This window comes from Ruegeria sp. CG8, from assembly GCF_056537165.1.
Window position 1 is genome coordinate 233,184 of record NZ_JBQFRA010000003.1, and the last position, 55,244, is coordinate 288,427.

The following is a 55,244-nucleotide window of genomic DNA, read 5'->3' on the forward strand; positions in this document are numbered from 1 at the left end:
CGCCGCCGGCGGCGCAGGTGTCGTTGCAACGGGAGCCGCCGTGTGGCCCCTGGTCAACCAAATGAACCCCTCGGCAGACGTTCAGGCGCTGTCCTCGATCCGCGTGGATGTCAGCGGCGTCGAGATCGGCACCCAGATCACGGTCAAGTGGCTGGGCAAGCCCGTCTTCATTCGTCGCCGTACCGAAGAAGAGATCAACTGGGGCCGCGAAGTGCCGCTAGAGGATCTGCCGGATCAGAACGACCGGAACGAAAACAAGCCGAACCTGCCCGCGACCGACGAAAACCGGACGCTGGACGAAGCTGGCGAATGGCTGGTGATGATGGGCGTCTGCACCCATCTGGGCTGTGTTCCTTTGGGCGACGGCGCTGGTGATTTCCACGGGTGGTTCTGCCCGTGCCACGGATCGCACTACGACACGGCGGGCCGTATCCGCAAAGGTCCCGCTCCGGAAAACCTGCATATCCCGGTCGCCGAGTTCCTCGACGAAACCACCATCAAGCTGGGTTAAGGAGACGCGCTCATGTCCGGTATCCCGCACGATCACTATGAACCGAAGACCAACGGCGAGAAGTGGCTGAACAGCCGTCTGCCCATCGTCGGTCTTCTATACGACACTTTGATGATCCCCACCCCGAAGAACCTGAACTGGATGTGGATCTGGGGCATCGTCCTGACCTTCTGCCTGGCGTTGCAAATCGTCACCGGCATCGTTCTGGTGATGCACTATACCCCGCATGTCGATCTGGCCTTTGCCAGCGTCGAGCACATCATGCGCAACGTAAACGGCGGCTACATGCTGCGGTACCTGCACATGAACGGCGCGTCGCTGTTCTTCGTGGCGGTCTATATCCACATCTTCCGCGGCCTGTTCTACGGATCGTACAAGGCGCCGCGCGAAGTGACCTGGATCATCGGCATGCTGATCTACCTGATGATGATGGGCACCGCCTTCATGGGCTATGTTCTGCCTTGGGGTCAGATGTCCTTCTGGGGCGCCACCGTGATCACCGGCCTGTTCGGCGCGATCCCCTTCGTGGGCGAAGCGATCCAGACCTGGCTGCTGGGCGGACCGGCCGTCGACAACGCGACGCTGAACCGCTTCTTCTCGCTGCACTATCTGCTGCCCTTCATCATCGCAGGGCTGGTCATCGTGCATATCTGGGCCTTCCACACCACCGGCAACAACAACCCCACGGGTGTTGAAGTTCGCCGCACGTCGAAAGCCGAGGCCGAGAAAGACACGCTGCCGTTCTGGCCCTATTTCGTGATCAAGGACCTGTTCGCGCTGGCCGTCATCCTGGTCGTGTTCTGGGCAATCGTCGGCTTCATGCCGAACTACCTGGGCCACCCGGACAACTACATCGAAGCCAACCCGCTGGTCACGCCCGCGCACATCGTGCCCGAATGGTACTTCCTGCCATTCTACGCGATCCTGCGTGCCTTCACCAGCGAAGTCTGGGTCGTGCAGTTCGCCAGCTTCATCACCGGTGGCATCATCGACGCCAAGTTCTTTGGTGTTCTGGCGATGTTCGGTGCAATCCTGGCGATGGCACTGGCGCCGTGGCTGGACACTTCGACCGTGCGTTCGGGCAAGTACCGCCCGATGTTCAAATGGTGGTTCTACCTTCTGGTCATCGACTTCTTTGCCCTGATGTGGCTGGGTGCGATGCCGGCGGAAGAGCCCTATGCGACTTTCTCGCTGATCGCGTCCGCCTACTGGTTCGCCTATTTCTTCGTGATCCTGCCGATCCTGGGTGTCATCGAAAAGCCCGATGCCCAGCCGGAAACCATCGAAGAAGACTTCAACGCGCATTATGGCAAGGCTGACGCCGACGCCACGCCGGCCGAGTAAGAAGAGGGACCGGAAACCATGTTCAAGAAACTTGCAATCGGTGCCGCGTTTGCCATCGCCTTTGCTCCTGCTGCGGTATCCGCAGCCGGAGGCGGCGAGCAGCATATCGAGGACTTCGACTTCTCGTTCGAAGGGCCCTTTGGCGCTTACGATCAGAACCAGCTTCAGCGCGGCCTGCAGATCTATACCGAGGTTTGCGCGGCCTGCCATGGTCTGAAATATGTACCGCTGCGCGACCTCACGGCGCTGGGCTACTCGGAAGAAGAAGTCATCGCTTATGCCGCCGGCTCGTTCGAGGTGTTCGATCCCGAGCTGGACGATTTCCGCCCGGCTAGGCCGACCGATCACTTCCCGGCCAACGATGCCGTGGGCGCACCTGACCTGAGCCTGATGGCCAAGGCACGTGCAGGCTTCCACGGCCCCTACGGTCTGGGGATCAACCAGCTGGTCAAAGGCATGGGTGGCGCTGAATACATCGCCTCGCTGCTGGACGGCTATACCGGCAAGGAAAAAGAAGAGGCCGGCACGATCCTGTACGAAAACACCGCCTTCCCGGGCGGCTGGATTTCGATGGGCCCGCCGTTGTCTGACGAACAGGTCGAGTTTGCCGACGGACACGAAAACACCGTCGAGGCCATGTCCCAGGACGTCGCTGCGTTCCTGATGTGGGCCGCTGAACCAAAAATGATGGATCGCAAGGCCTCGGGCTTTGTCGGGGTTCTGTTCCTGACCATCATGTCGGTGCTTCTCTACCTGGTGAACAAGCGCCTGTGGGCGCCGGTCAAAGGCAAAAAGTCGGTCTGACCTGAAGGTCACCTGCAAAAGCAAGACAACCCCGCGCATGGCGCGGGGTTTTTTCTTTTTTGGGGGTCGGAAGTTCGCCGAACCGGGCATCAGCGCGGGCTTATTCACAGCTTATAAGCGGAATGCGCATGGCGCCGGCGGGGTCGGCTGCTCAGGTTTTCGACAGCGTCAGGCGGTCTGACGCAGGATCGAAACCGAGGAGACCCGACATGAAACTACCCATACTTGCAGCCGCGTTGCTTGTGGCCACTCCGGTTCTGGCTCTGGACCTGGTGCCGGATACGGAACTGGGCAAGACAGAGACCGAAGTGCGCACCGCTCTGACCGAGCTTGGCTATGACGTGCGCAAGATCGAAATGGAGGACGGTGAAATCGAGGCCTATGTCGTGAAAGACGGACAGATGGCCGAGGTCTATGTGGACCCCGCGTCCGGCAAGATCCAAAATATCGAGGACAAGTGACCGGCAATGTCCGAGTCAATCCAGTACGAGAGCGGGCGCGAGGGCGCCCGCACCATCCGGGTCTGGGACCCGCTGGTCCGCCTGATCCACTGGTCGGTGGTTCTGGGCATTCTGCTCAACGCCGCTGTGACCGACCCCGAGGGGCTGCTGCATGAATATGTCGGTTATGCCGTGCTCGGGCTGGTTCTGCTACGCTTGGCCTGGGGCGTCCTTGGGCCGGCACCGGCCAGGTTCTCGGCATTTCCGTTCAGCCCGAATGCTGCGGTCCGACATGTGCGTGACACCGTCCGGGGCGACCGGTCGGTTCACCTGTCGCACAATCCTCTGGGCGCGCTGATGGTCTACAACATCTGGATGACGTTGGGCTTCATCTGCGCCACAGGCATCATGATGGGTACCGCGGCCTTCTTCGGGCTGAGCTGGGTCGAGGATGCGCACGAGCTGGCGTTCAACTGGCTGATCCTCAGCGTTCTTCTGCACGTGCTTGGCGTGCTTTTGGACCAACGTCGAACCGGTGTCGCTCTGGTCAAAGCCATGGTATCAGGAGACAAGAATATTCCTGATGGCTGGTCGACCAAATGATCAAATGGATCACCGAAAACCTGCGGTCCGGCGATGCGGATGCACGCCGGGCCGTTCTGATGGCGGCGATGATCGTGGTTCAGGGTCTATGCGCCGCATTCTACATGGGCGACGCCATTCTGGACCTCGATGGCAGCGAGCCCCTGGCACATCTCGTTTTGGAATCCCTGGTCGCGACCGTCCTTTGCCTTGGCGTCCTGTTCTTCATGCTCGAGCTGCGCCGATTGCTGGCGCGAATGGACCAGGCAAAACAAGGACTGCGCGCGGCGCAGGGAGAAATGAGCGCCGTGATCGACACTTTCTTTACCCGCTGGGGTCTGACCAGCGCCGAGCGCGAAGTGGGCCTGTTGATCCTCAAAGGCGTCGACAATGAGAATATCGCCCGGATCCGAGGCCGTGCCGTGGGTACCGTACGCGCGCAGTCGGCTTCGATCTATGGAAAAGCCGGCGTGGACGGACGCGCCCAACTGATCAGCGTTTTCATGGAAGAGCTTCTGGCAACCGACGGGCCGGCCTGAGAGACGTCAGGCCACCAACTGCTGATCGCGAACCCCGGTGATGGTGGCAGTCACGATCTGCCCTTCGGGTTGTGCGTTCGCAAATGTCACTTCGGTGAACTGCTCGGTCCGGCCCATGTGAGGATTCTCCATCAGAATGTGATGGGTCTTGCCCAGTTGGGCCGCCAGGTGTCTGGCTACCTGTGCATCACCCGCCTCACGCAACCTGGCTGCACGTTCCTTTATGACCTTGCCGTTGACCTGCTGCGGAATGCGCGCCGCCGGCGTGCCTTCTCGCTTGGAATAGGGAAAGACGTGCAACCAGGTCAGGTCGCAATCGGTGACCAGTTTCAGCGAGTTCTCGAAATGCGCCTCGGTTTCCGTGGGAAAGCCCGCGATGATGTCGGCACCAAAGGTGATCTCGGGGCGTAGTCTGCGGGCCTCTTCGGTGAAGCGGATGGCGTCGTCGCGCAGGTGGCGGCGCTTCATCCGTTTCAGAATCAGATCGTCACCATGCTGCAGCGACAGGTGTAGATGCGGCATCAGGCGCGGCTCGGTCGCGATGGCCTGCATCAGGTTCTCGTCCACCTCGATCGAATCGATCGAGCTGATGCGCAGGCGCGGCAGGTCGGGCACCAGTTTCAGGATGCGCATGACCAGATCGCCCAGCTTGGGGCTTGCTGGCAGGTCGGCGCCCCAGGACGTCAGGTCGACCCCGGTCAGCACGACCTCGTTGTAGCCCCGGTCCACCAGCCGCTTGATCTGGTCCACCACCACGCCCGCCGGGACGCTGCGCGAGTTGCCGCGGCCATAGGGGATGATGCAGAAGGTGCAGCGATGATCACAGCCGTTCTGGACCTGCACATAGGCGCGCGAGCGGGTGCCGAATCCGTCGATCAGGTGGCCGGCGGTTTCGGTGACCGACATGATGTCATCGACCTGAACCGTCTCGGTCTCGCCGATGAAATCGGCGGCCATGCCTTTCCAGGTTTCGGGGCGCATCTTTTCGGTGTTGCCGATCACCGCATCGACCTCGTCCATCTCGGCAAAGGTCTGGGGTTCGGTCTGGGCCGCGCAGCCGGTGACGATCAGCCGGGCGTTGGGGTTCTCGCGGCGCAGCTTGCGGATCTCCTGCCGGGCCTTGCGGACGGCTTCGGCGGTGACGGCGCAGGTGTTCACGATCACCGCGTCCGTCAGCCCGGCCTGCTGCGACAGCTCCTTCATCGCCTCGGTCTCATAGGCGTTGAGCCGGCAGCCCAGCGTGGTGAATTTCGGCGGGTTCATCCCAGCGACTCCAGAAACTCGGGCTTCAGCGTGCCCGAGAAGACATGGCAGGTGGGGCCGGTCATCCAGACGCCGTCCTCGCGCCAGTCGATCCAGATGGTGCCGCCGTCCAGTTCGATCTGCACATTGCGTCCGGTCAGGCCGCGCCGCGCCGCTGCCACGGCCGTGGCGCAGGACGACGAGCCCGAGGCCAGCGTAATGCCCACGCCGCGCTCCCACACCCGCATGCGGATTTGATCCGGGCCGATGATCTGGGCGACCTGCACATTGGTGCGCTGCGGATAGAGCGGGTGATGCTCATAGCGCGCGCCGAATTCCTCCAGCGGAATCGCCTCGGCGTCTTCGACGAAGAAGGTGCAATGCGGGTTGCCCATGCCGGTGGCCACCGGTCCGCCTTCGATCGGCAGTTCCAGCGTATCCACCTCTTCGGCCAATGGAATGTCGGCCCAGTCCAGCTGTGGGTGTCCCATGTTGACCGAAGTCAGCCCGTCGCCCGCGTCCCGCGCCTGCAGCGTGCCGTGGCTGGTGGTCAGCGTCAGTTCGGATTTGCCGCTTTCCTGCATCAGGAACCGGGCGATGCAGCGGGTGGCGTTGCCGCAGGTGGCCGAGATCGACCCATCAGCATTGTAGAACACCAGATGCGCATCCGATTCGCCGTTTTCGATGACGGCCAGCTGGTCGAATCCGACCCCGAACTGCCGGTGTCCGATCCCGCGCGCCAGCGCCGGCGTGATCTGCAACGGATGCGCGCGCGCGTCGACAATGACGAAGTCATTGCCAAGCCCGTGCATCTTCATGAAGGGCAAACCGGTGTCGGATCGTTGCTGCATGGCGGGCATATAGCCTTGCCGCAGACATGAATCCAGCCCGGCGCGAAGATTCCTGAAAAAAGGGGTTGACCCCCCGCCGCCTCAACCCTAATTAGGCCGCCTATCGGGACGCCGGGAACACAATGATTTCAGGCGGAACGCGGTGCGAAAAAGGGCTTGTACCCGGTCGGGAAAATGCCTTAGACAGCGCCACGGATCGCAACGATCCGATGAAAAGAGTGGGCCGTTAGCTCAGTTGGTAGAGCAACTGACTTTTAATCAGTGGGTCGCAGGTTCGAATCCTGCACGGCTCACCACTTTTTCCAAAGATTGATCGGGACGCCGCGCGGTTACTTCTTTTCGAAGAACAGCACGACTTCGCCCAGCCGGATGCCAAAGCGCGAGACATAGGCGCGGTTCAGCAGGCGGTCATCGTCCAGCAGCCACATCCAGTCGTCGAAATCGACACGCATCGTACCGTCCTTCACTGGCAGGTCGATGCGGTACTTCCAGTTGAACGTGTCACCACGCTCGGTTCCCGACGCGGTGCCCAGAACGCCGGGCGCGGTGCCGGTCCAGGTATCCTCGCCGGTTTTGGTCAGGGTCCAGATGCGCTGTTCGGTGGCGCCGTCGTCATAGACGAAGTCTTCGACCAAAGTCAGGGTCTGGCCGTCCCATGTCCCGTTGATGTCGACCGTGAACCGCCGCGGGATGTTGCCCAGAACGTCCTGGAACTGCCCATAGGCCACGGTGTGGCCCTCAAAGAACTCTTCGAGGTTCAGCTGGCGGTCCGACAGGAAAGTGGTCGGGACTTTCGGTTTGAAGGCACAGGCCGCTGTCAGCAGCAGGCACGCGAAGGCCAGTTGTTTTATGAGCCGGGTCATTGCAGGGCCCTCGGGTCGGCGGTCCGGTCATGGCCGTTTGCGCCGGGCACATGCGCCGTCTTTTCCGGCGGGGCGGGGCGCATCGTGGCGACCAGCTCGGCCACCTTCAGCCCGAACTTGCGCATTTCCGAGCGGTTCATGATCGCCCCGCTCTCGGTCAGGTACATCCAGTCGGTGACGTCCAGGGTGTGGCCTCCGGCGTCTTCGGGCAGAACGATGCGATAGGTCAGCTTGACCGTCGCGCCCGAGATCACGCCGCGGCCTTCGCCGACGATGTCGTCGGCGGTTGCGGTAAAGCTGTTGCCTGTGCCCATGGTCAGGTACCATTTGCGGGTCATCTGCTTGCCGTTCGAATAGGTGAAATACTCGGTCAGAGTGCCGGAATTGCCGTTCCATTCCCCGATCATCCGCGCCACGAAGCTGTTCGACATCTTGCCGGTCGGGCCATAGATCAGCCCTTCGGACAGGATTTCCCCGTTCAGATTGTCCTTCAGCGAGAAATCGGGGCCGGTTCCGGTATAGTCCGACGGCGATTGCGCGCGAAAGCTGAGAAGGCGGGTTTTGACCGCGATCAGGGCCAATACGGCCAGTGCGGCAATCAGAAGAAATGTCATTTTGCGGGTACCTCTGTAGGCAGCGTCAGGACCATTCCGAACGCGCCGAGTTTCAGGATGCAGGGCAGCACGGCATAGGCCAGGTTGAGCGTTTCCAACGCCTGCGCCGAATTCGTCTGACCGGGCACGAAGCCGCTGCGTTCCAGCAGCGGAAGGGTGAAGAATGCGGCCAAAGCCAGCCCCAGTTTGCCGGCGAATGACCAGATGCCGAAGGCGGCCGAAGCATTCAGCCCCGCGCGTGTCAGCACCACCGAGAACATGGCCGGCAGGACCACCATGTCCGCCCCCAGCGCCGCCCCCGACGCCAGGCAGATCACCGCGAAACCGACCAGATTGCCGGGCGCCAGCATGGCCGCGCCGACAAAGCCCAGAATGGCCAGCGGCATCGCGATGATCAGAGTCTGTTTCGGGCCGATCCGGTTGCTGAGCCGCGCCCAGAGCGGCACTGTCGCCCCGGCGCTGAGGAAGAACAGGATCAGCAGCGGCCCGGCCTTGCCCGGCAATTGCAGCCGGTCCTCGACGAAGAACAGGAACAGTGTCGAGGTGATCGCAACCGGCAGGCTGTTGACGAGCGCCAGCGCCAGCAGACGCACGGCCCCTGCCTGACCCAGCCCGTCGAACGACAACCCCTGACCGGTGATGGGCGCGCGCCGCCAGATCGGCAATGTCAGCGCCATGGTGACCAGCGCCAGCGCGCCCAGAAACAGCCCGAAAGCCGGATAGCCCTGCGCGCCCGCGCCCAATGCCACGAACAGCGCCGGTGCGCTGGCGGCCAGAACCACGCCGGCCAGTTGCCCGCCCTCTCGAAAGGCGGCGAGGGTCATCAACTCGCGCGGGGTGGCCTGTTTCGCCAGCGTCGCGCTGCGGCCGTAAAGCAGGATCGTGCCCAGGCTGTAGGCGGAAAACAGCAGGATCAGGATCGCCACGAGGACGCCGACGCTCGCCCCCTGCGGCAGCGAAAACAACAGCGGAAAACCGACCGCCAGACCTCCGGCGGCCAAGACGGCAAAGCCCATCTGCCCGCCGGGCCAGCGGTCAATGGCCCAACCGATCAGCGGGTCTTGCACCAGATCCACCAGCCGGATCAGCAGCAGAACCGTGCCGATCACGCTCAGGCCGATCCCGAGGTTCACCGCCGCAAAGCGCGGCAAGTGGATGTAGAGCGGGATACCCGCCGCAGCAAGCATCAGCGCATAGAGGCTGACACGCGGATACAGCATCACTGACCCCGCAGCTGTCGCGTAAAGGCGGCGGACCGGGTGTTGTTGCCCAGAAAGATCGACATGAAACTACGCTTGATCCCCGGATAGGAGAGGGTGCAGGTCGTGCGCCCGTTGCGCCAGAACTCGATCGCGTCGGGGCCTTTGGTGACGGCCAGATAGCTGTCCCCGGCACCAACCGCCTGATAACAGGTTTTCAACTGCGCCTCGATCGGGGCGCTGTTGCCCTGCCGGGCCATCTCGTCCAGCGTGGATTCGATCAACGCCTTCTGCTTCAACGATTTCCGATAGGTCAGCTTCAGCCCAAAATCCTGCGACCAGCTGAGCGGGCCGCCGCCTTTGGTGAACAGCTGCGCATCATAGATCGGCAGACCTAGGAACCGGAAGGTGGCAGTGCCACGCAGCTCGGCATCGGGCAGCACGTTGGTGACGGGCGTGGCCGCCAGCCCGGCAGGGGCCAGCAGAACCAGGCTCAGGATCGCTGCGTTACGGGCTGGCCGTAACCGGGACAGCGACGCTTGGATCAGGTATCGCATTTTCAGCTCCGATGGTTTGCGGATCGCCGTTCAACAGCCCGACAACATGCATCGCGCTGGCGATTCCGTCTTCGTGGAACCCGTGCCGGTTGTAGGCGCCGGCGAACCAGGTCCGGTTGCGGCCCTGCATCTCGCGGATCTGGCCCTGCGCTTTCAGCGCGGCCTTGTCGAACACCGGATGGGCGAATTCCACCTCGTCATAGATCTTGTCGGGCGCGATGTCGGAAGACGGGTTCAGGGTGACGAACAGGGGGTCGCTTTCGGGGATGTTCTGCAACCGGTTCATCCAGTAGGTCACGCCCACGTTGCCCGCCTGCGAGCGGTATGTCCAGCTGGACCAGCAGGCGCGGCGGCGCGGCATCTGGCTGGGGTCGCAGTGCAAGACCGCGCGGTTGGGCTGATAGCGGATCGCGCCCAGCGCCGCGGCCTCGTCGGCGGTGGCGTTCTGGCCCAGAATGGCCAACGACTGGTCGGAATGGGTGGCCAGGATGATCTCGTCATACTGATCCGAGCGGCCCTGCGCCTGAACGGTCACGCCCAAGGCATCGCGTTCGACGTTAGAGACCGGCGCGCCCAGGCGGATGTCGCAACCCCGGCCGCGCAGAGCGGATTCGATCCGGCGGACATATTCGATGCTGCCACCCTTTACGGTCCACCACTGGTGCTGGGCGCCGCGTTTGCTGGACAGCAAGGCGTGGTTGCGGAAGAACTGCACCAGCGACCGCGCCGGAAACTGATCGACGAACTCCACCGGAGTGGACCAGATCGCGCCGCACATCGGCATCAGGTAATTGTTGCGGAACCAGTGGCCCAGCCGCATCTGGTCAACCAGTTCACCAATCGTGGTGTCATCATCCCGGGCGGCCTCGGGCGCTTCTTTGCCAAAGCGCAGGATGTCGGCGATCATCTTGTAGTACGAGGGCCGCACGAGGTTGCGCTTCTGCGCGGTGATGGTGCGCAGATTGTTCAGGCCATATTCGATGCGACCATTGTCGATGGTGGCGCCAAAGCTCATCTCGCTTTTGATGACCGGCACATCCAGTTCACCGAACAGCTTGGTCAGAAAGGGATAGGTGGCATAGTTGAAGACGATGAATCCGGTATCGACCGGTTGATCCCCATTGCGGCCGGCCATTACCGTGCGGGCATGTCCGCCCAGACGGGGTTCGGCCTCGTACAGGGTGACGTCGTGGCTCTCTGACAGGTAATAAGCCGCTGATAATCCTGAGATGCCTGCGCCTACAATTGCGATTTTTTTCCGTACGCCCCGGGTTTCGTCGAACATGCCATCCTCTTTATGCGACATTTTACAATAGGATACGCAGGGTAGGCCGGACCGGATCAAATCCGGGCCATGTTTTTCCCTGTTTCCGCTGATCTGCGGGCAGTGCGTCAGGATTGCATCAATCGCGGCTGCTGGTGATCCGAGACCAGCCCGTCCGCGTAATGAAAGGTGTTATGATCGAGACAACCCAACCCAAGACCGCGGCTGTTCACGCTTCGGCATATGCGAACCGCCCGGCATGAGCAGTTTTGACGGAAAAACCTACTGGATCATCGGTGCCAGCGAAGGTCTGGGCCGGGCGCTGGCCGAAGGCTTGAGCGGTCAGGGCGCGCACCTTGTGCTGTCCGCGCGCAATGCCGAGCGGCTGGAGCAGATCTGCGCCGCGCTGCCTCATGCCCGTGCGGTGCCGCTGGACGTGACCGATCTGGCGCAGGTGCGCCGCGCCGTGGCCGAGATCGGCCCGGTCGATGGTCTGGTCTACAACGCCGGGGCCTATGAGCCGATGCGCGCGCAGGACTGGAAGACCGAAGCCGCGCTGGCCATCAGCGACGTGAACTATTCAGGCGCGCTGCGGGTTCTGGGGGAAACCGTGCCGGCCATGGTGAAGACAGGGCGTGGCGACATTACACTGATCGGGTCGCTGGCGGGCTATCACGGACTGCCTGCGGCGATCGGGTACGGGTCCAGCAAGGCGGCGCTGATCTCGTTGGCCGAAACGATGCGGCATGACGTGGCCGGAACCGGGGTGACGGTGCGCATCGTCAATCCGGGGTTCATCAAGACCCGGCTGACCGACAAGAACAGCTTCAAGATGCCGATGCTGATGGAGCCCGAAGACGCCGCGCAGCGCGTACTGCGCGCAATGGCGCACCGGCGCTTCCGGACCGACTTTCCGGCGCCGTTCTCGTGGGTCATCCGGCTGATCGATTACCTTCCGGATCTTCTGGTTTATCGCGGAAAATAGACTCTAACCAAAGCGTCCCTGACAGAACCAGCCCGCCGACATTGTGCCGCCATGGCCGTAGAACAGCCACAGCCGCTCGCCCTGTTCGGTCACCACCACCCAGTAATCGCGCACGCCGCTGCGCCAGTTGGGGTCGTCCAGCCACCATTCCGGGGCGATCCGCTCCGGGCCGGTGGCCTGCGCCAGTTGCCAGTCGCGCCCGCGCCAGCGGAAGCTGGTGGGCACATCCGGGTGGTCGGGGGCCATCACCGGCTCGGGCCGCCACATCAGCAGGGGGCGCGGGCGCGGCGGGACGGGCCAGTCGCGGGCCGGTTCCGACCAGGCCGCCGCCAGCGTCTGCGCGGTTTTCTCGGGGATGTGCGAAGCCGCCGGGTGTTGCCGCGTGATCGCCTCGAGCCCCACCCGCGCGCCCAGCTTTCCGATCAGATCGTCCAGCGCCGTGTTCCCCTCCAGACGGTTGCGGACGGCGCGGCTGGCCTCGGCATGGCCGGTCAGGGTGCGGGCATGCACCGGCTCGGTCTGCACCGCCGCAAGCCGCAGCATGTCGATGCCATAGCCTGCGTCGATCTGGTCAATTTTCATCTCTAACAAAGGGCGAATGCGGTGTTTGTCATGGCTCGGCCGGGCCAGTCCGATCTCGATGATCTCGGCCGCCTGATCGGTGCGGTGCGCCTCGAGCCGCAGGGTCCGCGCCCCGCGCGCCTTTTCTTCCAGCCGGGCGCACAGGGTCGGCAGCATCCGGTCGATGGCGGCCATCACGTCCTCGGCCAGGCCGATCGGGTTGGGCAGGGTCATCCGCACCGCAAAGTGATGCGGGGGCCGCGCGGGCGAGACCGGCTCGGGTGCGCTGCCCATCGCCTGATCCAGCCGTAGCACCAGCCCGCGCCCGAATCGGCGGGCCAAACTGGCACGCGGCTGGCCCAGCAGGTCGCCGATCCGCCGCAGGCCCAGCCGGTTCAGCTGCGCCACGGTCTGGTCGTCCAGCCGCAGCGCCGCGATGGGCAGGGGGGCGAGCGCGCCATAGGCCTGCCCCGGCGGCGCGATCCGGGCCCCGCCGCCCACGGCCACCACCTGCGGCGCGGCACCGCCCTTGGTCCAGTGCCGCCGCTTGCCGGCGCGGGCGCGGGTGGCGCGGGCCTCTTGGGAGATGGCGTCGCCGCTGCGGTCCGAGGTGGCCTCTTGCCCGGCATAGCGCGCCAGCGCCCAGGCCGCGCCCAGCGTGTCGGCAATGCCCATCTGCACGCTCAGACCCATGTCGGCGCAGTCGGTCTCGATCACGTCCAGCAGCGCCTCTTCGCCGCCGAACAGGTGGGCGCAGCCCGACAGATCGACGATCAGGCCATCGGGCGCCTCTTCGGCGACCCAGGGGCTGAACTTGCCCGCCCAGCGGCGCAGCGCGGTCAGAAAAGCAGCCTCGGCCGGGGCGTTGCGGGGGCGGGTGACAAGGGCCGCGCACATGGCATGGGCATCGCGCACCGGCTGGCCCACGCGCAGACCGGCGGCCTGTGCATCAGTGTTCAGCGAGGTGATGACCTGCATGTTCGACTGTTCGGCCACCACCGCCAGCGGGCCTGTATGCAGGCCCCGCGCGGCGCGGATCAGCCGTTCGGCCCCCAGACGGGGGAACCACAGCGAGAGTATTCGGCGTTTGGGCATCGGGCAGACATCAAAGTGTTCTCATTTTGTTCTTATCTGAGAATCATGCCCCGAGTCGAGTCCGCCTTATCCGCAGGTCAGCCGCTGAATGACCCCGGCTCCGTTCACATAGACGTTTAGCCGGTCGATGCGGTAATCCTGCGTGGCGATGTCATCGGGGCCCAGAACGCGGCTCCGTTCCGGCAGGCTGGCCTGAATGGTCGAGACCGGTTGCCCCACGGACTGGGCAAAGGGTTCGCCCTTGCAGAAGGCCAGATCCACCGGGGCGGCATCCACCTCGGCAGAGCCCGGTTCGGGCAGGTCGGTTTCGGCGCAGGCGGCCAGGACGATCAGGATCGGGATGAACCGGTACATTGGCGCTCCTCTTTTCGGCAATGTCGTTTCTGAAATATCAAAAGCTTACAGAGACTGCCATGAAAGCGCAGTTGAAAACACCCTGTATTTGACGCAGGGTCGGGTCAAACAAGACAGGGAGACAAGCAACATGCGAACCCGTGCCGCCGTCGCCGTTCAGGCGGGCAAGCCCTTGGAAGTGATGGACGTGAACCTCGAAGGCCCCAAGGCGGGCGAGGTTCTGGTCGAGATCAAGGCCACCGGCATCTGCCATACCGACGAATTCACCCTGTCGGGCGCCGACCCCGAGGGCCTGTTTCCGGCCATTCTGGGCCACGAGGGTGCCGGCGTCGTGGTCGAGGTCGGCCCGGGCGTGACCAGCCTGAAGCCGGGCGATCACGTGATCCCGCTCTACACTCCCGAATGTCGCGAGTGCGAATACTGCCTGCACCCCAAGACCAACCTGTGCCAGGCGATCCGCGAGACGCAGGGCAAGGGTTTGATGCCCGACGGCACCTCGCGTTTCTCGACGCTGGATGGGGATCCGATCCTGCATTACATGGGATGCTCGACTTTCTCGAACCACACGGTTCTGCCCGAGATTGCACTTGCCAAGGTGCGCGAGGACGCGCCGTTCGACAAGATCTGCTATATCGGCTGTGGCGTGACCACGGGCATCGGCGCGGTGATCAACACCGCCAAAGTCGAGATCGGCAGCCGCGCCATCGTGTTCGGCCTGGGCGGCATCGGCCTGAACGTGATCCAGGGTCTGCGTCTGGCCGGGGCCGATCAGATCGTCGGCGTTGACTTGAACCCCGCCAAGGTCGAGATGGCCAAAAAATTCGGCATGACCGATTTCGTGAACCCGACCGAGGTCGAGGGCGATCTTGTCCCCTATCTGGTGAACCTGACCAAGGGCGGTGCGGATTACACCTTTGACGCCACCGGCAACGTGCAGGTGATGCGCGCGGCGCTGGAATCGGCGCACAAAGGCTGGGGCGAATCCATCATCATCGGTGTGGCACCCGCGGGGGCCGAGATCTCGACCCGTCCGTTCCAGCTGGTCACCGGCCGGTCGTGGCGCGGCACCGCCTTCGGCGGCGCGCGTGGGCGCACGGACGTGCCCAAAATCGTCGACTGGTACATGGAAGGGAAGATCGAGATCGACCCGATGATCACCCACACCATGGGCCTGGACGACATCAACACCGGCTTCGACCTGATGCACAAGGGCGAAAGCATCCGGTCGGTGGTGGTTTATTGAGGCTTGGGTCACCTTGACAAAAATTGGACGGCGCAGTCGATCTGCGCCGTTTTTTTGTGGCGGCTCAGCTCAAGACTGGTCGGTGTTCGACTTTGGCCTTGCTGATGCGCCCGTATCTACGCGTGGCGAACGCACACGTAGAACTGGTTTGTTCGTGGACACGTCTGCCCGGCTTTCGCGCCAGACGACGAAGATGCCCGATGCGATGATGATCGCGGCACCCACGGCCACCCATTTGTCGGGCTTTTCCCCAAAGAACACCGCGCCGAAAATCGTGGCCCAGATGATCTGGCTGTACTGGCTGGGTGCAACCACGCCCGCCGGTGCCGCGCGATAGGCCAGGATGATCAGGTGCTGGGCGATCACCGAAAACACGCCGACCAAAGCCATCATCGCCAGATGGATCAGAGAGGGCGGCTGATAGACCGCCGGTTGCGCAAGGCTCATGACCGCGATCGCCAGCAGCATCGGATAAAGGATCAGCACCGCCGAGCGTTCCTCGTTTCCGATCTTTCGCACCAGCACGGATGCGAAGGCGCTGCAGAACGCGGCCGTCAGGGCGGCAAGGTGGCCGAGGGTGATCTCGGTCGCGCCGGGGCGCAGGACGATCAGTACCCCGATCAGGCCCACGCCCACTGCGGCCCAGCGTTGGGCGCGCACGACCTCGCCCAGAATCGGGATCGACAGGACGGTGACGATTAGCGGAAAGGAAAACAGCAGCGAATAGACTTCGGCCAGGGGCAGGACCGAAAAGGCGTAGAAGGCACAGGACATACCCGTGACCATCAGCCCCGAGCGCAGCATGACCAACCAAGGATGGCGGGGCAGGAAGTTTCCAGTGGCCTTGTCCGCAAGAATCGTGACCGCCATCGGCACAAAGGAGAACAGCGTGGCGAAAAAGATGATCTGCAGCACGGAATAGGTGCCGCCCAGCGTCTTGATCAGCGCGTCATGGGTGGCAAAGACGGCAAACCCGAGAAAGGCAAATCCAAGTCCCTGCAGGGTCGAGTTCTGTGTGCTCATCTGGCTGGTCCCGGGCGATTGGATGCTTTGGCAGGTGTCTGAGGCCTGATTAAACCCAATCGGCAGAGTCGGATAGTCCAAACTTTACCGCTAACATGTCTGCGGGGCCGGCCGTTCAGCGCAGGATCGGCGGAGCCCCGGCCGGTTGGCGGGCGACCGCGACACCGGCCTGCATCCCCGCGCCGATGCGGCGGGCCAGCGCCACCCAGGGCGTGGCCGTTTCCGGGGGCAGGGTGCCGTGGGCGACCTCTTCGAACAGGTCCAGCCAATGGGCAAACATTTCGGGTTTCACGTCCGGACGCTCGATATGCACGCGCTGCGGATTGCCGCTGTAGACGCGCTCGTACAGGATGGCGTTGCGCCAGAAGGCGGCGATCCGGTCCTCATGCGCGGCCCAGTCGGTGACGTGGCGGTTGAAGATCGGGCCCAGCAGGGCGTCCTGCCGGACGCGGGCGTAGAATGCGGTGACCTGCGCTTGGATCTGGTCGGGCGTGGCGGGAAAACGTGGGGGCAGCACGGGCCGGGTCATGGTCGGGGCTTTCGATTCAGGCTCTGTTCCGGGCAGATACCGCGTTTTCCGGCCCGGATGCAGGGGCGGAATTGTCGCGCTGCCCCGGCGTCAGCAGGTGCCGCAGCAGGGCCACGGGATGCGCGCGCAGGCTCAGGCGGGTGGCGACGTAATCCTCGACCACCTGCTCGCCCAGCGACATCTGCGGCAGATGGGCGGCGGGCTCGTCCAGCGCCTCGCCTTCCAGATCCTGCGCGAACAGGGGCAGAGGCCTGGCGGTGGCGATCGCCTTGGCCTGCCACAGCGCCTCGCGCCGGGTCAGGCCGCAGGCGGCAAAGGCATCGGCCTCGGCCAGACGCTCGATCACCGAGGGGCCAAGGCCCGCGCGGCGCCAGACGTCGTCAACCTGATGGTAGCCATTGCCGCGCGCGGCGGTCAGCCAGCTGGCATCCTCTTCGCTCAGGCCCTTGATCTGGCGAAAACCCAGCCGCAGGGCCAGCCCGCCATGGCCGTCGGGCTCCATCACGTTGTCCCAGAAGCTGGCATTGATGCAGACCGGGCGCACCTGGACGCCATGTTCGCGCGCATCACGCACGATCTGGGCGGGGGCATAGAACCCCATCGGCTGCGAATTCAGCAGCGCGCAGGCAAAAATCCCCGGATGGTGGCACTTGATCCAGGCGCTGGCATAGACCAGCAGCGCAAAGCTGGCCGCGTGGCTTTCGGGGAAGCCGTAGGAGCCGAACCCCTCGATCTGCGAGAAACAGCGCTCGGCAAATTCGGCGTCATAGCCGTTGCGCTGCATCCCGCGCAGGAACAGGGTGCGAAATTCGCTGACATTGCCGTGCTTCTTGAAGGTCGCCAGCGACCGCCGCAGCCGGTCGGCCTGCTCGGGGGTGAAGCCCGCGCCGACGATGGCGATCTGCATCGCCTGTTCCTGAAACAGCGGCACGCCCAGCGTCTTGCCCAGCACTTCGCCCAGTGCGTCCGAGGGAAAGCTGACCTCCTCCTCGCCGTTCCGGCGGCGGATATAGGGATGCACCATGTCGCCCTGGATGGGGCCGGGGCGGATGATGGCGACCTCGATCACCAGGTCATAGAAATTGCGCGGCCGCATCCGGGGCAGGAAGTTCATCTGCGCACGGGATTCCACCTGGAACACGCCCACCGAATCCGCGCGGCACAACATGTCATAGACCGCCGGGTCCTCGGGCGGCAGGGTGGCGAGCGTATAGCTGGTCTGGTGGTGCTGGGCGATCAGGTCGAATGCCTTGCGGATGCAGGTCAGCATGCCAAGGCTCAGGACATCGACCTTGAGGATGCCCAGACTGTCGATGTCGTCCTTGTCCCAACAGATGACCGTGCGGTCCTCCATCGTGGCGTTCTCGATGGGCACCAGTTCGTCCAGACGGCCCTCGGTGATGATGAACCCGCCCACATGCTGGGACAGGTGGCGGGGGAAGCCGTTGATCTGATGCACCAGTGTTAGAGTCTGTTTCATACGGCGATCCTCGGGTTCGAGGCCGATTTCGCGCATTCGCTCGGCCTCGAGCCCTGCGGTCGAGAAGAACCCCCACAGCTGCGAGGACAGGGCGGAAATCGTGTCCTCGGTCAGGCCCATGGCGCGGCCCACCTCGCGGATGGCGCGCTTGCCGCGATAGTGGATCACCGTGGCGCAAAGCCCCGCGCGGTGGCGGCCATAGCGTTCATAGATGTGCTGGATCACCTCTTCGCGGCGTTCATGTTCGAAATCCACGTCGATGTCGGGCGGCTCGTCCCGCGCCTCGGAGACGAAGCGTTCAAACACCATGGTGCCCATCTCGGGGCTGACCGAGGTGACGCCCAGGCAATAGCAGACCACCGAATTGGCCGCCGAGCCGCGCCCCTGGCACAGGATCCCGCGGCCGCGGGCAAAATGCACGATGTCGCGGACGGTCAGGAAATAGGGCTCGTATTTCAGCTTGCCGATCAGGGTCAGCTCATGCGCCAGCATCGCCTTGACCTTTTCGGGCGCGCCGGCGGGATAGCGCCAGGCCAGCCCCTCATGCGCCAGACGGTGCAGGCGCTGGGCGGGGGTTTCTGTGCCGCTGACCTCGCTGGGATATTCATAGCGCAGCTTGTCCAGCGAGAAGGTGAGCTGTTCGCTGAGCGCATACGCGCGGGCCACGGCGCCTTCATGCCCCTTGAAGATGCGCAGCATCTCGGCCTCGGACCGCAGGCGCTGTTCGCCGTTGGCCAGCGCGTGGCGGCCCAGATCGTCCACCTTGCGGCGCAGCCGGATCGCGGTCAGCACATCACCCAGCCGGCGGCGCGAGCCGTGATGCATCATCGGCGCGGCGCTGGCGATAGTGGGCAGGCCCAGATGACGCGATTCAGTCTCTAACAAATGGAAAAACGCCGAATCCGCCCCGTCATAGCGCGGATGCATCAGCAAATGCATGCGCCCGGCAAAGCGGCGCGTCAGCTGTTGCGCCTGTGTCCGCCACCCGCTCGCGCCGCCGGTCGGACGGCCCGCCTGTGGCCAGAGCAACAGGTGGAGGCCGTCGGAAAACTCCAGCAGGTCGGACAGGTGCAGGATGCAGTCGCCCTTGGCCGCGCGCAGCCGCCCGGTGGACAGGAGGTGGCACAGGCTGGCCCAGCCCTGCCGGTTGAGGGGCAGGGCGGTGACGGGCGGGGCATCGGCAAAGAGCAGCCGCGCCGCCGGGATCAGGCGCGGCACCGCATGCACCGGGAACGAGGGCGGTTTCGGGATGTGATCGGGGCAGGGCGGGCCGATGGGCGTGTTCTGCTCCTCCCACGTGCGGCGCTCGCGCACCTTGCGGGCGATCTCGCGCGCCTGGGTATGGGCGCGGACGATGCCGGCCACCGAGTTGTCATCGGCGATGGCGATGGCGGGCAGGCCCAGGGTGACGGCGCGCTCCATGTACTCCTCGGGGTGCGAGGCCCCGGTGAGGAAGGTGAAGTTCGACGTGATCGACAGCTCGGCATACATGGCGATTCCACATTATATTCACGTTTTGTTCTTTTTCGAGTCCCTGTCTGCATTGCGCAGGAAACGGGTCGTCTGCCCGCGTGTGGCAGGCGCATTGTCAGGGCAACAAAAGGAGACTCGAGATGTTCAAGATCACCGCCCTGCCCACCGACGAAGTACGCGCCTTTCAGGCAGGCGCGCCCGATGCCTACGGACACGCGCCTGAACGCGCGGTATCAACCGGAACCGGAAATCCGTGCCGCCATTGCTTGCAGCACATTCCCGAAGGTGCAGAAATGCTGATTCTGGCCCATCGGCCTTTTGCAGAGACACATCCTTATGCCGAAACGGGGCCGATCTTCCTGTGTGCAAGCCCTTGTGAACGGTATGAAGGGACTGATCTGCCAGAGGTTCTGACCTCATCGCCCGATTATCTGATCAAGGGCTATGGCCGCGATGACCGGATTGTCTACGGTACCGGCGTCGTGACACCCACCGGACGGATCAGCGCGGCGGTGGATGCAATACTTGCCCGCCCCGAGGTGGCCTATATCCATGTACGCTCGGCCCGGAACAACTGCTATCAGGCGCGGATCGACCGGGTCACAGCTTGACCCGGTGCAGACCCCGGCGCGGCTGGTCCTGATCGTCGGCCGGGGCATCGTCGGCGCGCGAGGAGGTGAGGGCAAGGAACACGTCCTCGAGATCGGCCTCTTCGGTGCGCACGTCGCGGATGCGGATGCCGGCCTGGCGGACCGCCTCGAGCACTTGCTCGGCGCTGGTTTCCGGGCTGCGGTAGTGCAGCGCCAGGCTGCCGTCGTCGCGCAGGCTGGCCTGAACGCCGGGGGCGGCGGGCAGGGCGGTTACCGGGGCCTCGGGGGTGATGACCATGGTGCGTCCGTCCATGCGGCCCAGCAGGTTGGCGGTGCTGTCCTGCGCCACCTTCTCGCCGTGGTTGATGATGGCGATCTCGTCGCACATCTCCTGCGCCTCTTCCAGGTAGTGGGTGGTCAGGATGATGGTCATGCCCTGCTGGTTCAGCTTGCGCACATTGGCCCACAGCATCTGGCGCAGTTCGATGTCCACGCCGGCGGTGGGTTCGTCCAGAACCAGGATTTTGGGGTGGTGCACCAGTGCCTTGGCCAGCAGCAGACGCCGCCGCATCCCGCCCGACAGCGTGCGGGCATAGGCCTCGGCCTTGTCGCTGAGGCCCACCAGTTCGAGGATCTCGTCGCTGCGCCGCTGCGATTTCGGCACGCCATAGAGCCCGGCCTGCACCTCGAGCGCGCCGCGCGGGGTGAAGAACGGATCGAGGTTCAGCTCTTGAGGCATCACCCCGATGGCGGCGCGGGCCTGGCGCGGGTTGCGGTCCTGGTCATAGCCCCAGATCGTCACCTGGCCCGCGGTCTTGATCACCAACCCCGCCAGGATGTTGATCAGGGTCGATTTGCCGGCGCCGTTCGGCCCCAACAGGCCGAAGACAGACCCGCGCGGGATCTCCAGATCGATGCCCTTCAGCGCATGTTTCTCGGGCTGGCCCTTGCCGCCGCGATAGGTTTTGCGCAGGCCGCGAAGGCTGATCGCTGCATCGGTCATTGCTGGCTCTTGCCCCCGGTTTCCTGATCCCTCATAAACGCACCTAATGCATGCCCGCGAGGCCGACAACCAGTGAAGGATCGCACGCCGTGACAATCGAAGCTCCGGAAACCAAGATCGTCGAGACAAGCCGTGTCGCCTGTGATGGCGGCGAGGGCGCGCTGGGCCATCCGCGCGTCTGGTTGCAGATCCCCGAGGATCAGGGCTGGGTCGAGTGCCCCTATTGCGATTGCAAGTATGTTCTGAAGGACGCACAGCAACACTGATTGCCTGCCCAACCGCGGTCCGCCCAAATCTCGCCGCGATTTTCACCTAGTGCGTTGGTGTGACCAACGTAGGTGCGAATGATGACCGATATGACTGCTGCTGATACCGGCAATCCGGTTTTTGGTTGGGCCGGGTTTATGCTTGCGGTACTGGCCCTGTTCGCAGCCTTGTTCGTGTTCTGGGCAGGGCCGTTCGCACCGCAGCAATCCACCGGCGTGACGCTGGGCGAACTGGCCGCCGAGTTGGGTAAATCGACCCTGCGGGCCGCCGCGGGGATGGAGCAGCCTGCGCCGGTCGCGCCCACCCGCGATCTGGATGACTTTCTGCAGATCGGCGTCGCCATGCTGGGCGGGTTGGCGATCGTCGTCTCGGTCATCGGCATCATGCGGCACGAAAAACGCCGTCCGGCCCTCGCCGGTGTGGTCATCGGAACGGGCGCGATCCTGTTCCAGTTCTTCGCGATGGCGTTTTTCGCGTTCCTCGGTGCGCTGGTCATCATGGCGCTGCTGAACAGTTTCTCGGATGTTTTCAGCGGTCTGTTTGGCGGCTAGGGCGCGTTCCTGACTGGTCACCCGGCTGCCCCTGTGGCAGAACCGTCCCTGACCGACAGGGAGAGCGCGCATGAGCAAATTCGGAAAAGGCTGCCATCTGCATCTGATCGACGGATCGGCCTTTATCTTTCGCGCCTATCACGCCCTTCCGCCGCTGACGCGGAAGTCGGACGGGATGCCGATCGGCGCCGTTTCGGGCTTTTGCAACATGCTGCAGCGTTACGTGGATGGCGACCACGGCCCTGACGCGCCGACCCATCTGGCAGTGATCTTCGACAAGGGCTCGCACACCTTCCGCAACGACATGTATGACCTCTACAAGGCCAACCGCGAGGCGATGCCCGAGGACCTGCGCCCGCAGATCCCGCTGACCCGGCAGGCGACCGAGGCCTTCAACATCGCCTGCAAAGAGCTGGAGGGGTACGAGGCCGACGACATCATCGCCACGCTGGCCTGCCAGGCGCGCCAGGCCGGCGGGCGGGTGACCATCGTCAGTTCCGACAAGGACCTGATGCAGCTGGTGGGCGACGGTGTCGAGATGCTGGATGCCATGAAGAACAAGCGCATCGACCGCGAAGGGGTGTTCGAGAAATTCGGCGTCTACCCCGAGCGCGTGGTGGATGTGCAGGCGCTGGCCGGCGACAGCGTCGACAACGTGCCGGGCGCGCCGGGGATCGGGATCAAGACGGCGGCACTGCTGATCAACGAGTTCGGCGATCTGGAGACGCTGCTGGACCGCGCCGAGGAGATCAAGCAACCCAAGCGCCGCGAAACCCTGATCGAGAAACGAGATCAGATCGAGTTGTCGAAGAGGCTGGTGCAGCTGGATTGCGAGACACCGCTGGATTTCACGCTGGATGATCTGGAGCTGCGCGATCCCGATCCGGACAAGCTGATGGAGTTTCTGGCCGAGATGGAGTTCCGCACTCTGACCAAGCGGATCGCCGACAAGCTGGGCGTCGAACCGCCGGTGATCGCGGATACTCCGGCGCCGGCGGCAGATGAGCCGCAGGCCGAAGACATTCCGTTCGATGCCAGCAAATACGAATGCGTGCGCGATGCGGCCGCGCTGCGGAAATGGATCGAGCAAGCCTATGAGCGCGGCTGGCTGGCCGTGGACACCGAGACCACGGGCCTGAACGAAATGATCGCCGATCTGGTCGGCATCTCGCTGTGCATCGAGCCAGGCGAGGCCTGTTACATCCCGCTGACCCACCGCGACGGGGCCAGCGACGACCTGTTCGGCTCGGACGCGCTGGCCGAGGGGCAGATGCCGCTGGATGAGGCGCTGGAGATGCTCAAGCCGGTGCTTGAGGATCCGTCGATCCTGAAGATCGGACAGAACATGAAATATGACGCCAAGATCTTTGCGCGCTATGGCGTGGATGTGGCCTCGATCGACGATACGATGCTGATGTCCTATGCCATGCATGCGGGCGAGCATGGGCATGGCATGGACACGCTGTCCGAACGCTATCTGGGCCACACGCCGATCCCGATCAAGCCGCTCTTGGGCTCGGGCAAATCGGCGATCACCTTCGACAAGGTGCCGATTGACGAGGCCACCCCCTATGCCGCCGAGGATGCCGACATCACCCTGCGCCTGTGGAAGCTGTTCAAGCCGCAGTTGCACCGGGTTCAGGTGACCACCGTCTATGAAACGCTCGAGCGCCCCCTTGTGCCGGTTCTGGCCGAGATGGAGATGCATGGCATCAAGGTCGACCGCGACGTGCTGAGCCGCATGTCGAACGCCTTTGCCCAGAAAATGGCCTGTTTAGAGGCTGAAATCCACGAGCTGGCCGGAGAAACCTTCAACGTCGGCTCGCCTGCGCAGCTGGGCGAGATCCTGTTTGAAAAGATGGGTCTGGAAGGCGGCAAGAAGGGCAAGACCGGCAAGTATTCGACCGGTGCCGACGTGCTGGAAGATCTGGCGACCGAGCATGAACTGCCGCGCCGTGTGCTGGACTGGCGGCAACTGTCCAAGCTGAAATCGACCTATACCGACGCGCTGCAGACCCATATCAACCCCGACACGGGGCGGGTGCATACATCCTACGCCATCACCGGGGCGAACACGGGGCGTCTGGCCTCGACCGACCCCAACCTGCAGAACATCCCGGTGCGCACCGAGGAGGGCCGCCGCATCCGTGAGGCTTTCATCGCCGAGCCGGGCAATGTTCTGGTTTCGCTGGACTATTCACAGATCGAGCTGCGCATCCTGGCCCATATCGCCGATATTCCGGCCTTGAAACAGGCCTTTGCCGACGGGCTGGACATTCACGCCATGACCGCGTCGGAAATGTTCGACGTGCCGTTGGACGAGATGACGCCCGAGATCCGTCGCAAGGCCAAGGCGATCAATTTCGGCGTGATCTACGGCATTTCGGGCTTTGGCCTGGCGCGCAACCTGCGTATTCCGCGGGCCGAGGCGCAGGGCTTCATCGACCGCTATTTCGAACGCTTCCCGGGCATCCGGCGCTACATGGATGACACCATCGCCTTCGCCAAAGAGCATGGCTATGTGCAGACCCTGTTCGGGCGCAAGATCCACACGCCCGAGATCAACGCCAAGGGGCCGCATGCGGGGTTCGCGCGCCGCGCGGCCATCAACGCGCCGATCCAGGGCACGGCGGCCGACGTGATCCGGCGGGCGATGGTGCGGATGCCCGAGGCGATCGACGGGCTGCCGGCCAAGATGCTGCTGCAGGTGCACGACGAACTGCTGTTCGAAGTGGCCGAGGACACGGTGGACAAGACCATCGAGATCGCGCGCGACGTGATGGAGAACGCGCCCGATCCGGCGGTGAAGCTGGACGTGAAACTGACGGTGGATGCGGGCAAAGGCGCCAACTGGGCCGAGGCGCATTAGGCAAGCGCCGTGCCGCTCATCAGGCCCGGCGGGCCATCTTCGCGGCAGGTCAGGCCTCGGGCCTGACCAACAGCGCGACCAGCCGCCGGGTCAGCGGGGCCATGACCAGAACCACCGCAAACGCCACCGGCCAGCTGATGCTCCACGCGCCCATCCAGCTGGCAAAGGTCTCGGGGCCAAGCCCGATCTCTTTGACCGTTGCGATGCAGGTCACGATGCAGGACATCAGCCCCGACAGGATCAATCCGAACAGGACGGGGGCAAAGCGGGCGGGGATCATGCGGCTGTTCCTCTACTGAATTGCCGCTTCGTATGCGATATCCAAGATGTGATTTCCAGTGCGCAGGTGCACAGGCCTATCGCATCCAGTGCAGAGAGGCGTCGGTGCGCCGCGTCGAGGGCGTGTATTCGGCGCTGACCCAGCCATCATAGCCGCTGTCGTCGATCGTTGCGAACAACGCGGGGAAATCGGTCTCGTCCCGGCCAGGTTCCGACCGGTCGGGGGCCGATCCGATCTGAACATGTACGATCCGGTCGCGGAATCTGTCCCAGATGGCCTGTGCATCGCCATGGATCATCCGGGCATGAAAGCTGTCGAATTGCAGGCCCACATTCGGACGGTCGATCCGGTCCAGGCACGCGGCGGCCAGATCATAGTCGTTGAGGAAGTATCCGGGCTGCGAGACCGGGTTCAGCGGTTCGATCGTGAACCGTTGATGCGGCGCAAAATCCGCAGCCCATTGCAGATTGCGCACAAAACAGTCCAGTGCGTCCGCCCCCGAGGCATAGCCCGCCATCACGTGGATCAAACCGGGCTTCAGCGCCTCGGCATAGCGCAGGACGCGGCGGATGTCGGACTGGAACCGCCCCTCGCCCCCCGGAACGGCTGCATAGCCCGGCTGGCCGCCGGTATAGTTGGGCGGCGGCGCGTTGATCAGCACAAGGTCCAGACCGTTGGTCATCAATGCGCGACGGGTTTCCTTGGCCGCCAGGTCATAGGGAAACAGGATCTCGACTGCCTTGAACCCGGCATCCGCGGCCGCCTTGAATCGGTCGAGATAGGGCAGCTCGGCAAAGAGCAGCGAGATATTGGCGGCAAATCGGGGCATTGTCCTCTCGGTCCGATGGCGTGCTGACCTTAGTCGCGGGCGGCGCGCAGAGAAAGGGTTTGAAAACGACAATATGTCGAAAATCGGCCAGACCGTCGCGGGCCGAATGTGAAGGGTCGGGGTATTGCAGCGAATCATTTTCGTGGCGCTGCACCAACAAAAGGATTGAAACCGATGGCGATGAGTCCGGACCCCGTTCGCGGGCCTAGTTTCGCTGTGCCCGGTGCGCGGCAATCCGCCTTGTCCGGAAACGGGTTGGCGGTGGCGTCGATGCTGACCTGGGCGGCCGGATTCCCGGCGGCCGAAATCCTGCTGCAGACCTGGCCGCCGGTTGCCTTGCTGGCCGCGCGGCTGATGCTGGCGGTGGCCGTGATGATTCCGATCTGGCTGTGGATCGATGGCGCGGATGCGGTGCTGCGGGCGCGCTGGGCCCATGCGATGAGAGTGGGCGGGTTTGGACTTGGCTTGGGCATGTTCCTGATCATCCTGGCGCAGAAACTGACCGATCCCGTAACCGTTGCCATCATCGCCTCCTGCGCGCCTTTGATTGCGACACTGCTCGAGCTGGCTGCGGGAACGCGCAGATTGCGGTGGAACTTCGCGCTGGGGGTTGCCGTTTCGATCATAGGCGGCCTGATCGCAACCAGCGCGGTGGCGCCGGCCCAGCTGGGACTGGGGGCGCTTTGCGCAATCGCCTCGACCGCGCTGTTCTGCTGGGCCAGCATGGCGACCGCGCGGGACTTCCCGGACCTCAGCCAGACCGGACGTACCACGATCACGCTGATCGGCGGCACGTTCATGGCCGGCGCGCTGTTCTATCTGTCGAGCGTCCTCGGGTTCGAAGTCTGGCCATCGTCGCCGATCGACCCGCAGCAGGCAGGAATGCTGGCGATCTACGCCGTGATCTCTCTCGGCCTCAGCCAGGTTCTGTTCATCGCTTCGATTGGCCGGCTGGGTGTTGCTCTGGCGTCATTCCACATCAATGTGGCACCGTTCTACGTGATGCTCATCATGGTGGTTCTGGGTTCGGAGTGGAACTGGACCCGGGCGCTGGGCGCCGGAGTCGTGGCGCTGGCGGTTGTCCTTGCGCAAGACCGTCCTGCACGACGGGTTGCCTAAGGCGTTTCCTCGGCGCGACCCAAGACAAAGAACTGCCCGCCGGACCAGACCCCGACCTGCCCGGCGCGTTCCGTCGCAATGTCCACAAGGCGGTAGAAACTCTTGCGGTCGATCCGCGCCTCGAGGTTTGATCGCACCAATATATAGGGTCTGGGTTCGTTTGTTTCCGGGTCGATGGCCACCCGTATCGGGTGATCCGGACCCGCCGACACCGTATCGCCGACATGGGTGGTAAAGGTCAGAACCTGATCCTCGTCCGCGCCGGTCCGGTCGAAATCGACCGCCACAAACGGCGCGTCTTCGACTATGATGCCGACCTTTTCGACCGGGGTGACCAGAAAATAGGCGTCCCCTTCTTTCTTAAGAATTGAGGAAAAAAGCTTCACAAGCTCGAACCGGGTGATGGGCGACCCTAGGTAATACCAGGTGCCATCGCGCGCGATGCGCATGTCCAGATCGCCGCAGAACGGAGGATTCCAGCTGTCGACAGGGGGCAGACCCCGCGGTTTGGCCGCCTTGACCGAGGCCGCCAGACCCTCAGGGGACGGTTTCACAGGATTTTGTCCGCTCATTGTTTTTGCCATTTCCTCTCAGCGCGATACACTTCAACCATAATAAGTCCACGGAAGGGAAAGTCATGACCGAACCTGCCGACCTCGTCTCCGAGATCGAAGCGCTGGAAGAGAAACTGCAACAGGCCAAATCCTCGATCACCCGCCGCTTCATCGGGCAGGAGAGGGTCGTCGACCTGACGCTGACGGCGCTGCTGTGTGGCGGTCATGCCCTGCTGATCGGGCTGCCGGGCCTGGGCAAGACGCGGCTGGTCGAAACCCTGTCGACGGTCATGGGCCTGCATGGCAACCGCATCCAGTTCACGCCCGACCTGATGCCGGCCGACATTCTGGGGTCCGAGGTTCTGGACACCGCCGAGGATGGCAGCCGCCATTTCCGATTCATTCCCGGTCCGATCTTCTGTGAACTCTTGATGGCGGACGAGATCAACCGCGCCAGCCCGCGCACCCAGTCGGCGCTGTTGCAGGCGATGCAGGAACGCACGGTGACCGTCGCAGGCGAAGACCGCGCGCTGGGCGTGCCGTTCCATGTGCTTGCCACCCAGAACCCGATCGAACAGGAGGGCACCTATCCGCTGCCCGAGGCCCAGTTGGACCGGTTCTTGGTGCAGATCGACGTGAACTATCCCGACCGCCAGACCGAGCGTGACATCCTGCTGGCCACCACCGGCGTGGCCGAGGAGGAGGCGCACCAGATCTTCACCAAAGAAGAATTGCTGGCCGCGCAGATTCTGCTGCGCCGGATGCCGGTGGGCGAGTCGGTGGTCGAACTGATCCTCGATCTGGTGCGCGCGTTCCGCCCCGAAGAACCCGGCGTGTCCGAGCGCGTGTCCGAGACCGTCGCCTGGGGCCCGGGTCCGCGCGCGGCGCAGGCACTGATGATGACGGTGCGGGCGCGGGCGATGCTGCAGGGCCGGCTGGCCCCCAATGCAGAGGACGTGCTGGACATGGCGCGCCCGGTGCTCAGCCACCGGATGGCGCTGAACTTCGCCGCGCGGGCGCGCGGTGACAGCCTGGCCGACCTGATCGAAACCACCGCGGCCGGGCTTGTCCGGGCCGAGGCGGCGGCGTGAACGCGGCCCGCACCCTTCGCGAAAGATCCGAGGCCGAGGCGTCCCGGCTGCCGCCGCTGCTGGCGCGGGCCGAACACCTGGCCGGAACCGTGCTGCTGGGCGATCACGGCCGGCGGCGTTCGGGGTTGGGCGATGATTTCTGGCAATATCGACCGGCCCAGATCGGCGACAGCCGGCGGATGATCGACCATCGGCGCTCGGCCCGCGGCGATCAGCAATATGTGCGCGAACGCGAATGGCAGATCGCGCAGTCGATCATGCTGTGGGTCGATCAGGGCGCCTCGATGCGCTTTGCGTCCGATAAATCCCTGCCCACGAAGGCCGACCGGGCGCGTTTGCTGGGGCTGGCCACGGCGATCCTGCTGGTGCGCGGGGGCGAGCGTGTGGGCCTGACCGGCACCACCCTGCCGCCCCGGCGCGGCAATGCCCAGATCATCCGGCTGGCGCAGGCCTTGTCCGAAGATACCGAGGCCGATTATGCCCCGCCCGAGCACCGCGCCATGATTCCCCATGCCCGCGCCGTGTTCATCTCTGACTTCCTCGGCCCGCTGGACGAGGTCGAACTGGCCCTGACCAAGGCTGCCGACCGCGGCGTGCGCGGTGTGCTACTGCAGGTCCTGGACCCGGGTGAGGAGAGCTTCCCCTATCGCGGGCGCACCATCTTCGAAAGCGTTGGCGGCACGGTCCGGCACGAGACACTGAAGGCGGGCGACCTGCGCGAGCGCTATCTGGCGCGGCTGGCGCGGCGCAAGGATGACCTGACCCGCCTGTGCCGGGTGACCGGCTGGCAGCTGGGCCTGCACCATACGGGCGACAGCGCGCAGGCGGCCCTATTGTGGCTCTATCGTGCGCTGGACGGAGGGGCGCGATGACGGTTCTGGCGGGCATCGGCTTTACCGCGCCATGGGTGTTGCTGGGTCTGCTGACCCTGCCGATCCTGTGGCTGATCCTGCGCGCCGTGCCGCCCGCGCCGATCCGCCGGCTGTTCCCGGCGGTGACTCTCTTGCTGGGCCTGAAGGACGACGAGAGTGTATCCGACCGCACCCCGTGGTGGCTGCTGCTGCTGCGGATGCTGGCGGCAGCGGCGATCATCATTGGTCTGGCCGGCCCGGTGCTGAACCCGTCGCGCGACCAAACCGGATCGGGGCCGCTGCTGCTGGTGCTGGATGCCAGCTGGGCCGGGGCCACGCGCTGGCCCGCCACGCTGGAGCAGATCGACGCGCAGCTGACCGAAGCCGGGCGGGCCGGGCGCCCGGTGTCGATTCTGCGACTGACCGAGCCGGAACCGCCGGTTTTCCAGGCCGCCGAAGCCTGGCGCAACCGCCTGCCCGGGCTGGTTCCGCAGCCGTGGCAGCCGGACGCGGCGCAGATCGAACAGGCGCTGGCCGACCTGTCGGCGGTCGAGGGCGGGTTCGACACGCACTGGTTCACCGACAAGCTGGACTATCCGGGCCGTGAAACCCTGCTGTCTGCACTTCAGGCGCGGGGCGCGGTCACGGTCTATCGCGCGGCGGCGCCGATCCTGGCGCTGCGGCCGGCCACCTATCAGGACGGGGCGATCCGGCTGACCGCGGTGCGCGCCACACCCGGTCCGGCGCAGACCGTCACCATCAATGCGCAGGGGCGCGACCCTGCGGGCGTGATGCGCCTGCTGCAATCGGTCGAGGTCAGCTTTGACAGCGGCGCGACCCAGGCGCAGGCCTATCTGGCGTTGCCGTCCGAACTGCGCGCCCGCATCACTCGGTTCGAGCTGCAGGGCCAGCGGTCGGCCGGGGCGGTGTCGCTGACCGATGACAGCCTGCGCCGGCGCGAGGTCGCCCTGATCGCCGGAACCGTCAATCGCGAGGGGCTGGAGCTGTTGTCGCCGCTGCACTACCTGACGCAGGTGCTGATCCCCACCGCCGATTTCGTCGAGGGCGGGCTGACCGAGGTTCTGCCCGCCAACCCGGATGTGATCGTGCTGGCCGATGTGGCCAAGCTGACCCCCAGCGAACAGGCCGGTTTGGTCGAATGGGTCGAACAGGGCGGGCTGTTGCTGCGCTTTGCCGGTCCGCACATGGCAGGCAGCGATCTGGGCCGCGATGCCGAAGACACGTTGCTGCCGGTGCGGCTGCGCAGCGGTGGCCGCTCGGTCGGCGGCGCGATGAGCTGGGGCGAAGCCAAGGGGCTGGCGCCTTTCCAGGAAGGCTCGCCCTTTTACGGGTTGCGCATTCCAGACGACGTGACCGTCAGCACCCAGGTGATGGCGCAGCCCGACCCGAATCTGGCCGACCGGGTGATCGCCGCGCTGTCGGATGGCACCCCGCTGGTGACGCGCAAGCCACTGGGCCTGGGTCAGGTGGTGCTGTTCCACGTCACCGCCGATGCCGAATGGTCGACTCTGCCGCTGTCGGGCCTGTTCGTCGAAATGCTGGACCGGCTGGCCGTGGCCTCGGCCGCCAAGACGCGGCAGGTCGAACAGCTGCAAGGCACCACGTGGGAGCCGATTCAGGTGATGGACGGGTTCGGAACCCTGTCTGATGCGGGCAATCTGGCCGGTGTCGATGGCCCTGCGCTGATATCCGGCGCCCTTGGCCCCGACTTGCGCCCGGGTCTGTATGAAAGCGGCAAGCAGAAACTGGCCCTGAACGTGCTCACCGAGGACAGCACGCTGCGCCCGATAAGTTGGCCTGCGGATGTGCCGATCAAGGGGCAGGAGGTCAGTGCCGAGACGCCGATCGGGGGTCTGCTGCTGAGCCTGGCCCTGATCCTGCTGGCGGTTGACGTCGTGGCCTCGCTGGCGCTGTCGGGGCGTCTGGGGCTGGCGCGGGCGGCGGCGGTCGCGCTGGGTGCGGTTCTGATCGCACCGCAGGCGCATGCGCAGACGCCCGAGGAGACTGAATTCGCCCTGCTGGCGACCAAGGAATTGGTGCTGGCCCATGTACTGACCGGCAATGCCCAGATTGACGACGTCGCCCATGCCGGGCTGCGCGGCCTGTCGCAAACTCTGTTTTATCGCACGTCCGTCGAACCGGCCGAGCCTATGGGTGTGGACCTTGAACGTGATGAACTGGCCTTCTTCCCGTTGCTCTACTGGCCGATCACGCCGGATCAGCCCCAGCCTTCGGCCGAAGCTTATGCCAAGCTGAATGGCTATCTGCGGTCGGGCGGGATGATCCTGTTTGACACGCGGGACGCCAACATCGCCGGGTTTGGCGCCTCGAGCCCCAATGGCCGCAAGCTGCAGCAACTGGCTGCTCCGCTGAATATCCCTGCGTTGGAGCCTGTTCCGCGCGATCACGTCCTGACCCGCGCGTTCTACCTGTTGCAGGATTTCCCCGGCCGCTTTGCCGGAACCGAGGTCTGGGTCGAGGCCGCGCCGCTGGACGCCGAACAGATCGAAGGCATGCCCTTCCGCAACCTCAACGACAACGTCACCCCGGTGGTGATCGGTGGCAACGACTGGGCCGGGGCCTGGGCAATCGACCGGAACGGGCAGGCGCTGCTGCCGGTCGGGCGCGGCTATGCCGGAGAACGCCAACGCGAGCTGGCCAATCGGTTCGGCGTCAACCTGGTCATGCACGTGCTGACCGGGAACTACAAATCCGATCAGGTGCACGTGCCTGCTCTGCTTGACAGGTTGGGCCAATGACCGGTTCCGTCATCTTTGACCCGCTGATCCCGTGGCCCGTGCTGGTGGTCATCGGTTCGATCGCTTTGGCCGCGACGATTCTGGCGCTGTGGCGCGGGCTGTCAGGTTGGGCGTTGCGCGGACTGGCCGCGCTGGTGCTGTTGGCAGCCTTGTCCGGCCCGGTCTACCAGATCGAGGACCGCGCCCCGCTGACCGACATCGTGTTGATGATCGAGGATGAAAGCGCCAGCCAGACCCTGTCGGACCGCGCCGAACAGACCGCGCAGACCGCCGAGGCCCTGGCCGCCGAGATCGAGGCCCGCGACAACACCGAACTGCGCCGCATCACCGTGGGCGACGGCGACGGAGACGAAGGTACCCAGGTGATGGCGGCGCTGAATGCCGCGCTGGCTGAGGAACCGCGCGCCCGGATCGCCGGAATTCTGGTCCTGTCGGACGGCATCGTGCATGACGTCGATCAGGCCCCCGACCTGCCCGCGCCGATGCACCTGTTGCAGACCGGTCGCGCGCAGGACTGGGACCGCCGCCTGATCGTGCGTAATGCGCCGGCCTTTGCCATCATCGACGAGCCCGTCACTCTGACCTTGCGGGTCGAAGACAGTGGCGCGGTGCCCGCCGGTCCGGCGTCCGCCCCGCTCGAGATTGCGGTGGACGGGGGCGAGCCGCAGCAGTTCAGCATCCCGATCGGTGTGGATGTCGAGCTGCCGGTGACCCTGCCCCATGGCGGGCGCAACGTCATCCAGTTCACGGTTCCGCAGGCCGACGGCGAACTGACCGACCGCAACAACACCGCCTTGATCCAGATGAACGGCGTGCGCGATCGGCTTCGGGTTCTGTTGGTCTCGGGCGAGCCGCATCCGGGCGGGCGAACCTGGCGCAATCTGCTGAAATCCGACAGCTCGGTCGATCTTGTGCATTTCACCATCTTGCGCCCACCCGAGAAACAGGACGGGGTTCCGGTGGACGAACTGTCGCTGATCGCATTCCCCACGCGCGAGTTGTTTCTGGAGAAGATCAACGATTTCGACCTGATCATCTTTGACCGCTACAAGCGGCGCGGCATCCTGCCCGCGATCTATCTGGACAACGTGACCAACTACATCAATGACGGCGGTGCGGTGCTGATTGCGGCCGGGCCTGACTTTGCCACCGCCGACAGCATCTTCCGCTCGCCCCTGTCTGCGATCCTGCCGGCGCAACCCTCGGCCCGGGTCATCGAAGAACGCTACGTGCCCACGGTGACAGACCTGGGCCAGCGTCATCCGGTGACCGCCGATCTGGGTGAGACGGGCGACTGGGGCGCATGGCTGAGACAGATCGACGTCAAACAGCGCTCGGGTGAGTTGCTGATGACCGGCGTCGACGACCGCCCGCTGTTGGTGCTGGACCGGGTGGGGGAAGGGCGCGTGGCGCTGCTGGCCTCGGACCACGCCTGGCTGTGGAGCCGTGGCTACGAGGGCGGTGGCCCGCAGTTGGAACTGCTGCGCCGCCTTGCCCACTGGATGATGAAAGAGCCCGAGCTTGAAGAAGAGGCGCTGTGGGCAGAGGCCAACGGGCAGTCAATGCGCATCATCCGCCAGACCCTGAACGAAGAGGTGGGCCCCGTCACGGTCACCCGACCCAATGGCGACACGCTTGAAGTGCCCTTGCGCGAATTGTCCCCCGGTCGGTTCGAGGCGCAGTATTTCGGCCCTGAAATTGGGCTTTATCGCCTGCAGGAAGGTGAGCTGTCCTCGGTCATCGGCCTTGGCCCTGCGGCGCCGCGGGAATTCGAACGCACCATCGCAACAGCCGAAATCCTTGAACCGGTCATGGCCGGGATGCGCGGCGGAGTGATCCGGGTTGAGGACGGGCTGCCGGCAATCCGCAACGTGCGCGCCGGGCGTCCTGCGGCCGGGCGTGGCTGGATCGGTCTGACCCCGCGCGAGGCATATGAAACCCGTGACGTGACCCAGGCCGGACTGTTGCCTCCCTGGCTGGTGCTGCTGCTGGCGGGTGGCTTCCTGCTGGCGGGCTGGCTGCGCGAAGGACGGCGCTGACCAGCCTTTGGTCTTAAACAGATTTTCACGGTCTGCGGGAATGCTGATCCCGAACCGACCGGGAAGATGACCATGAGTCTTGCAGAAAAACTGGCACAGGAACGGCGGGCGCGTCTGGCCGCCGAACGCATGCTTGCACTTAAGCAAAGTGAACTGTCCGAGGCCAATCGCAAGCTGGGCGAATATGCGATGGCCCTGACCAAACGTATCGGCGAGACCGAGGCCGAGGTCGAAACCGTGCGTGGCGAGAATGAAAAGGTCAAATCGGACCTGACCGTTGCAAATGCCAAGATCGAAGTGGCCGAACGCCGCCTCTGGCACTCGATCCAGACGATCCAGGACGGTTTCGCCTTCTTCGACGGCAGTGATCGGTTGATCAGCGCAAATACGGCCTATCTGAGCGTATTCGAAGGACTGGATGAGGTCGCGCCCGGGATTTCATACCCCCGCATTCTTGATCTGCTGACCACAGAGGGCATCATCGATATCGGGTCGGAACCGGCCGAGGCGTGGAAAACCCGCATGATGCGCCGCTGGACCCGGATCAACCCGCCGCCCGAAGTGATCCAGCTGTGGAATGGGCAATATATCAAGCTGATCGACCAGCGCGGGCAGGGCGGCGATGTGGTCAGTCTGGCCCTGAACATCACGGCCTCGGTCCAGCATGAGGCGCAACTGCAAGCCGCGCGCGAAAAGGCCGAGGCCGCCAACCGGGCCAAGTCGGCTTTCCTTGCCAATATGAGCCATGAGATCCGGACCCCGATGAATGGCATCGTCGGGATGACCGACCTGCTGTCGGAAACCCCTCTGAATGAGGAGCAGAGGCTTTATGTCGATACGATCCGCAATTCGGGGGACGCGCTGCTGGTCATCATCAATGACGTTCTGGACTATTCCAAGATCGAAGCGGACAAGCTTGTGCTGCATCCGGAGGATTTCGATCTTGAACGTTGCATCCTCGAAGTTGCGATGCTGCTGCAGCCCACGGTGCGCGACAAGGGGCTGACCTTGCTGGTCGACTATGACCTGTTCCTGCCGACGCTGTTCGTGGGCGATCCAGGCCGGGTGCGTCAGGTGCTGACCAATCTGGTGGGCAACGCGGTCAAATTCACCGCCCAGGGCCATGTTCTGATCCGGGTCACCGGAGTACCGCATGCCGATCAGAAGACCTGCGACATCCACATTGCGATCGAAGACACCGGAATCGGCATCGAAGCGGACAAGATCGAGCACATCTTCGGCGAGTTCAATCAGGTTGAAAACGAAAAGACCCGCGCCTTTGACGGCACTGGCCTTGGTCTGGCCATCACCAAACGCCTGATTACCTTGATGGGTGGCTCGATCTGGGTCGAGAGCGAGGCCGGCAAGGGATCGTGCTTTGGGTTCCGGATCACACTGCCCACCGCCGAAGGCCCTCAACCGGCTCCGCCTGCCTTGGCGGACAGGCTGAAACATGTCCTCGTGGTCGAGGATCTGGCGGTCAATCGGGCCATTCTGAACAAGCAGCTGCGGCGTTTGGGGGCCGAGGTGACGGTTTGCGCCACAGGCACCGAAGCGCTGAGGGCGGTGGAAGCGTCGATCGACCTGATCCTTTGCGATCACGATCTGCCTGACATGGACGGGCTGGATTTGGCGGAAACTCTGCGCAAGCGAGGCTGGTCCGACGTTCCGATCGTGCTGATGTCCGCAAACCCGGCCATCGTGCACGCCGATCCGAACCATCGGCTGATACAAGGGGTGGTTCAGAAACCGATCCCACGGGCCGAGCTGTTCTCGCGGCTTCAGGCGCTGGGCGCCGCTGTGTTGCCTGCGCCTGTTTCCTCGCCCTGCCGCGCGGAGCCGGCCCAATCGTCTGGCGAAAACACGAAGCTACGCAAGATGCGGGTTCTGGCCGCCGAGGACAATCGCACCAACCAGTTGATCCTGAGCAAGATGACCAAGGATCTGAACATAGACCTCAAGCTGGTGGCCAACGGGCTTGAGGCTGTCGAAGCCTTTGCGAAATTTGCCCCTGACCTGATCCTTATGGACATCTCGATGCCCAAGATGGACGGAAAGCAGGCCACGGGTGAGATCCGTAGACGCGAAATCGGCACAGGGCAGCATGTGCCGATCGTGGCGCTGACCGCTCATGCCTTGGCGGGTGACGAGCACAGCATCCTAGCGGCCGGGTTGGATCACTACCTGACGAAACCGCTTCAGAAGAAGCTGATTTGCGAGATGATCCAGTCCAACTGCCCGAAAGATGCGCAACACGTGATTGTCGCGCCGGCCGGTGCGGTCTAGGCTGGCGCCATGTCACAAGAACGAGGGTTTCGCCCCCGCGCTTTGGGTGAAATCGCAATACGCTGCGCCGACATGGCAGCGATGGTTGATTTCTATGAAAACGTCATCGGGCTGACCCGCCTGAATGGCGGTCATGACAGCGCCATAACGTTCTTTCGGATTGCGGAAGGGTTCGAAGGACACACACAGGTTCTGGCGCTGTTTCACCATGGGGCGGCGCCGCGGCCGGGCTTGCACCCCACCGGTGCCGACAAACCCATGACCGGGGCGCAATCGTCGCTGCACCATATCGCCTTGTCTCTTCCCTTTGCGGAACAAGAGGCCGTCATGCGCTGGTATGATCAAATCGGCCAGCCCTATCGCGTCGAACGGTTCGGCTGGATCGGTTGGCGCGGCGTGTTTACCACGGACCCTGAGGGCAACACGGTCGAACTGGTAGCGTATGATGCCTCGATGCTGGATCAGGCCTGATAGGGTCGCACGAATACCGGTTTGTCCGGTTCCGACAACTCAGACCGATACACATAGCCGCCGGTGTCGAAATCCCGCAGGTCCGCAGGGTCGGTCAGCCGGTGCTGGATGATGTACCGCGCCATTGAGCCGCGGGCCTTTTTGGCGAAGAAGCTGACAGTCTTTGGCGTGCCGTCCTTGTCCTCCATGAAGACAGGGGTGATGACCCGCAGTTTCAGCGCCTTGGGGGTCACCGCGCCGAAATATTCCTGGCTGGCGCAGTTCACCAGCGTACCGGTGCCGATCTCGTCGGCCTGCGCATTCAGCGCCTTGCTCAGCTGGTCGCGCCAATAGTCGTACAAGGACGTGCCGCGTCGGGTTTTCAACCTGCTGCCCATTTCCAGCCGATAGGGCTGAATGGCGTCCAGCGGGCGCAGTAGGCCATAAAGCCCCGACAGGATACGCAGATGATCCTGCGCCCAGGCCAGTTCCTCGGCGTCCAGCGAAGCGGCCTCGAGCCCCTGATAGGTGTCGCCGGCAAAGGCCAGCGCGGCCGGCCGGGTGGCTTCGGGCTGTGGTGCCTCGGCGAAGGCGCGGAACCGGTCGCGGTTCAGCCGGGCCAAATCGTCGCTGAGGCTCATCAGCTTTTTCAGATCCCCCAGCGTCAGGTTGCGCGCGGTTTTCGCCAGCCGGATCGCGTCGTCCTGAAAATCGGGCCGGGTCGGCGCCACGTCTCGCTCTGCCCAGTCCAGCCGCTTGGCCGGAGAGATCACCACCAGCATGTCTGCCCCCTTGTTCGTGCCTGCCCGTCGATACCTAGCCCGCTGCGCGCAGCACGTCCAGAAAGGCGGCCGCGAAACGTTCGGCGCGGCGGTCGCCCAGCACCTGTTCCAGAGTGCGCGCGTCGTTCGGGCGCATCTGCGCCACCTTGGCCAGTTGCGCGGCGGAACAGCTCAGCGGTTTGTCGATCCCGTCCGGTCCTCGGGCCAACTGCGCCTGCACCTCGAGCAGACGGTCGTAGATATTTCCCTGTTCGCGCCCGGCCAGCTTGCGGCGCGCCGGGTGGACCGCCTGCGCCTCGCCCGCGATCACCTCAAGGAAGGTATCGCCGTATCGGTCCAGCTTTTTCGCGCCCACGCCGCCGATCCGGGCCATCTCGTCCAGGGTCATGGGGCGTTTTTCCGCCATCTCGATCAGCGTGCGATCGGGGAAGATGACATAGGCGGGCACGCGGGCGGCCTCGGCCAGCGCTCGGCGTTTGGCCTTGAGCGCCGACAGCAGGGGCGCGTCCTCTTCCGAGACCATCATCTTGACTGCGGGCCGGCGGGTGGCCTTGCGCAGCGTGTCCTTGCGGAGGGTGATCTGCGCCTCGCCCTTCAGGATCGGCTTGGAGGCCTCGGTCATGCGCAGGGCGCCGTGGCGTTCGGGGTCGGGGCGCACCAGGTCGTGGCCCATCATCTGCCGGAAGATCGCCTGCCATTGCGGGCGCGACCAGTCCTTGCCGATGCCGTAGGTGGGCAATTCGTCATGCCGCCGGGCGCGGATCTTGTCGGTGTCATTGCCCAGCAGAATGTCGATCAGGTGGCCCGAGCCGAACCATTCCTCGGTGCGCAGGATTGCCGAAAGGGCCATGCGCACAGGCGTGTTGCCGTCGAACAGCTCGGGCGGGCTGTCGCACAGGTCGCATTTGCCGCAGGGCTGGGTCTGTTCCCCGAAATAGCCCAGCAGGGTCTGGCGGCGGCAGTGCAGCGCCTCGGCCAGACCCAGCAGCGCGTTCAGGCGGGCATGGTCGGCGGCGCGGCGTTCGGGCGGGGCCAACCCCTCGTCGATCTGGCTGCGGCGCAGGCGGATGTCGTCGGGGCCGAACAGGGTCAGGGTCTCGGCCGGCCCACCGTCTCGGCCGGCGCGGCCGATTTCCTGGTAATAGGCCTCGATCGACTTCGGCAGGTCCGCATGGGCGACCCAGCGGATGTCGGGCTTGTCGATGCCCATGCCGAAGGCCACCGTGGCCACCACGATCAGCCCGTCCTCGCGCGCGAAGCGGGTTTCGACGATGCGGCGGTCCTCGGCCTCCATCCCGCCGTGATAGTGGCAGGCGCTGTGGCCCTGTTCGCGCAGGGCCTGCGCCAGCACTTCGGTCTTGTTGCGGGTGCCGCAATAGACGATGCCCGACTGGCCCCGGCGGGCGTCGGCGAAATCCAGGATCTGCTTGCGCGGGCTGTCCTTGGCGGCAAAGGCCAGATGGATGTTCGGCCGGTCGAAGCCACGCAGGAACTTGCGCGGGGGTGTGCCGTCGAACAGTTTCTCGACGATTTCGTCCTGGGTTTCCGCATCCGCCGTGGCGGTGAAGGCGGCCAAGGGCACGTTCAGCGCGCGCCGCAGCTCTCCGATCCGCAGGTAGTCGGGGCGGAAATCATGGCCCCACTGGCTGACGCAATGGGCCTCGTCCACGGCGATCAGGCTGACATTGATCCGCCGCAACATGCCCAGCGCCGAGCCAGCGGCCAGCCGTTCGGGCGCCATATACAGCAGTTTCAGCCGCCCGGCCTCGAGCGCCTCCCACACGGCATCGGTTTCCTCGGGCGTGTTGCCCGAGGTCAGCGCGCCGGCCTCGACCCCGGCCTCCTGCAGCCCGCGCACCTGGTCGCGCATCAGCGCGATCAGCGGCGAAATCACCACCGTGACCCCGTCGCGCAGCAGGGCAGGCAGTTGGAAACACAGGGATTTGCCGCCCCCGGTGGGCATGATGGCCAGCACGTTCTCGCCGGCGGTCACGGCATCGACGATCTCTTCCTGCCCGGGGCGGAAGTCATCGAATCCAAAGACATCTCGCAGCAGAGGCGCGGCGTCGAACATGTGCGGGGGTGCCCTGTTTCAAGATTTGACTGCTCTTGAACGGACAATCACACAGTCGGAATCGGGGAACAAGAGGTCAGTAGAAATAGACCGCGTTGTTGATAAGGATGATCCGCAGCGCATAGACCCCGATCAGCACCACCAGAGGCGTCAGGTCCAGACCGCCCATGTTGGGCAGAATGCGGCGGATCGGGCCGTATATCGGCTCGAGCAGGCGGTTCAGGCCGTACCAGATCTGGGCGACCAGCTGTTGATGCAGGTTCAGGACCTGGAAGTTGATCAGCCAGCTCATGATCACATGGGCCAGGATGATGAACCAGACGATGTCCAGGATCAGCAGCAGGATTTGGATCAGCGACAGCATGAGCACCTCGTTTTCCGTACGGCCTGAGACCTAAGTGCCCAAGCGGCAATAGGCAAGCCCGCAGTCACAGAACGCTTGCGAAATGGCCCAAAGGCCCGTCTTATGAAATCAAAAGCAGGCAAGGGGCAGAGATGGCAGAGATTTCCAAGCGCAGGCGCATCTGGGGCTGGTGGTTTTTCGACTGGGCCAGCCAGCCGTATCACACCCTGTTGGTGACCTTTGTCTTTGGCCCGTATTTCGCCGGTGTTGCGGCTGAATATTACGCAACCGCCGGGATGGATGCCGAAGCTGCCGCCGCGCAGGCGCAGACGGTCTGGGCCAACTGCCTGACGATCACCGGTCTGATCATCGCTTTCGGCGCGCCGCTCTTGGGGGCGATGGCCGATGTCTCGGGGCGGCGCATCCCGTGGATCTTTGCCTTTTCGGTGATGTATGCCGTGGGCTCCGCGGCGCTGTGGTTCACGCTGCCGGACGGGTCGAACATGTGGCTGATGCTGTCGGCCTTCGGTCTGGGCTTCGTGGGGGCCGAATACGCGCTGATCTTCATCAACTCGCAACTGCCCGATCTGGGGGACGACGATGAGGTGGGCGAGATCTCGGGCTCGGGCTTTGCCTTCGGCTATTTCGGCGGGCTGATTTCCTTGGCGATCATGCTGGCGCTGTTCGTCGAGCAGCCCAACGGGAAGACGCTGATCGGGATGGAGCCGCTGTTCGGTCTGGACGCCGGCACGCGCGAAGGCACGCGTTTCGTGGGGCCGTTCACCGCCGGGTGGTTCATCCTGTTCATGGTCCCGTATTTCCTGTGGGTGCGCGACGATCCTGCCGCCGACAAGAAAGGCAGCGTATCCGAGGCGCTACGCCTGCTGGGCAAATCCGTGGCCGCCTTGCGCTACCGGGTCAGCCTTGCCAGCTATCTGGGGTCATCGATGTTCTACCGGGACGCGCTGAACGGGCTGTACAGTTTCGGCGGCGTCTATGCGCGGCTGGTGCTGGAATGGGACCTGATCAAGATCGGCGTCTTCGGCATCATCAGCGTGCTGGCTTCGGCGGTCTTCGCCTGGGTCGGTGGAAAGCTGGACCGGAAATTCGGCCCCAAGCCGGTGATCCTGACCGCGATCTGGGTTCTGATCCTGGTCTGCACCACCATCGTGTCGATGGACCGGACGCAGATCTTCGGCATCGCCCTGCCCCAAGGGTCGGGCCTGCCGGACATGGTGTTCTTTGGCTGCGGCATCCTGATCGGCGGGATGGGGGGCATTCTGCAATCGGCCAGCCGTTCGTTGATGGTGCGCCACACCGACCCGGCCGCCCCGGTCGAGAGCTTCGGCCTCTATGGTCTGTCGGGCCGCGCCACCGCTTTTGCCGCGCCTTTGCTGATCGGAATTGCAACAACCGCGACCGGCAGCGCTCGGTTGGGGGTGTCTCCGATCGTCGGGTTGTTTATTCTGGGATTGTTCCTAATGCGCTGGGTCAAACCGGAAGGGGATCAGAGCAGATGATTTCATTACGTTTTTTGGTATTTTTGGCAGGAATTGCGCTGGCCGGGGCGGCTGGGGCCCAACCGCTGGCCAAGCAGTTGTTCGGGGCTCAGAAGGACAGTTCGCAACAAAAACCGGCCGCTTTCGGCAGTTATTCGCGCGGATGCGCCGCCGGATCGGTGCAACTGCCCGAGACCGGACCCACCTGGCAGGCGATGCGTCTGTCGCGCAACCGCAACTGGGGCCACCCGCAGTCCATCGACTTCGTGCAGGACCTCAGCCGTTTTGCGGCAAAGCAACCGGGGTGGAACGGGCTTTACATCGGGGATATCAGCCAGCCGCGGGGCGGGCCTATGACCTCGGGCCACCGCAGCCACCAGCTTGGCTTGGACATCGACATCTGGATGCTGCCCGGTGACAACATGCGCCTGTCGCGCAAGGCGCGCGAGAACATCTCGTCGATCTCCTTGCGGCGCTCGAACGGCGCCTATGTGAACGGCAACTGGACGAAACAGCACCACGCCATCCTGCGCGAGGCGGCCAAGGACAAGCGCGTGGCCCGCATCTTCGTGTTTCCGGGCGCCAAGGTGCAGATGTGCAAGGAAGAGAAGGGCAACCGTGCCTATCTGCGCAAGATCCGGCCCTGGTGGGGGCATCATTATCACTTCCACGTCCGGCTGAACTGCCCGCGCGGCTCGCGCGGGTGCGTCAATCAGGATCCGCCGCCCAAGGGTGACGGCTGCGCCGAGGCCGAACAGTGGGTGCGCAACATCCTGAACCCGCCGCCGCCCGACCCCAACGCGCCGCCTCCGAAGAAACGGCGCGAATATGTTCTGGCGGATCTGCCCCAGCAATGCGCCGCCGTCTTGCAGTCCAACTGATCGCCAGCCTGTTTCTGGCCGGTTCCGCCTGGGCGGTCGAAGTCAAATCGGCCGAATTTCTGGGCAGCTTTGCATGGCGCGCCGGTAATGACTGGTTCGGCGGGTTTTCCGCCATCCATGTCTCGGATGACGGGCAGCGCGCATGGGTGCTGAGCGACCGCTCCACCCTGGCATCGGTCCGCATCGACCGGGATGGGGATGAGATTGTCGGCATCCGTATTGTTGGCCACTGGCCGGTTCTGTCCAGCCGGGGACGGATCATGCCCGGCAGCTCGGGTGACTCCGAGGGGCTGGCGCTGGCGCCGGATGGCAGCTTCTTCATTTCGTTCGAAGGCGTGCATCGCGTGGCCCGTTATGCCGCGCCCGGTGCCCATGCTCAGGTGCTGCCGCGCCCCAAGGCCTTTGATGCGCTCGACCAGAATGGTTCGTTCGAGGGGCTGGCCATCGACGCCCAGGGTCGCCTGTACACGTTGCCCGAGAAAAGCCGCACGGCAAATGGCGACATTCCGGTCTATCGGTGGAACGGGCGCGCCTGGTCCACGCCCTTTGTCCTGGCGCAGCGGGACGGTTTTCTGCCCGTAGCGGCCGATTTCGGTCCGGACGGGCGGTTCTACGTTCTGGAACGCGCGGTCTCGCTGACCGGGTTCCGGTCGCGTTTGCGTCGGTGGCGGATCGCGGGTGATACACCTGCGGCCGAGGAAATCCTGTTCCAGACCGGAACCGGAACCCATGACAATCTCGAGGGGCTGTCGGTCTGGCGCGACGGGCAGGGGCGGTTGCGGGCCACGATGATCTCGGACGACAACTTTCTGGCGCTGCAGCGTACCGAACTGGTCGAGTATCTGCTGCCGGATTGACACGGGCCGATCCCGGGTCTAGAAGCGCGGCTTGCCTTGGGACGGTCCCTTGGCCAAGTCGCCGCTACCTTGTCAAAACGGGCATCAGAACATGCAACGCAACTTTATCCCCGGCATTCTTGCCATGGCCGCCATCGTCGTGGCCTCGAACATCCTGGTCCAGTTCCTGATCTTTGATGGGCTGTTGACCTGGGGTGCCTTCACCTACCCGCTGGCCTTTCTGGTCACCGACATCATGAACCGCGTCTATGGCGTGGGCCCGGCCCGCAAGGTCGTCTTCGCGGGCTTCGTCACCGGCGTGATCTGCTCGCTGATCGGCAGCCAGATCATGCTGCAGGGCGACGGCTTCACCTACGTCGCCGTGCCGCTGCGCATCGCCGTGGCTTCGGGAACGGCGTTCCTGATCGCGCAGCTGACCGACGTCACCGTGTTCAACGCCATGCGTGAAGGCCGCTGGTGGCGCGCGCCGCTGGTATCCACCCTGGTCGGATCGGCGCTGGATACCGCGATCTTCTTCACCATCGCCTTCTCGGCCTCGGTGACCTTCTTCGGCGCCGATGCGGATGCGGCCATCAACTGGGCGTGGGAGCCCGTGCCCTTCATGCTGTCGGGCCCCGAGGCGCCTCTGTGGGTGACGCTGGCATTTGCAGACTGGCTGGTGAAGCTGTCGCTGGCTTTGGTCGCGCTTATCCCCTTCAAGGTGATCGTCGCGCGCCTGACCGCACAGCCCGCGTAAAAAACGCTTTGAGAATGGCACAAGTTGTGTCACCATCCTTTTCAACCGCAACAGATAGAAAAGGAGGTGATCCAGTGTCGAGAAAGAGATTGGAGAGAGGTGTCGGAACAACCGGGGGGACCGCCTGCTAGGGCAGCCCTTGGCGGAGCGCGCGCTCCGGCTGGTCGATTGATCTAACCGACCCGACCTCCTGAACTTTCGAAGGGCCGTCCCGCCGGGGCGGCCCTTTCTGTTTCCGGGTGGCGCCTGTAAGGTCGCGCCCATGTTGCGCATCACCGACGATATCACCCTGCACGATTGGGAAATGACCGAGAGCTTCATCCGCGCTTCGGGGCCCGGCGGGCAGAACGTGAACAAGGTCTCGACCGCGGTCGAGCTGCGCTTCGAGGCGGCGCGCTCGCCCTCGCTGCCCGATCCGGTCAAGGCGCGGCTGAAACGGCTGGCCGGGCGGCGCTGGACCAAGGATGGTGCAATCATCATCCAATGCGACGAAACCCGCAGCCAGGCCCGTAACCGCGAGATCGCCCGCGCCCGTCTGGCCGAGCTGATCGGCAAGGCGCTGGTCAAACCCAAGCGGCGGATCGCGACGAAACCCACCTATGGATCGGTCAAGCGCCGGTTGGCGGCGAAAAAGGCCCGGTCCGACGTCAAAGCGCTGCGCGGCAAGGTGGCGGAAGATTGATCTGGCATCTTTCCCTGCCGTTGCTAGTCTGACCGCGACAGACGGCAGGGAGGCAAGGCCATGAGGCTGGAGGGAAAAACCGCAATCGTGACCGGCGGCGCATCCGGGTTCGGGGCCGGGATCGTGCAGAAATTCTTGACCGAGGGCGCACGGGTGATGATCGCCGACATCAACGGGGATGCCGCGCGTCACATGGCGGCAACGCTGGGCCCTCTGGCCGACCACTGCCAGGTGGATGTCTCCGACGGCGACTCGGTCCAAGCGATGGCGGATGCGGCGCTGCGACTCTACGGCCATCTGGACATCCTGGTGAACAATGCCGGTGTGACCCACCTGCCGACGCCGCTGGAGGAGGTCAGCGAAGAAGACTTCGACCGCGTCTATCGTGTGAACATGAAGTCGGTCTTTCTGACTGCGCGGGCGCTGGTGCCACATATGAAATCGCGCGGGGCGGGGGCGATCCTGAACGTCGCCTCGACCGCCGGATTGTCGCCGCGCCCGAATCTGAACTGGTACAACGCCTCCAAGGGCTGGATGATCACCGCGACCAAGACGATGGCGGTCGAACTGGCCCCCTCCGGTGTCCGCGTGAACGCGATCTGCCCGGTGGCGGGGGAAACGCCCCTGCTGAAATCCTTCATGGGCGAGGACACGCCCGAAATCCGCGCCAAGTTCCTGTCGACCATCCCGTTGGGCCGGTTCTCGACCCCGCAGGACATGGGCAACGCCGCCTGTTTCCTGTGCTCGGACGAGGCCAGCATGATCACCGGCACCGCGCTCGAGGTGGACGGCGGCCGCTGCATCTGAGCCAGTCTTTCATCTGGCCAATAATACCCCGTCGGAGGCAGCCCGCTTTCCCGCAGTAAAGGACAAACCCAAATGACCCCCGGACCTAGAAACCTGATCACCGACGTGCCCGGCCTGCTGGTGGGCAACGCACAGGACGCGGCCCTGAAATCAGGTGTCACCGTCATGACCGGAGATCAGCCCCTGCGGGCCTCGGTGCATGTGATGGGGGGCGCCCCCGGCACGCGCGAGACCGATCTGCTGGCGGCCGACAAGACCGTCGACCGGGTGGATGCGATCGTGCTTTCGGGGGGCTCGGCCTTCGGGCTGGATGCCTGTTCGGGAGTGATGGACGTGCTGCATGCACAGGGTCGCGGGTTTCAGGTGGGGCCGGCCGTGGTGCCGATCGTACCCGGAGCGATTCTGTTTGACCTGCTGAACGGCGGCGACAAGGCGTGGGGTGAAAACCCGTACCGCGCCTTGGGCCGGGCCGCATTTGACGCCGCGGCGGAGACGTTCGATCTGGGCAGCGCCGGGGCCGGAACCGGCGCGCTGACGGCCATGTGCAAGGGCGGGCTGGGCTCTGCCTCGGCGGCGTTGCCTGGCGGCGTGACCGTGGGTGCGCTGGTTGCGGCCAACCCGCTGGGCAGCGTCACCACTCCGGGCGACCGGCATTTCTGGGCCGCCCCGTTCGAGATCGGGGCCGAGTTTGGCGGGCTGGGGCCGGATGCGGCGTCCGGTCTGGGGGACCCCGCGCCCAGCCGCAAGGCCCGGGCGATGGGCCATCCCCCGCCCGACAAGGCCAACACGACCATCGCCATCGTCGCCACCGATGCCGCCCTGACCAAACCGCAATGCCAGCGCATGGCGGTGGCCGCCCATGACGGGATCGCCCGCGCCATCCTGCCCGCCCACACGCCGGGCGATGGCGACCTGGTGTTCGGCGTCAGCACGGGACGGATCCCTTCGGCCGAGGCCGATCTGGCCCTGCTGGGTCACGCCGCGGCTCTGTGCCTGACCCGTGCCATCGCACGCGCGGTCTACCATGCGAAACCGGCGCCATGCGACCTGTTGCCGTGCTGGTCGGATCTGCAAAATACGCCTTGAAAATATACCTTTTCGGCTGCGTCAGGTCGCCGCCGCGCGTCAAATTGCGCATTGACTCTGCGCGCGTTTGATACTGGTTAAAGGGCAGCCAATTCATATCGGAGCAACGCCAATGAAACGTATCATCGCGACTGCCATTGTCGGCCTGCTGGCTGTGCCGGCCCTGGCCGAAGGCGACGCCGAAGCCGGCGCCAAGACCTTCAACAAGTGCAAGTCCTGCCACATGATCGCGACGCCGGACGGCGAAGCCATCGTCAAGGGCGGCAAGACCGGGCCGAACCTGTACGGTATCACTGGCCGCGCGGCCGGTGCAGAGGAAGGCTTCAAATACGGCGACAGCCTGGTTGCGGCCGGCGAAAAAGGTCTGGTCTGGGACGAGGAAAGCTTTGTCGCCTATGTTCAGGACCCCAAGGCATTCCTGAAAGACTACCTAGGCGAAACCTCGGCCAAGTCGAAGATGACCTTCAAGCTGAAAAGCGGTGGCGAGGACGTCTTTGCCTATCTGCAGAGCGTTTCGGCCGAATAAGCCGCACTTGCTGAAAAATCGGAACAAGTACAAAAGGCCGCAGCCCTGCGGCCTTTCGTGCGCTTGATTGAAACGTCGATCATCGCCAGTTTTGTCGCAGACAAAAAACACTGCGCCCAACCCGCCAGCGCATCGCGCCCAGTCGCCGATGCCGCCAGACCGGCGCAGTCACATCAGGAGAGGACAGATGGGAATCATGATCCCGGCTTGGGTTCATGGCGAGCTGACACCCGTGGACAAGCTGGAAGCCCACGAAAAGGGGCTCAAGCACAAGGCGGTCTCGGTCTTCGTCGTGCGGGGCACCGAGATTCTGATGCAGCGCCGCGCGCTGGGCAAGTATCACACGCCCGGCCTGTGGGCGAATACCTGTTGCACCCATCCCGACTGGGACGAAAACTCCTCGGACTGCGCCGTGCGCCGCCTGCGCGAGGAGTTGGGCATCACCGGGCTGTATCCCGAATACCGGCACCGGCTGGAATATCACGCGGATGTCGGCAACGGGATGGTCGAGAACGAGGTCGTGGACGTGTTCCTGGCGCATGTACGCGGGCCGCTGAAGATCGAGCCCAACCCCGACGAGGTGATGGAGATCCGCTGGATCGACTATCACGACCTGCTGGCCGAAGTGCGCCGTCATCCCGAACGGTTCACCCCGTGGCTGAAGATCTATCTGCACAATCACGCCGACACGATCTTTGGTCCCGACCTGATCATCTCGGCCAAATCCTGACGCGCCCATCTTGCAAGGGCTGACGAAGCCGCATACATCACGGCGTCATGGCCAAACAGAAGACAGACCCCAACTACAAGGTGATCGCCGAAAATCGGCGGGCCCGCTTCGATTACGCGATCGAAGAGGATATCGAGTGCGGCATCGTGCTGGAAGGGTCCGAGGTCAAGTCTCTGCGCGCGGGCGGGGCGAACATCGCCGAAAGCTATGCCGCGGTCGAGGATGGCGAACTGTGGCTGATCAACAGCTACATCGCGCCCTACGAGCAGGCCAAGGCGTTCAAGCACGAGGAACGCCGCCGGCGCAAGCTGCTGGTGTCCCGCAAAGAGCTGTCGAACCTGTGGAACGCCACGCAGCGCAAGGGCATGACCCTGGTGCCGTTGGTTCTCTATTTCAACCACAAGGGCCGGGCCAAGCTGAAGATCGGCATCGCCAAGGGCAAGAAGATCCACGACAAGCGCGAAACCCAGGCCAAGCGCGACTGGTCGCGCCAGAAACAGCGCCTGCTGAAGGATCACAGCTGACCCGGGCTGCGCCGCGGGTCAGACTGAATCAGAACGCCATGGTGGCCTGCACCGCCCGTTTCCAGCGCGCATAGGCCGCCTCGCGGTCAGCCTCGGGCAGGATCGGTTCGAACCGTTGGTCCAGCGCCCAGGTGTCGGCAAATCCGGCCTGATCGGGATAGACCCCGGCCTTCATCCCCGCCAGCCAGGCAGCGCCCAGCGCCGTGGTTTCCTGCATCACCGGCCGGTCGACCGGCGCGCCCAGAATGTCCGACAGACCCTGCATCGCCCAGTCGGACGCGCTCATCCCGCCATCGACCCGCAGGATCACGTCGGCCTCGGCGCCCCAGTCGCCCTGCATCGCGTGCCAGAGGTCGCGGGTCTGGAAAGCGATGCTCTCCAGCGTGGCCCGTGCGATCTCGGCCCGGCCCGAGTTGCGGGTCAGACCGAACATGGCGCCGCGGCAGTCGGGCTTCCAATAGGGCGCGCCCAGCCCGGTGAAGGCGGGCACCAGAACCACATGCTGGTTGGGGTCGGCCTGCGCGGCCAGTTCGCCGCTTTGCGGGGCCGAGTCGATGATCCGCAGCGCGTCGCGCAGCCACTGCACCGCCGCGCCCGCGATGAAGATCGAGCCTTCCAGCGCATAGGTCCGCTGACCGTCCAGCTGATAGGCGATGGTGGTCAGCAGGCGATTTTTCGACTCCACCGGCTGCGTGCCGGTGTTCAGCAGCGCAAAACAGCCCGTGCCATAGGTCGATTTCATCATCCCCGGTTGGAAACAGGCCTGCCCGATCGTGGCGGCCTGCTGGTCGCCGGCCACGCCCAGAATCGGGATTGCTCCGCCGAACAGGCCGGTCTGGCCGAAATCGGCCGCGCAGTCGCGCACCTCGGGCAGCATCGACAGCGGCACGTCCAGAAGATCGCAGATCTCGGCGCTCCAGTTGCCCTTGTGGATGTCGAACAGCAGGGTGCGTGCGGCATTGGTGGCGTCGGTGGCGTGGACACGGCCCTCGGTCAGGCGCCAGATCAGGAAGCTGTCGATGGTGCCGAACAGCAGCTCGCCCGCCTCGGCCCGGTCGCGCGCGCCGGGTACGGTGTCCAGTATCCACTTGACCTTGGTACCCGAGAAATACGGGTCGAGCAGCAGGCCGGTCTGGGCGGTCACGTCATCCTCGCAGCCCGCGTCGCGGAACCGCTGGCAGATCTCGGCGGTGCGGCGGTCCTGCCAGACGATGGCGTTGTGGATGGCCTTGCCGGTCGTCTTGTCCCAGACCACGGTGGTTTCGCGCTGGTTGGTGATGCCGATCCCGGCGATCTGGTCGGCCAAGGCGCCCACCTCGTCCATCACCTGCCGGCAGACGTTCAGGACGCTGTCCCAGATTTCCTCGGGGTCGTGCTCGACCCAGCCTTCCTGCGGGAAATACTGGGTGAATTCCCGCTGTGCGGTGCCTACGCGCTGCATCTGCGCGTCGAACAGGATCGCGCGCGAGGACGTGGTGCCCTGATCGATTGCCAGAATATAGGTCATGCCCGTGCTCCCCCCGGTCGTCATTTTCAGGGGACCTTAGGCGATTGGTCGGGGCCGTTCCATACCCCAGTTTCAGGCCACAGGCACGTCGATATTGTCGATCAGCCGCACGCCTTCCAGCCAGGCGGTGGCGAACAGGCGCGCGGGGCGGGTGGCAGCGGTCAGCGGCGCAAGCGTTTCGGTGCAGCGCAGGTCGAAATATTCCACCTCGGAAAAGCCCGCCGCCAGCAGCGTGTCGCGGGCCGGCCCCACCAGATCCGCGAATGCGGCGCCCTGCGCCAGTTGTCGGGCCATGTCCTGCATCACCGCATGCATCCGCGCCCCGGTCGCCAGCCCCTGGTCCGACAGGCGCAGATTGCGCGAGGACATCGCCAGCCCCGAGGGCTCGCGCACGGTGGGGCAGCCGATCACCTCGATCGGGATGTCCAAATCACGGGCCATGCGGTGGACGACCATCAACTGCTGATAGTCCTTTTCGCCGAAATAGCCTCTGTCTGCCTGCGTCTGCAGGAACAGTTTTGCCACGACGGTTGCCACGCCGTCGAAATGTCCGGGGCGGAATTCGCCCTCCATTACGTCGGTCAGGCCGGCGACGGACACGGTGGTGACGAACCCGTCCGGATAGATCTGGTCCGGGTCGGGGACATAGATCGCATCGACCCCCAGCGGCGCCAGCTTGGCCGCGTCCTCCTGCTCGGTGCGGGGGTACTTGGCCAGATCCTCGGGATTGTTGAACTGTTTGGGGTTGACGAAGATCGTCACGATAACCCGGTCGCAATCGGCCCGCGCCGCCTGTGCCAGCGACAGGTGCCCCTGATGCAGCGCGCCCATGGTGGGCACCACGCCGATGGTCTGGCCCGCGCGGCGCCAGGCCTGGGTCTTGGCGCGCAGCTCCGAAAGGGTGCGCAGGATGGGCGCGGTCATGCCTTGCCCCCCTTGGCAGGGGCCTGATCGGCAAACACATGTTCGGCCGCGGGGAAGGTGCGGGCGCGCACCTCGGCGGCGTATTCGGCGATGGCGGCCTCGGCCAGCGGGCCCAGATCGGCATAGCGTTTGACGAATTTCGGTTTGAAGGCCGTGAAAAAGCCCAACATGTCGTCAACCACCAGGATCTGACCGTCACAGCCGGCCGAGGCTCCAATGCCGATGGTAGGGATGGGCAGCTCGGCGGTGATCCGGTCGGCCAGACCCTGCGGAACCTTCTCGAGCACGACCGAAAACGCCCCGGCCTCGGCCACGGCGCGGGCGTCGGCCAGCACCGTCTCGGCCTGTTCGTCGCGGCCCTGCACCTTATAGCCGCCCAGCGTGTTGATCGATTGCGGCGTCAGACCCACATGCGCCATCACCGGGATGCCGCGCTTGACCAGAAAGCGGATCGTCTCGGCCATCTCGACCCCGCCTTCCAGCTTGACCGCGCCCGCGCCGGTCTCGGCCATAAGCCGGGCCGCGTTGCGGAAGGCCTGCTCGGGGCTTTCTTCATAGCTGGCAAAGGGCATGTCGATGACCATCATCGCCGTCTCCAGCCCGCGCGCCACGGCCTGCCCGTGCAGGATCATCATCTCCATCGTCACGCCCAGGGTCGAGCTCAGCCCGTGCAGCACCATGCCGACGCTGTCGCCCACCAGGACGAAGTCGCAATGGGGGTCCATCAGCCGGGCCATCGGCGTGGTATAGGCGGTCAGGCTGACCAGCGGATCGCCCCCTTTGCGGGCGCGGATATCCTCGGCATTCGGGGCTGTCTTGCGGGCGGTGGCGCTCATGCTCGCTCCTCGCGGGGTTCATGTTGCAGCGCGGCATAGCAGATCGGCAGGGGCCAGAGAAACCCCGGTTGCGCGAACATTTCCTTGAATGACCCAAGGTTTGCAGGGACATTGTTACCGTCAGGGCCGCGTCATCCGCCGCCCATCCGCACATTCTGGGAGGGAATTTACATGACCAAGCCGTTCTTTCGCACCTTTGCCGGCGCCATGGCGCTGGGCGTGGGGCTGCTCGCCTCGCAGGCCATGGCCCGGTCGGACATCACCATCGCCATGCAGCTGGAGCCGCCGCATCTGGACCCGACCAGCGCCGCCGCACAAGCCATCGATTCGGTCGTCTACACCAACGTGTTCGAAGGGCTGACCCGGTTCATGGGCGATGGCTCGGTCGTGCCGGGGCTGGCCGAAAGCTGGGAGATTTCCGAGGACGGAAAGGTCTATACCTTCACGCTGCACGATGGCGTCACCTTTCACGATGGCACCACGATGGATGCCGAGGACGTGAAGTTCAGCCTCGACCGCGCCACCGCCGAGGACAGCGCCAATGCGCAGAAGGCCCTGTTCGCCGGGATCGAAAGCGTTGAGGTCGTGGACCCGCTGACCGTCAGAATCACTCTGGCGGAACCCAACGGCAATTTTCTGTTCAACCTGGCCTGGGGCGACGCGGTGATCGTGGCGCCCGAAAGCATCGAGGGCATCAAGACCAACCCGGTGGGCACCGGCGCCTACAAGTTCGCCGAATGGGTCCAGGGCGACCGCATAACCTTGAAGCGCAACCCCGATTACTGGGGTGACCAACCCGCGCTGGAGAAGGCCACGTTCAAGTTCATCTCGGACCCCACCGCCGCCTTTGCCGCGATGATGGCCGAGGACGTGGACGTGTTCGACAATTTCCCCGCCCCCGAAAACCTGCCGCAGTTCGAGGCCGACCCGCGGTTCCAGGTGCTTGTCGGCTCGACCGAGGGCGAGACCATTCTGGCGACCAACAACAAGACCCCGCCCTTTGACGACGTGCGGGTGCGGCAGGCGCTGGCCCATGCGATCGACCGTCAGGCCATAATCGACGGCGCGATGTTCGGTTATGGCACTCCGATCGGCACGCATTTTGCTCCGCACAACCCGGCCTATGTCGATCTGACCGGAAATTCGGCACATGACCCGGACAAGGCCCGGGCCCTGCTGGCCGAGGCCGGTTTTGCAGACGGGTTCGAAACCACGTTGCATCTGCCGCCGCCCTCCTACGCCCGCCGCGGGGGCGAGATCGTGGCCGCGCAGCTGGTCGAGGTCGGGATCAAGGCCGAGATCATCAACGTGGAATGGGCGCAATGGCTGGAAACCGTGTTCAAGGGCAAGGATTTCGCCCTGACCATCGTCAGCCATACCGAGCCGATGGACATCGGCATCTATGCCCGGCCGGATTATTACTTCCAATATGACAACCCGGATTTCCAGGTTCTGATGGCGACGCTGAACGCGACCACCGACCCCGACGAACGCACCCGCCTTATGGGCGAGGCGCAGCGCATGATCGCCGAGGATTACGTCAACGCCTATCTGTTCCAACTGGCCAAGCTGGGCGTGGCCAAGGCCGGGGTTCAGGGCCTGTGGAAAAACGCGCCCACGGCGGCCATCGACCTGACCGCGATCAGCTGGGCGGATTGAGCCTTGCGGGTCCGCCCGGCGGGCCCGTTTCCCCATATTAGGGTCTGTTTTCAGATGACACGTTGCCTGGTTTCGGTGTTTTTCTTCATGGTCGCCCTGGCCCTGTCGGGGCCCTCGGGCGCGCAAGGGTTGTTTCAGGATGGCCACAGCGCGCTGTTGGGCACCCCGGAGAACCCGGTCGAGGTCGGCGTCGGCATCAAGATCGACCAGATCACCTCGGTCGATCAGAAGGCCGAGAACTATGGCGCCGTGGTCGTGCTGCGGTTTGAATGGAGCGATCCGGCCTTGGCGTTCGATCCGGATGAACTGGGCCGCGATTTCCGCGTATTCGATCCGCCGGCCTTCGTGCGCCATGCGGCCGCACGGGATGCGGTGGTTCCGGCCTTCGTCATCCACAACCAGCAATCCAACCGCTGGGTGCACGAATCCGCGGCCGCGCTACGCCATGATGGGCATGTGACCTTTGTCGAGAAATCCTCGCTGACGCTGCAGGCGCCGCATTTCAACTTCCTCAGGTTCCCCTTCGACACGCAGGAGTTCCACTTCGAGGTCGTCTCGGTCTTTCCGTCCGACTTCGTGCATTACTACGCGTTGGACCAGTTCTCGGGGTTGGGCGACACGCTGGGCGAAGAGGAGTGGATTCTGGGCAATGCCCGTATGCTGGCCTCGACTACGACCGGCCTGTCGGGCAATGAAAGTGATCAGGTGTCGCTGGTCTTTCAGGGCAAGCGCCACCTGACCTACTATGTCATCCGGGTGTTCCTGCCCATGCTGGTGCTGGTTCTGGTCGGCTGGGCGCTGTTCTTTCTGGACGAATACCGCAAGCGGATCGACATCGCCGGGGCCAACCTGCTGGTCTTTGTCGCCTTCAACTGGGCAATCTCGGCCGATCTGCCCAAGCTGGGCTATCTGACCTTTCTGGATTTCATCCTGCAATGCATGTTCCTGATGACCGGGGCGCTGGTGGTGTTCAACGTTATGCTGCGACGGCTCAAAGTTTCGGGGCGCGAGGACACGGCGCGCAAGCTGGACAACTACGCGATCAAGTGGATCTATCCGCTGGGCTATGCCGCGATCGTGGGCTACGCGGTCTGGGCGTTCCTGATGCAGTCCTGACGCGCTGTGCCGCTGGACCGGCGGCCAATCCCGGCCTAACGTGGCGGCAATGCTCCGATATGCGCTCAAACGTCTGATTTCGCTGACACTCAGCCTGGCCGTCGCTTCGGTGGTCATCTTCGCGGTGATCGAGGTGGCGCCGGGGGATCCGGCCTCGTTCATGCTGGGGGTGAACGCCCAGCCCGAAACGCTGGCCGCCCTGCGCGCCGAACTGGGCTTGGACGTGTCACGGCCGCAGCGCTATCTGAAATGGGTCAGCGGCATGCTGGCCGGAGATTTCGGCACCTCGTACACCTATCGCACGCCGGTGGCGCAGATGGTGGCCGACCGGCTGTGGGTGTCGCTGCCGCTGGCGCTCTATGCACTGACGCTGTCGACGCTGATCGCCTTTCCGGTCGGTATCTATGCCGCCGCGCGCCGGGGGAAACCGGGCGATCTGGTGGTGATGGGGGCCACGCAGCTGGGCATCGCGGTGCCGAATTTCTGGTTCGCGATGATGCTGGTGCTGATCTTCGCCATCAACCTGCGCTGGTTCAACGCGGGCGGGTTTGCTGGGTGGGACA

General features: G+C 64.4%; 54 protein-coding genes and 1 tRNA gene (2 of these 55 cut by a window edge). 33 read left to right on the top strand and 22 right to left on the bottom strand.

Annotated elements, in window-relative coordinates:
• The 6 genes from petA to ACR0EF_RS11295 all read left to right on the top strand — a co-directional run.
• Positions 1-511 carry the 3' portion of a ubiquinol-cytochrome c reductase iron-sulfur subunit gene (gene petA / locus ACR0EF_RS11270; RefSeq protein ID WP_093964025.1) on the top strand. It extends 50 nt beyond the left edge of the window, so only the last 511 of its 561 coding nucleotides appear in the window; its start codon lies off the left edge, out of view; the stop codon is at positions 509-511.
• A gap of 12 nt (positions 512-523) precedes the next feature.
• Positions 524-1,855, top strand: a complete 1,332-nt coding sequence (gene petB, locus ACR0EF_RS11275; RefSeq protein ID WP_093964026.1) for a cytochrome b — start codon at positions 524-526, stop codon at positions 1,853-1,855.
• 18 nt (positions 1,856-1,873) lie between these two features.
• A complete protein-coding gene (locus ACR0EF_RS11280; protein ID WP_170373199.1) occupies positions 1,874-2,659 on the top strand; it encodes a cytochrome c1 in 786 nt (261 codons plus the stop codon).
• A gap of 209 nt (positions 2,660-2,868) precedes the next feature.
• Positions 2,869-3,120 (top strand): PepSY domain-containing protein, encoded by a 252-nt coding sequence (locus ACR0EF_RS11285; RefSeq protein ID WP_170361314.1) that lies wholly within the window; start codon positions 2,869-2,871, stop codon positions 3,118-3,120.
• Positions 3,121-3,126: 6 nt separating this feature from the next.
• A complete protein-coding gene (locus tag ACR0EF_RS11290) occupies positions 3,127-3,702 on the top strand; it encodes a cytochrome b/b6 domain-containing protein (RefSeq protein WP_170361316.1) in 576 nt (191 codons plus the stop codon).
• Positions 3,699-4,220 (top strand): helix-turn-helix transcriptional regulator, encoded by a 522-nt coding sequence (locus ACR0EF_RS11295; protein ID WP_170370326.1) that lies wholly within the window; start codon positions 3,699-3,701, stop codon positions 4,218-4,220. Before ACR0EF_RS11290 ends, ACR0EF_RS11295 begins: the two co-directional genes overlap by 4 nt.
• A gap of 6 nt (positions 4,221-4,226) precedes the next feature.
• Here ACR0EF_RS11295 and mtaB read toward each other — a convergent pair whose 3' ends face one another.
• Together mtaB and dapF are read right to left on the bottom strand one after the other, a co-directional pair.
• A complete protein-coding gene (mtaB, locus tag ACR0EF_RS11300) occupies positions 4,227-5,483 on the bottom strand; it encodes a tRNA (N(6)-L-threonylcarbamoyladenosine(37)-C(2))-methylthiotransferase MtaB (protein WP_170373200.1) in 1,257 nt (418 codons plus the stop codon).
• Complete coding sequence (dapF, locus tag ACR0EF_RS11305) at positions 5,480-6,322, bottom strand: diaminopimelate epimerase (protein ID WP_170373201.1); 843 nt, start codon at positions 6,320-6,322, stop codon at positions 5,480-5,482. Before dapF ends, mtaB begins: the two co-directional genes overlap by 4 nt.
• A 211-nt stretch (positions 6,323-6,533) precedes the next feature.
• On the opposite strand from dapF, the gene ACR0EF_RS11310 reads away from it, so the two are divergent.
• A tRNA-Lys gene (locus tag ACR0EF_RS11310) sits at positions 6,534-6,609 on the top strand.
• A gap of 33 nt (positions 6,610-6,642) precedes the next feature.
• Here the strand turns inward: ACR0EF_RS11310 and ACR0EF_RS11315 are convergent.
• The 5 genes from ACR0EF_RS11315 to ACR0EF_RS11335 are packed head-to-tail and all read right to left on the bottom strand — an operon-like array spanning position 6,643 to position 10,831.
• A complete protein-coding gene (locus ACR0EF_RS11315) occupies positions 6,643-7,176 on the bottom strand; it encodes a DUF3833 family protein (RefSeq protein ID WP_170373202.1) in 534 nt (177 codons plus the stop codon).
• A complete protein-coding gene (locus tag ACR0EF_RS11320; RefSeq protein ID WP_170342870.1) occupies positions 7,173-7,790 on the bottom strand; it encodes a DUF3833 family protein in 618 nt (205 codons plus the stop codon). Before ACR0EF_RS11320 ends, ACR0EF_RS11315 begins: the two co-directional genes overlap by 4 nt.
• A complete protein-coding gene (locus tag ACR0EF_RS11325; protein ID WP_170373203.1) occupies positions 7,787-9,010 on the bottom strand; it encodes an MFS transporter in 1,224 nt (407 codons plus the stop codon). The genes ACR0EF_RS11320 and ACR0EF_RS11325 overlap by 4 nt, the downstream gene beginning before the upstream one ends.
• The gene (locus tag ACR0EF_RS11330; protein ID WP_170373204.1) at positions 9,010-9,546 is read right to left on the bottom strand and encodes a hypothetical protein; all 537 of its coding nucleotides are present in this window, start codon (positions 9,544-9,546) and stop codon (positions 9,010-9,012) included. Before ACR0EF_RS11330 ends, ACR0EF_RS11325 begins: the two co-directional genes overlap by 1 nt.
• Complete coding sequence (locus ACR0EF_RS11335; RefSeq protein WP_170373205.1) at positions 9,497-10,831, bottom strand: NAD(P)/FAD-dependent oxidoreductase; 1,335 nt, start codon at positions 10,829-10,831, stop codon at positions 9,497-9,499. The genes ACR0EF_RS11330 and ACR0EF_RS11335 overlap by 50 nt, the downstream gene beginning before the upstream one ends.
• A 238-nt stretch (positions 10,832-11,069) precedes the next feature.
• On the opposite strand from ACR0EF_RS11335, the gene ACR0EF_RS11340 reads away from it, so the two are divergent.
• The gene (locus tag ACR0EF_RS11340) at positions 11,070-11,795 is read left to right on the top strand and encodes an SDR family NAD(P)-dependent oxidoreductase (protein WP_170373206.1); all 726 of its coding nucleotides are present in this window, start codon (positions 11,070-11,072) and stop codon (positions 11,793-11,795) included.
• A gap of 3 nt (positions 11,796-11,798) precedes the next feature.
• Here ACR0EF_RS11340 and ACR0EF_RS11345 read toward each other — a convergent pair whose 3' ends face one another.
• Together ACR0EF_RS11345 and ACR0EF_RS11350 are read right to left on the bottom strand one after the other, a co-directional pair.
• The gene (locus ACR0EF_RS11345; protein ID WP_170370321.1) at positions 11,799-13,451 is read right to left on the bottom strand and encodes a DUF6504 family protein; all 1,653 of its coding nucleotides are present in this window, start codon (positions 13,449-13,451) and stop codon (positions 11,799-11,801) included.
• A gap of 66 nt (positions 13,452-13,517) precedes the next feature.
• Positions 13,518-13,805: an I78 family peptidase inhibitor gene (locus ACR0EF_RS11350; RefSeq protein WP_170341819.1), complete on the bottom strand. Its 288-nt coding sequence runs from the start codon at positions 13,803-13,805 to the stop codon at positions 13,518-13,520.
• Positions 13,806-13,935: 130 nt separating this feature from the next.
• On the opposite strand from ACR0EF_RS11350, the gene ACR0EF_RS11355 reads away from it, so the two are divergent.
• On the top strand, positions 13,936-15,048 hold the full coding sequence (locus ACR0EF_RS11355; protein ID WP_170341821.1) for an S-(hydroxymethyl)glutathione dehydrogenase/class III alcohol dehydrogenase: 1,113 nt from the start codon (positions 13,936-13,938) through the stop codon (positions 15,046-15,048).
• Positions 15,049-15,117: 69 nt separating this feature from the next.
• Here ACR0EF_RS11355 and ACR0EF_RS11360 read toward each other — a convergent pair whose 3' ends face one another.
• The 3 genes from ACR0EF_RS11360 to ACR0EF_RS11370 all read right to left on the bottom strand — a co-directional run bounded on the left by ACR0EF_RS11360 (position 15,118) and on the right by ACR0EF_RS11370 (position 19,571).
• Entirely contained in the window at positions 15,118-16,071 is a 954-nt protein-coding gene (locus ACR0EF_RS11360; RefSeq protein WP_170364052.1) for a DMT family transporter, read from the bottom strand.
• Positions 16,072-16,186: 115 nt separating this feature from the next.
• On the bottom strand, positions 16,187-16,600 hold the full coding sequence (locus ACR0EF_RS11365; RefSeq protein WP_170370320.1) for a group III truncated hemoglobin: 414 nt from the start codon (positions 16,598-16,600) through the stop codon (positions 16,187-16,189).
• A gap of 16 nt (positions 16,601-16,616) precedes the next feature.
• The gene (locus tag ACR0EF_RS11370; protein ID WP_170372817.1) at positions 16,617-19,571 is read right to left on the bottom strand and encodes an error-prone DNA polymerase; all 2,955 of its coding nucleotides are present in this window, start codon (positions 19,569-19,571) and stop codon (positions 16,617-16,619) included.
• A 122-nt stretch (positions 19,572-19,693) separates the two neighbouring features.
• On the opposite strand from ACR0EF_RS11370, the gene ACR0EF_RS11375 reads away from it, so the two are divergent.
• Positions 19,694-20,164: a DUF1203 domain-containing protein gene (locus ACR0EF_RS11375; protein ID WP_170340942.1), complete on the top strand. Its 471-nt coding sequence runs from the start codon at positions 19,694-19,696 to the stop codon at positions 20,162-20,164.
• Here ACR0EF_RS11375 and ACR0EF_RS11380 read toward each other — a convergent pair.
• The gene (locus ACR0EF_RS11380) at positions 20,154-21,146 is read right to left on the bottom strand and encodes an ABC transporter ATP-binding protein (RefSeq protein ID WP_170370318.1); all 993 of its coding nucleotides are present in this window, start codon (positions 21,144-21,146) and stop codon (positions 20,154-20,156) included. The genes ACR0EF_RS11375 and ACR0EF_RS11380 overlap by 11 nt on opposite strands.
• An 89-nt stretch (positions 21,147-21,235) precedes the next feature.
• Here ACR0EF_RS11380 and ACR0EF_RS11385 point away from each other — a divergent pair, with 89 nt between their 5' ends.
• The 3 genes from ACR0EF_RS11385 (at position 21,236) to polA (ending at position 24,833) form a co-directional block, all read left to right on the top strand.
• Complete coding sequence (locus tag ACR0EF_RS11385; protein ID WP_005980050.1) at positions 21,236-21,412, top strand: zinc-finger domain-containing protein; 177 nt, start codon at positions 21,236-21,238, stop codon at positions 21,410-21,412.
• Positions 21,413-21,493: 81 nt separating this feature from the next.
• Positions 21,494-21,964, top strand: coding sequence for a hypothetical protein (locus ACR0EF_RS11390; protein ID WP_170372819.1), 471 nt, complete (start codon positions 21,494-21,496; stop codon positions 21,962-21,964).
• A 70-nt stretch (positions 21,965-22,034) separates the two neighbouring features.
• Entirely contained in the window at positions 22,035-24,833 is a 2,799-nt protein-coding gene (polA, locus tag ACR0EF_RS11395) for a DNA polymerase I (protein ID WP_170372821.1), read from the top strand.
• A gap of 49 nt (positions 24,834-24,882) precedes the next feature.
• On the opposite strand, the gene ACR0EF_RS11400 is transcribed toward polA, so the two are convergent.
• Complete coding sequence (locus ACR0EF_RS11400) at positions 24,883-25,113, bottom strand: DUF2798 domain-containing protein (protein WP_170340948.1); 231 nt, start codon at positions 25,111-25,113, stop codon at positions 24,883-24,885.
• A 76-nt stretch (positions 25,114-25,189) separates the two neighbouring features.
• Entirely contained in the window at positions 25,190-25,942 is a 753-nt protein-coding gene (locus ACR0EF_RS11405; RefSeq protein ID WP_170372823.1) for a hydroxypyruvate isomerase family protein, read from the bottom strand.
• Positions 25,943-26,116: 174 nt separating this feature from the next.
• Between ACR0EF_RS11405 and ACR0EF_RS11410 the strand changes: the two genes are divergently transcribed.
• Positions 26,117-27,061: a DMT family transporter gene (locus ACR0EF_RS11410; protein ID WP_170341836.1), complete on the top strand. Its 945-nt coding sequence runs from the start codon at positions 26,117-26,119 to the stop codon at positions 27,059-27,061.
• On the opposite strand, the gene ACR0EF_RS11415 is transcribed toward ACR0EF_RS11410, so the two are convergent.
• On the bottom strand, positions 27,058-27,633 hold the full coding sequence (locus ACR0EF_RS11415; RefSeq protein WP_170370314.1) for a DUF1285 domain-containing protein: 576 nt from the start codon (positions 27,631-27,633) through the stop codon (positions 27,058-27,060). The genes ACR0EF_RS11410 and ACR0EF_RS11415 overlap by 4 nt on opposite strands.
• A 65-nt stretch (positions 27,634-27,698) precedes the next feature.
• Here ACR0EF_RS11415 and ACR0EF_RS11420 point away from each other — a divergent pair, with 65 nt between their 5' ends.
• The 6 genes from ACR0EF_RS11420 to ACR0EF_RS11445 all read left to right on the top strand — a co-directional run bounded on the left by ACR0EF_RS11420 (position 27,699) and on the right by ACR0EF_RS11445 (position 37,133).
• Positions 27,699-28,706 (top strand): AAA family ATPase, encoded by a 1,008-nt coding sequence (locus tag ACR0EF_RS11420; protein WP_170370313.1) that lies wholly within the window; start codon positions 27,699-27,701, stop codon positions 28,704-28,706.
• Positions 28,703-29,578 carry a DUF58 domain-containing protein gene (locus ACR0EF_RS11425; RefSeq protein WP_005980064.1) on the top strand — a complete coding sequence of 292 codons (876 nt, stop codon included), beginning with the start codon at positions 28,703-28,705 and terminating at the stop codon, positions 29,576-29,578. Before ACR0EF_RS11420 ends, ACR0EF_RS11425 begins: the two co-directional genes overlap by 4 nt.
• Positions 29,575-32,337 carry a DUF4159 domain-containing protein gene (locus tag ACR0EF_RS11430; protein ID WP_170372824.1) on the top strand — a complete coding sequence of 921 codons (2,763 nt, stop codon included), beginning with the start codon at positions 29,575-29,577 and terminating at the stop codon, positions 32,335-32,337. The genes ACR0EF_RS11425 and ACR0EF_RS11430 overlap by 4 nt, the downstream gene beginning before the upstream one ends.
• On the top strand, positions 32,334-34,376 hold the full coding sequence (locus ACR0EF_RS11435) for a DUF7408 domain-containing protein (RefSeq protein WP_170372826.1): 2,043 nt from the start codon (positions 32,334-32,336) through the stop codon (positions 34,374-34,376). The genes ACR0EF_RS11430 and ACR0EF_RS11435 overlap by 4 nt, the downstream gene beginning before the upstream one ends.
• A gap of 72 nt (positions 34,377-34,448) precedes the next feature.
• Positions 34,449-36,662 carry a response regulator gene (locus tag ACR0EF_RS11440; RefSeq protein WP_170372828.1) on the top strand — a complete coding sequence of 738 codons (2,214 nt, stop codon included), beginning with the start codon at positions 34,449-34,451 and terminating at the stop codon, positions 36,660-36,662.
• A 9-nt stretch (positions 36,663-36,671) separates the two neighbouring features.
• Positions 36,672-37,133, top strand: a complete 462-nt coding sequence (locus ACR0EF_RS11445; RefSeq protein ID WP_170341850.1) for a VOC family protein — start codon at positions 36,672-36,674, stop codon at positions 37,131-37,133.
• On the opposite strand, the gene yaaA is transcribed toward ACR0EF_RS11445, so the two are convergent.
• The 3 genes from yaaA to ACR0EF_RS11460 all read right to left on the bottom strand — a co-directional run bounded on the left by yaaA (position 37,124) and on the right by ACR0EF_RS11460 (position 40,332).
• Positions 37,124-37,894 (bottom strand): peroxide stress protein YaaA, encoded by a 771-nt coding sequence (gene yaaA / locus ACR0EF_RS11450; protein WP_170364068.1) that lies wholly within the window; start codon positions 37,892-37,894, stop codon positions 37,124-37,126. The two genes, ACR0EF_RS11445 and yaaA, sit on opposite strands and share 10 nt — an antisense overlap.
• 34 nt (positions 37,895-37,928) lie before the next feature.
• Entirely contained in the window at positions 37,929-39,968 is a 2,040-nt protein-coding gene (recQ, locus tag ACR0EF_RS11455) for a DNA helicase RecQ (protein ID WP_170372830.1), read from the bottom strand.
• 76 nt (positions 39,969-40,044) lie between these two features.
• Positions 40,045-40,332 carry a YggT family protein gene (locus ACR0EF_RS11460; protein ID WP_005980077.1) on the bottom strand — a complete coding sequence of 96 codons (288 nt, stop codon included), beginning with the start codon at positions 40,330-40,332 and terminating at the stop codon, positions 40,045-40,047.
• Positions 40,333-40,463: 131 nt separating this feature from the next.
• Here ACR0EF_RS11460 and ACR0EF_RS11465 point away from each other — a divergent pair, with 131 nt between their 5' ends.
• From ACR0EF_RS11465 to smpB, 10 genes are all read left to right on the top strand, one after another.
• Positions 40,464-41,831 (top strand): MFS transporter, encoded by a 1,368-nt coding sequence (locus ACR0EF_RS11465; protein WP_170370306.1) that lies wholly within the window; start codon positions 40,464-40,466, stop codon positions 41,829-41,831.
• Positions 41,828-42,691 (top strand): penicillin-insensitive murein endopeptidase, encoded by an 864-nt coding sequence (gene mepA, locus ACR0EF_RS11470; RefSeq protein ID WP_170364071.1) that lies wholly within the window; start codon positions 41,828-41,830, stop codon positions 42,689-42,691. The genes ACR0EF_RS11465 and mepA overlap by 4 nt, the downstream gene beginning before the upstream one ends.
• Complete coding sequence (locus ACR0EF_RS11475; protein ID WP_170370304.1) at positions 42,664-43,548, top strand: esterase-like activity of phytase family protein; 885 nt, start codon at positions 42,664-42,666, stop codon at positions 43,546-43,548. Before mepA ends, ACR0EF_RS11475 begins: the two co-directional genes overlap by 28 nt.
• A gap of 91 nt (positions 43,549-43,639) precedes the next feature.
• A complete protein-coding gene (locus ACR0EF_RS11480; RefSeq protein WP_170340977.1) occupies positions 43,640-44,284 on the top strand; it encodes a queuosine precursor transporter in 645 nt (214 codons plus the stop codon).
• 262 nt (positions 44,285-44,546) lie between these two features.
• Positions 44,547-44,966: an alternative ribosome rescue aminoacyl-tRNA hydrolase ArfB gene (arfB, locus tag ACR0EF_RS11485; protein WP_005980088.1), complete on the top strand. Its 420-nt coding sequence runs from the start codon at positions 44,547-44,549 to the stop codon at positions 44,964-44,966.
• A 60-nt stretch (positions 44,967-45,026) separates the two neighbouring features.
• Entirely contained in the window at positions 45,027-45,773 is a 747-nt protein-coding gene (locus ACR0EF_RS11490) for an SDR family oxidoreductase (protein WP_170370303.1), read from the top strand.
• Positions 45,774-45,845: 72 nt separating this feature from the next.
• Positions 45,846-46,859, top strand: a complete 1,014-nt coding sequence (locus ACR0EF_RS11495; protein ID WP_170372832.1) for a P1 family peptidase — start codon at positions 45,846-45,848, stop codon at positions 46,857-46,859.
• A 112-nt stretch (positions 46,860-46,971) separates the two neighbouring features.
• On the top strand, positions 46,972-47,385 hold the full coding sequence (locus tag ACR0EF_RS11500) for a c-type cytochrome (RefSeq protein ID WP_170372834.1): 414 nt from the start codon (positions 46,972-46,974) through the stop codon (positions 47,383-47,385).
• A gap of 187 nt (positions 47,386-47,572) precedes the next feature.
• The gene (gene idi / locus ACR0EF_RS11505; RefSeq protein ID WP_093964071.1) at positions 47,573-48,115 is read left to right on the top strand and encodes an isopentenyl-diphosphate Delta-isomerase; all 543 of its coding nucleotides are present in this window, start codon (positions 47,573-47,575) and stop codon (positions 48,113-48,115) included.
• Between the two features lie 47 nt (positions 48,116-48,162).
• Positions 48,163-48,639 (top strand): SsrA-binding protein SmpB, encoded by a 477-nt coding sequence (gene smpB, locus ACR0EF_RS11510; RefSeq protein WP_170360447.1) that lies wholly within the window; start codon positions 48,163-48,165, stop codon positions 48,637-48,639.
• 28 nt (positions 48,640-48,667) lie between these two features.
• Here the strand turns inward: smpB and glpK are convergent, their stop codons facing one another.
• The 3 genes from glpK to panB form a co-directional block, all read right to left on the bottom strand.
• Positions 48,668-50,146: a glycerol kinase GlpK gene (gene glpK, locus ACR0EF_RS11515; protein WP_170372836.1), complete on the bottom strand. Its 1,479-nt coding sequence runs from the start codon at positions 50,144-50,146 to the stop codon at positions 48,668-48,670.
• A 72-nt stretch (positions 50,147-50,218) separates the two neighbouring features.
• Positions 50,219-51,070, bottom strand: a complete 852-nt coding sequence (panC, locus tag ACR0EF_RS11520) for a pantoate--beta-alanine ligase (protein ID WP_170372838.1) — start codon at positions 51,068-51,070, stop codon at positions 50,219-50,221.
• Positions 51,067-51,906 carry a 3-methyl-2-oxobutanoate hydroxymethyltransferase gene (gene panB / locus ACR0EF_RS11525; RefSeq protein WP_170360453.1) on the bottom strand — a complete coding sequence of 280 codons (840 nt, stop codon included), beginning with the start codon at positions 51,904-51,906 and terminating at the stop codon, positions 51,067-51,069. The genes panC and panB overlap by 4 nt, the downstream gene beginning before the upstream one ends.
• Positions 51,907-52,077: 171 nt before the next feature.
• On the opposite strand from panB, the gene ACR0EF_RS11530 reads away from it, so the two are divergent.
• The 3 genes in view from ACR0EF_RS11530 to ACR0EF_RS11540 are tightly spaced (at most 54 nt apart) and all read left to right on the top strand, a layout consistent with a single transcriptional unit that may run on beyond the window.
• Positions 52,078-53,565: an ABC transporter substrate-binding protein gene (locus ACR0EF_RS11530; protein ID WP_170372840.1), complete on the top strand. Its 1,488-nt coding sequence runs from the start codon at positions 52,078-52,080 to the stop codon at positions 53,563-53,565.
• A gap of 54 nt (positions 53,566-53,619) precedes the next feature.
• Entirely contained in the window at positions 53,620-54,681 is a 1,062-nt protein-coding gene (locus ACR0EF_RS11535; RefSeq protein ID WP_170370296.1) for a ligand-gated ion channel, read from the top strand.
• 49 nt (positions 54,682-54,730) lie between these two features.
• Positions 54,731-55,244, top strand: the 5' portion of a protein-coding gene (locus ACR0EF_RS11540; RefSeq protein ID WP_170370295.1) for an ABC transporter permease. It continues 434 nt past the right edge of the window; 514 of the gene's 948 nt are visible here — the first part of the coding sequence; the start codon lies at positions 54,731-54,733; its stop codon lies off the right edge, out of view.

Excerpts from the sequence above, each read along its gene's own strand:
- petB (WP_093964026.1), top strand. The coding sequence starts at position 524 with ATGTCCGGTATCCCGCACGATCACTATGAACCGAAGACCAACGGCGAG.
- ACR0EF_RS11280 (WP_170373199.1), top strand. The coding sequence starts at position 1,874 with ATGTTCAAGAAACTTGCAATCGGTGCCGCGTTTGCCATCGCCTTTGCT.
- ACR0EF_RS11285 (WP_170361314.1), top strand. The coding sequence starts at position 2,869 with ATGAAACTACCCATACTTGCAGCCGCGTTGCTTGTGGCCACTCCGGTT.
- ACR0EF_RS11290 (WP_170361316.1), top strand. The coding sequence starts at position 3,127 with ATGTCCGAGTCAATCCAGTACGAGAGCGGGCGCGAGGGCGCCCGCACC.
- ACR0EF_RS11295 (WP_170370326.1), top strand. The coding sequence starts at position 3,699 with ATGATCAAATGGATCACCGAAAACCTGCGGTCCGGCGATGCGGATGCA.
- mtaB (WP_170373200.1), bottom strand. The coding sequence starts at position 5,483 with ATGAACCCGCCGAAATTCACCACGCTGGGCTGCCGGCTCAACGCCTAT.
- dapF (WP_170373201.1), bottom strand. The coding sequence starts at position 6,322 with ATGCCCGCCATGCAGCAACGATCCGACACCGGTTTGCCCTTCATGAAG.
- ACR0EF_RS11315 (WP_170373202.1), bottom strand. The coding sequence starts at position 7,176 with ATGACCCGGCTCATAAAACAACTGGCCTTCGCGTGCCTGCTGCTGACA.
- ACR0EF_RS11320 (WP_170342870.1), bottom strand. The coding sequence starts at position 7,790 with ATGACATTTCTTCTGATTGCCGCACTGGCCGTATTGGCCCTGATCGCG.
- ACR0EF_RS11325 (WP_170373203.1), bottom strand. The coding sequence starts at position 9,010 with ATGCTGTATCCGCGTGTCAGCCTCTATGCGCTGATGCTTGCTGCGGCG.
- ACR0EF_RS11330 (WP_170373204.1), bottom strand. The coding sequence starts at position 9,546 with ATGCGATACCTGATCCAAGCGTCGCTGTCCCGGTTACGGCCAGCCCGT.
- ACR0EF_RS11335 (WP_170373205.1), bottom strand. The coding sequence starts at position 10,831 with ATGTTCGACGAAACCCGGGGCGTACGGAAAAAAATCGCAATTGTAGGC.
- ACR0EF_RS11340 (WP_170373206.1), top strand. The coding sequence starts at position 11,070 with ATGAGCAGTTTTGACGGAAAAACCTACTGGATCATCGGTGCCAGCGAA.
- ACR0EF_RS11345 (WP_170370321.1), bottom strand. The coding sequence starts at position 13,451 with ATGCCCAAACGCCGAATACTCTCGCTGTGGTTCCCCCGTCTGGGGGCC.
- ACR0EF_RS11350 (WP_170341819.1), bottom strand. The coding sequence starts at position 13,805 with ATGTACCGGTTCATCCCGATCCTGATCGTCCTGGCCGCCTGCGCCGAA.
- ACR0EF_RS11355 (WP_170341821.1), top strand. The coding sequence starts at position 13,936 with ATGCGAACCCGTGCCGCCGTCGCCGTTCAGGCGGGCAAGCCCTTGGAA.
- ACR0EF_RS11360 (WP_170364052.1), bottom strand. The coding sequence starts at position 16,071 with ATGAGCACACAGAACTCGACCCTGCAGGGACTTGGATTTGCCTTTCTC.
- ACR0EF_RS11365 (WP_170370320.1), bottom strand. The coding sequence starts at position 16,600 with ATGACCCGGCCCGTGCTGCCCCCACGTTTTCCCGCCACGCCCGACCAG.
- ACR0EF_RS11370 (WP_170372817.1), bottom strand. The coding sequence starts at position 19,571 with ATGTATGCCGAGCTGTCGATCACGTCGAACTTCACCTTCCTCACCGGG.
- ACR0EF_RS11375 (WP_170340942.1), top strand. The coding sequence starts at position 19,694 with ATGTTCAAGATCACCGCCCTGCCCACCGACGAAGTACGCGCCTTTCAG.
- ACR0EF_RS11380 (WP_170370318.1), bottom strand. The coding sequence starts at position 21,146 with ATGACCGATGCAGCGATCAGCCTTCGCGGCCTGCGCAAAACCTATCGC.
- ACR0EF_RS11390 (WP_170372819.1), top strand. The coding sequence starts at position 21,494 with ATGACCGATATGACTGCTGCTGATACCGGCAATCCGGTTTTTGGTTGG.
- polA (WP_170372821.1), top strand. The coding sequence starts at position 22,035 with ATGAGCAAATTCGGAAAAGGCTGCCATCTGCATCTGATCGACGGATCG.
- ACR0EF_RS11400 (WP_170340948.1), bottom strand. The coding sequence starts at position 25,113 with ATGATCCCCGCCCGCTTTGCCCCCGTCCTGTTCGGATTGATCCTGTCG.
- ACR0EF_RS11405 (WP_170372823.1), bottom strand. The coding sequence starts at position 25,942 with ATGCCCCGATTTGCCGCCAATATCTCGCTGCTCTTTGCCGAGCTGCCC.
- ACR0EF_RS11410 (WP_170341836.1), top strand. The coding sequence starts at position 26,117 with ATGGCGATGAGTCCGGACCCCGTTCGCGGGCCTAGTTTCGCTGTGCCC.
- ACR0EF_RS11415 (WP_170370314.1), bottom strand. The coding sequence starts at position 27,633 with ATGAGCGGACAAAATCCTGTGAAACCGTCCCCTGAGGGTCTGGCGGCC.
- ACR0EF_RS11420 (WP_170370313.1), top strand. The coding sequence starts at position 27,699 with ATGACCGAACCTGCCGACCTCGTCTCCGAGATCGAAGCGCTGGAAGAG.
- ACR0EF_RS11430 (WP_170372824.1), top strand. The coding sequence starts at position 29,575 with ATGACGGTTCTGGCGGGCATCGGCTTTACCGCGCCATGGGTGTTGCTG.
- ACR0EF_RS11435 (WP_170372826.1), top strand. The coding sequence starts at position 32,334 with ATGACCGGTTCCGTCATCTTTGACCCGCTGATCCCGTGGCCCGTGCTG.
- ACR0EF_RS11440 (WP_170372828.1), top strand. The coding sequence starts at position 34,449 with ATGAGTCTTGCAGAAAAACTGGCACAGGAACGGCGGGCGCGTCTGGCC.
- ACR0EF_RS11445 (WP_170341850.1), top strand. The coding sequence starts at position 36,672 with ATGTCACAAGAACGAGGGTTTCGCCCCCGCGCTTTGGGTGAAATCGCA.
- yaaA (WP_170364068.1), bottom strand. The coding sequence starts at position 37,894 with ATGCTGGTGGTGATCTCTCCGGCCAAGCGGCTGGACTGGGCAGAGCGA.
- recQ (WP_170372830.1), bottom strand. The coding sequence starts at position 39,968 with ATGTTCGACGCCGCGCCTCTGCTGCGAGATGTCTTTGGATTCGATGAC.
- ACR0EF_RS11460 (WP_005980077.1), bottom strand. The coding sequence starts at position 40,332 with ATGCTGTCGCTGATCCAAATCCTGCTGCTGATCCTGGACATCGTCTGG.
- ACR0EF_RS11465 (WP_170370306.1), top strand. The coding sequence starts at position 40,464 with ATGGCAGAGATTTCCAAGCGCAGGCGCATCTGGGGCTGGTGGTTTTTC.
- mepA (WP_170364071.1), top strand. The coding sequence starts at position 41,828 with ATGATTTCATTACGTTTTTTGGTATTTTTGGCAGGAATTGCGCTGGCC.
- ACR0EF_RS11475 (WP_170370304.1), top strand. The coding sequence starts at position 42,664 with ATGCGCCGCCGTCTTGCAGTCCAACTGATCGCCAGCCTGTTTCTGGCC.
- ACR0EF_RS11480 (WP_170340977.1), top strand. The coding sequence starts at position 43,640 with ATGCAACGCAACTTTATCCCCGGCATTCTTGCCATGGCCGCCATCGTC.
- arfB (WP_005980088.1), top strand. The coding sequence starts at position 44,547 with ATGTTGCGCATCACCGACGATATCACCCTGCACGATTGGGAAATGACC.
- ACR0EF_RS11490 (WP_170370303.1), top strand. The coding sequence starts at position 45,027 with ATGAGGCTGGAGGGAAAAACCGCAATCGTGACCGGCGGCGCATCCGGG.
- ACR0EF_RS11495 (WP_170372832.1), top strand. The coding sequence starts at position 45,846 with ATGACCCCCGGACCTAGAAACCTGATCACCGACGTGCCCGGCCTGCTG.
- ACR0EF_RS11500 (WP_170372834.1), top strand. The coding sequence starts at position 46,972 with ATGAAACGTATCATCGCGACTGCCATTGTCGGCCTGCTGGCTGTGCCG.
- idi (WP_093964071.1), top strand. The coding sequence starts at position 47,573 with ATGGGAATCATGATCCCGGCTTGGGTTCATGGCGAGCTGACACCCGTG.
- smpB (WP_170360447.1), top strand. The coding sequence starts at position 48,163 with ATGGCCAAACAGAAGACAGACCCCAACTACAAGGTGATCGCCGAAAAT.
- glpK (WP_170372836.1), bottom strand. The coding sequence starts at position 50,146 with ATGACCTATATTCTGGCAATCGATCAGGGCACCACGTCCTCGCGCGCG.
- panC (WP_170372838.1), bottom strand. The coding sequence starts at position 51,070 with ATGACCGCGCCCATCCTGCGCACCCTTTCGGAGCTGCGCGCCAAGACC.
- panB (WP_170360453.1), bottom strand. The coding sequence starts at position 51,906 with ATGAGCGCCACCGCCCGCAAGACAGCCCCGAATGCCGAGGATATCCGC.
- ACR0EF_RS11530 (WP_170372840.1), top strand. The coding sequence starts at position 52,078 with ATGACCAAGCCGTTCTTTCGCACCTTTGCCGGCGCCATGGCGCTGGGC.
- ACR0EF_RS11535 (WP_170370296.1), top strand. The coding sequence starts at position 53,620 with ATGACACGTTGCCTGGTTTCGGTGTTTTTCTTCATGGTCGCCCTGGCC.